This is a genomic window from Aeromonas sp. BIGb0405, from assembly GCF_024807335.1.
Lineage (GTDB): Bacteria > Pseudomonadota > Gammaproteobacteria > Enterobacterales > Aeromonadaceae > Aeromonas > Aeromonas rivuli.
Genome location: NZ_JANUEP010000013.1, coordinates 1 through 57,046, shown reverse-complemented (window position 1 = coordinate 57,046; position 57,046 = coordinate 1). Strand labels below are relative to the sequence as shown.

Genomic DNA, 57,046 nt, shown 5'->3' with positions numbered 1-57,046 from the left:
GCAGGTAGTTCTCTCCTTTGTTGCGCTTGTTATCGATCTGCGCCTGAGGCGTCGCCAGCAGGCTGTAGTATTCGACGCCATCATCGAAGTAGCGGTAATGCCACTTCCACTGCGACCCCGTTATCTGCACAGTCAGGTCGGCATCGGTTGTATCTTCCATGGCGATCAGGGTACGAGTGGCCGGAATGGCCATGCCAATGAGGATGAGGAAAGGGATCAGGGTCCAGAGGATCTCGACTCTGGTACTCTCGTGGAAATGGGCGGCTTTCGCTCCCTTATCCTGCCGATGGTGCCAGATGGCCCAGAACATGACCCCGAACACCACCAGACCTATCAAGGCGCAGATGATGAGAATGGTCATGTGCAAGTCATAAACGTTACGACTGACGGCGCTGACACCCTCCGTCATGTTGAAGCGCATACCATTGCCGAGCGCAACACCGCTCCAGGCACACAGGAATATTGAGAGAGTAATCAGGACTCTTTTCACTCTGCCCCCATTTTTAGCGCTGCCCTGTCGGGCATTTCTTCCCTGAGATTGGTCTTTGGTGCCAATCGACAGGTTAAGTAAAGCAGCAAATGAGAATGTGTGAAAAAAGTGTTAAAAAAGAATTTGAAAAAACAGGCGGGAATAACAAGGCCCCTCAACGGGGCCTGGGGTTACATCCAGTCAGCGTTGCGGATCACGCCAACCGCCAACCCCTCAATGGTGAGATGCTGACTCGCCAGATCGACGGCGATGGGTTGTAACTCTTCGTTTTCGGGTAGCAGCCACACTTGGCTACCTTTACGCTGGAAGCGTTTGACAGTCACATCCTCATCGAGGCGCGCCACCACGACTTGACCGTTGCGAACCTCTTGGGTCTTGTGTACCGCGAGCAGATCACCATCCATGATACCGATGTTCTTCATACTCATGCCCTGCACGCGCAGCAGGAAGTCGGCTCTCGGGTGAAACAGAGCGGGATCGACTTTATAGTGGCTCTCGATATGTTCCTGGGCCAGGATGGGCTCGCCGGCCGCGACCTTGCCGATGAGCGGTAAACCCTGATCTTCGTTCGCTGCCGCCTCGACATCGTCGAGCAAGAGCCGAATGCCACGGGAAGTGCCTGGTAGTATCTCTATGGCCCCTTTCTTGGCCAGGGCTTTTAGATGTTCTTCAGCAGCATTGGCCGACTTGAAGCCGAGTTTCTGGGCGATCTCGGCGCGCGTCGGCGGCATACCGGTCTCGCTCATGTTGGCCTTGATGAGATCCAGCACCTGAGCCTGGCGGGGAGTAAGGGGTTTCATAAGATTGGCACCTGTTTTTTTATACAGCACACTGGCAGTATATACAGTGTGTTGACCAAGGCAAGGTTCGACTGACAATTGTCGCGCTCTGAGCTCAAATAACCCGGATCCCGTCCCCTAACGCGGACTCATCGTACCTCTCGGCGACAAGCACGGCATGATTTGCTATGCTCACGCCGCCTTTTTTTGGAGAGCAGACGCATATGTCCCTTGGGCAGAGAATTTCCAGAGCCATACTGCAATGGCCGGTCAGTGGCTTGGTCAATCACAAGAGCCTGCCGGAAAATCCCATCGCAGAGCTCGACCTGGACCCGGCCAGACCCATAGTCTATGCCCTGAAAACCAGTTCAATCACCGATCTGCTGACCCTTCAGCAGTGCTGTGAAGATCTCGACCTGCCGGGCCCTTTCACCCCCCTGACACTGGGAGGAGAAACCGTCCCTCGCTACGTCTGCCTCGACCGGCCACCCCCCCTGTTTGGTGCTCGCAGCAAGCCACTCCCCTTCCTGCAAGAGTTTCAGCAGTTACTGGATCTGCATAAGCGTGATGCCGGGCTGGACGTACAGATAGTGCCCATCACTCTGTTCTGGGGCCGCGCCCCGGGCCGTGAAGGAGAAGAAGCCTCCGGCTGGAACATCATCAGTAGCCTGGCCCCCAACCGGCTCAAGAAAGCGCTGATCGTGATCCTCAAGGGCCGGGAAAACCTGGTGCGCTTCTCGCCGCCGCTCTCCCTGCGCCAGATGGCTGACAAACATGGCACAGATCAGGCCATCGCCCACAAGCTGGCGCGAGTCGCTCGCATCCACTTCAGCCGCCAGCAGCTGGCCGCGACCGGCCCCAAGCTGCCTAATCGCACCCTGTTATTCAGGCAGCTTCTAGACTCCGGGGTGATTCAGCAGGCCATAGAGGAAGAGGCTGAGCGCGATAATATCAGCCTCGACAAGGCCCAGAAGCGCGCCCATGACTACATGGATGAGATCGCGTCTGACTTCTCCTATCGGCTGATTCGGCTGGGGGAGAGCTTCCTCGGCTGGCTCTGGAACAAACTCTACCGCGGCCTCTCGGTCAATGGCGCCGAGAAGGTACGGCAACTGGCCCAGGAGGGCCACGAGATCGTCTATGTGCCCTGCCATCGCAGCCACATGGACTATCTGCTGCTCTCCTACGTCATCTACCACCAGGGCATGGTGCCGCCTCATATCGCCGCGGGCATCAACCTCAACTTCTGGCCGGCCGGTCCCCTGTTCCGCCGTGGCGGTGCTTTCTTCATTCGCCGCACCTTCAAGGGCAATCCCCTCTACAGCACTGTGTTCCGTGAATACCTCAACCTGCTGTTTGCCAAGGGTTATTCGGTGGAGTTCTTCACCGAGGGCGGACGTTCGCGCACCGGTCGCCTGCTCCCCCCCAAGACCGGCATGCTGGCCATGACGCTGCAGGCCATGATGCGTGGCCTGGACAGGCCGGTGACTCTGGTCCCCGTCTATCTGGGCTACGAACACGTGATGGAGGTCAACACCTACCACAACGAGCTCAAGGGCAGTCGCAAGGAGAAGGAGAGCTTCCTGCAGGTGCTGGGCATACTGCGCAAGTTGCGCAACTACGGCCGCGGCTTCGTCAACTTCGGTGAGCCACTGACCCTCAATGGTTATCTCAACGAGCATGTGCCCGAATGGAAGGCTGATATGGGTCGGGACGAACGCCCGGAGTGGATGGCGCCCACCGTCACCCGGCTGGCCGAGCTGCTGATGACCCGCATCAATGACGCCGCCGCCGTCAACGGCCTGACCCTGAGCGCCCTGGCACTGCTGGCCGCCGAGCGTCATGCCTTGACCCGCGACGAGTTGCAGGCCCAGCTCAATACCTATCTGGATTTGCTCAAACAGGTACCCTACAGCGAGCACAGCACCTTGCCGGAAGCGGATGCCAAGGATCTGCTGGATCAGGCCATGGAGCTCAACAAGTTTCAGGTCAGCGAAGACAAGCTGGGGCAGATCATCAGCCTGGACCGCTATCAGGCGATCCTGCTGACCTACTACCGCAACAATATCTTGCACCTGTTCGCCCTGCCCTCACTGGTGGCGGCGTTGATCGAGCGTTGCGAGGGGATCTCTCGCAACGAGATTGTGGCTCGCTGCATCGACATCTATCCCCTGCTCAAGACGGAGCTGTTCCTGCGTTATGAAGAGGATGAGCTGCCCAGTCTGATCGATGCCCTGCTGGCCGAGCTGCAACGCCAGCAACTGATCGAGTCCCGAGATGGCGGTCACTGGGTCAACCTCGGTAACCAGATGCGCCTGCTGTTGCTGGCCGAGAGTATCCAGGAGACGCTGCAGCGCTATGCCATAGTGCTGACTCGCATGCTTGCCCAGCCTCGCATAGAAGCTGAACAGCTGGAGGCTGACGGCCTGATGATGGCGGAGCGACTCGGTACTCTGCATGGCATCAATGCCCCCGAGTTCTTCGACCAGAAGCTGTTTAGCACCCTGATCCATACCCTGCGCAGCGAAGGGTATCTGGACTCGGGCAGCAAGCCCGACCTCGGGCGCTTCCAGGCCCTGGCCGACAACATACTGCCCCTGCTCAGCAACAAGATCCGCCGCACCATACGGGCGGGCAACCAGTAAGCCAGACCCGCTGATTGAATGGGAGTGCAAAGCAAGAACCAAGGGGCCCCAGCACGGGGCCCCTTGTCTATGCCGCGCCCCCATGACGCGGCCCACACCAATGCAATGAAGGCCGCACGGGCGGCCTTCATTGCACTCAATCGTCCAGGGTTTACCAGTAGTGCAACACCAGACCTGCAAACACCAGGGCGCCGGCATAGTTGTTGTTCAAAAAAGCCTGAAAGCAGGCCGCGCGATCTCGCTCGCGAATGAGTCGCTGCTGGTAGACAAACAGGATGGCGGCACCGAGCAGGCACCAGTAATAGCTGGCGCCTAGCGCCATCATTTGGCCGATCCCCAGCAGGATCAGCAGGGTCGCCAGTTGCAGTACTCCGATGATCAACTTGTCGAAGCGACCAAACAGTATGGCGCTCGACTTGATGCCGAGTCGCAGGTCATCATCTCTGTCCACCATGGCGTACTGGGTGTCATAGGCGATGGTCCACAGCAAGTTGGCCAGGAAGATGAGCCAGGCTACCGGCGGCAGCGCATCGGCCGCCGCCGCATAGGCCATGGGAATGGACCAGGAGAAGGCCAGGCCGAGCACCAGCTGGGGAATGGAGATAAAACGCTTCATGAAGGGGTAGCAGACAGCCAGCAGCAGACCGGCAAACGACAAACCTATGGTAAGCGCATTCTGGGTCAGCACCAAGGCAAACGAGAGCAGAGCCAGCACAGCAAACAGCAACAGCGCCTCTCTCGGGCTCACCTTGCCCATGGGCAGAGGTCGCCCCGCGGTACGCTTCACATGGCCATCGAAATGGCGGTCCGCATAGTCATTGATGACACAACCCGCCGAACGCATGGAGAAGACCCCGATCACGAACACCAGCAAGGTACCAAGATTGGGCAGGCCGTCGGCCGCCAGCCAGAGCGCCCACAGGGTCGGCCAGAGTAGCAACAGTGTGCCGATCGGCTTGTCGAGCCGGGCCAGCTGGGCATAGGCCAGGCCACGCTCCTTGGTCAATACAGTCACAGCAACTCCTTGTATAAATTCGGGAAAATCAAGGCTGACGGAGAAAGCATCCTGAGGGCTGACGCCCCTGGGGCAACCCGAGCCTCTCCATCACCCCAGTTGTCGAGGGGAGGATTGCATCGCGCATCCCAATCCGGGCAGCAATACCTCATGCACCAAGAGAGGCCAGCCGTTGAGATAGAGCCGTGAGCGTCGCCCCCAGACCACGCCCGCCTCACCCGCCTCATCCATCAGCTCGAAACGGGCCAGCTGCAGGCCGTCACGCTGAGCGGGGGCCACCCCGAAAATGCGATCGCCCAAGGGTTGTTCGCCCAGCTGGTTGAGTGCGGCGCCGCTCAGGGCCGCATCGGCAAACAGAGTCCAACCCAGGACGGCAGGCCCGCCATCCCCATGCAGGATCACCTCCCGCCGCAGTCCGGTCACGACGCCGAGCAGATCCTGTTCATCCGGCGTCAGTGCCTGATGGTGGTGACCGAGCAGCTCCAGAGAGAAGTGAGTATTGTGGCGGCGCAGACGCGCCGTCATGGACCCGGTATCGAGTAGCCAGGGGGCCAGTTCGGCTGGCGGCATGGCACTGGCTGGCGCCAGCCAGTCGCTTATCCGCATGAGGGGAACAGTCAGCTCGGATTTCACCGCATCACCATCCAGAGAGTTCCGTTATTAGGTTAAAATCCGGTTTATTATCCGTAAATCGATCGAAAAATGTAAGGAAATCCGTGCTTGACGCCCCAGCAGGCAACATCAAAAATGGGACATCTCACCAGTCTGAGTCCCCTACCATGCCCTATGTACTGAAACACGCTCGCCAGCTCGCCATGTTGCTGCTTGTTCTGCTGGCCAACCCGGCTTGGGCAGAAGAGTCCACCGATGCCGCCGCCCAACAGGATGGGGTTGCCTACCATCCCCTGGAGCCGGATATCATCACCAACTACCTGAGCGAGGGCAAGACCCTGGGCTATGTGCGGGTCACCGTCGAGCTCATGGCCGAGAACCATGGGGATCTCAAGTTGCTGGAGACCCATGATCCCTTGATCCGCGACGCCATCATACGGCTGATGGGCAGCAAGACCGCCGAACAGATCAAGTCTCTCCCTAGCCGCGAAGAGCTGCGCAAGGAGTGCGAGGCCAGAGTCAATGAACTGCTGGTGCGTGAGACGGGCAAGAAGGCGGTCAAGGAGCTGATCTTCACCAAATTCCTCTACCAGTGAACCCGTTGCGGGCCCACTGTATTAGTAATGCAAATCGATTAGAATACGGCGATACATTAGCCAAGGTGGTCGGATCCTATGGGCAACAAGACCCTCTGTGAGTGGCGCCGCCACGAGATCCCCTTCGATCTCAAGGCCCTGCGCAAGATAGTGCGCAAACCCAAGTTCATCTGCGGAAAATGCGCCCGCAGCGCCAATGACAAGAGCTACCTCTGCCAGCCGCTGCGCCTCAAGGAGTAGTCACCCGGCCTCCTTCCTGTCACCCGGATCGGCAGGAGGCGGCGGCTATCCTCGTCAGCACCGTCATGGGCAGGGTGAACTCACCATTCCCCCTGAACCTCTACTGATCTGTCCAGCTCTGGCGCCCCTGAGCAAACAGCTTGCGCGCTTGCGCATCATTGGGGCAGACCCCGCGATACTCCTCGCCTGAGCGCCCCGCCAGATAGAGGTGCTCGGGGCGACAATACCAGGCCAATCCCCTCTTGCGGCCCTGTTCCCAGAGAGCTTCATCGACCTTGATACCGCACTGGGTCTGATGGAACTCGACCCTCTGTTCGGTAAACCCCAGCTTGCCATCGGCTTCGCCAACCTGATCCCACTGCTTTTCACAGGGGTCATCCGAGTTGGAAACGCAGCCGCCAAGCAGGGCGGCGCAGAGTATGAGTAATGGGCGCATCTTCATCCTTGAGCGTCATTCGGGCTTTCATTCTAACGAGCCGATGCCCCACCACCAAGCCCGCTTTGCGGGTGCCAAACAAATCAGGCGGGCCCTTGGCCCGCCTGAACTTGTACTACCCGGTATCATTGGTCGTCTAGGTCGTCGTCAAACTGCCAACTGTCGTCGTCCAACTCCTCCAACTGCTCTTCCCAGGATTCCGGCTCCCAGTCATCGTCGAGCTCGTAATCCGGCTTGTGTCCACCCATGCTCATTCTCCTTGGATAGTGCACCCGCCCTCAAAGTCTATCCAGAAAAATGGAGGCTGCCAGTCAGGCAGGTTCTAGCCTTGCAGCTTAATCACCGTCCAGGCTGGCTAAACAGCGGGAGAGCGTGCGCGCCAGTGCCCCTTGATTGCGCAGCACCACGGCGCGGGCCTGCTCACCCATGGTGCGACGGGCGCCTCCGTCGGCGAGCAGCGCGCTCACCCGGTTTCCCAGCTCGTACTCATCGGCCACCACCTGGCCCCCGCCCTGAGCCACTAGCTGACGGGTGATATCACTGAAGTTGAAGTAAGCGGGTCCGGTCAGGCAGGGCTTGCCCAGGGCCGCCGGTTCCAGCAGGTTGTGACCGCCGACCTTCACCAGACTGCCGCCGACGAAGGCCAGATCGGCCGCCGCCAGCATCAGTGGCAACTCCCCCATGGTATCGCCGAGATAGACCTTGTCGCCCTCTTCGACCCGTTCAGCCTGACGCTGATGCTGAGAGCGACGCACGCAGCCATAGGAGGCGCACAGCGCCGCCACGCTGTCGAACCGCTCCGGATGACGCGGCACCAGGATCAGCAGGGCGGTCGGGTGTGCCACCAACACCCGATCGAAAGCGGCCAGCACCTGCTCGTCTTCCCCCTGATGAGTGCTGGCGGCGATCCAGACCGGTCGCTCGGCGCCCAGGGCCAGGCGCAGGGCGTGGCCCTTGCTCTGCACCTCATCACCAAACTGGATATCGAACTTGATGGAACCCGTCACCGCCAACCTCTCTTTGCCTATGCCGAGCCGATGAAAGCGGTCCGCATCATCCTGATGCTGGCAGAGCAGCAGACTGAGCGGGCGACTCAATGCATCAAAGGCCCCCTGAAAGCGACCATAACGCTGGCAGGATCGCTCGGAGAGACGCCCATTGATGATGGTCACAGGCAGGTGACGTGCCTCGCAGGCGTGCAGCCAGTTCGGCCACAGCTCGGTCTCCATTATCCAGAGGGCACGAGGCTGGAAGCGCTTGAGGAAGGCGGCGATCGCCCAAGGGTAATCGAGAGGCGCATAGCGGTGCACCACCAGATCCCCGAGCTTGGCCGCCTGTTCGGCGCCGGTACGGGTGGTGGTGGTGAGCAGAATGGGCAAGTCCGGCCGCTCGGCCTTGAGGGCGCGAATGAAAGGGCTGATGGCGAGGGTCTCACCCACGCTGACCGCGTGGATCCAGAGTGGCGCCTCCTGCCCGGTCGGCGGTACGCGGCCCAGATGCTCGGCCCAGCGCGCACCAAACCCCGGCTTGCCTCGCTTCGGCTTGTAGAGCGCCAGCAACGCCAACGGCAAGCCCAGATGGATCAGCAGGTTGTAGAGCAGCCGATAGAGCATGCTATTCCGGCTCCGACCGCTTGCCCGCATTGGCAACAAAATGCGGTGGGTCAACCCGCTGTAGCGCTATCGGCTGAGCCGCCGACTCGCCGCACTCCAACCGCTTGCCCGCCTCTATCACCTGTTCCGGCATCAGCTCGATCAGGCACTTGAGGTGACCAAACTTGCAGGTGCGCTTGAAGCAGGGACGGCATTCGATGTCGGTGTGCACTATCTCGACCCTGTCTGCCAGCGGTGGCGTATAGAGCGGCGAGGTGGAGCCATAGACCCCGATCAACGGCCGGTTGAGGGCGGCGGCGATGTGCATCAGGCCGGAGTCATTGGAGATGACCCGCCCGGCCAGCGCCATCAGATCGATCGCCTCATACAGGCTGGTCTTGCCCGCCAGTACATGGCAGTTGGGCCGTGACAGCGGATTGATCCGCTCGCGGATGGTATTGGCCACAGGCACATCCTTGCCCGAGCCGAAGATCCATACCTGCCAACCCTCATCCAGATGCTTCTGCGCCACCACGGCATAGTGCCCTTCCGGCCAGCGCTTGGCCGGACCGAACTCGGCGCCTGGGCAGAGCACCAGCACGGGACGGGCACTGCTGAGCCCCAATCGCTCCAGCGCCTTGCCCTGATTGACCAGATCGACATTGAGCGACGGATGGGGAATGGCGGGAATATCGGCCCGGCTCTTCATCTGCGCCTTGGGATAGGCCAGCGCCAGATAGGCCTCTACCATCAGCGGGAAGGCAGACTTGTTGCTGCGCATGTCGTTGAGCAGGCCGAAGCGGTGCTCCCCCTTCCAGCCGGTGCGCACCGGTATCCTGGCGAACCAGGGGATAAGTGCCGATTTGAGCGAGTTGGGCTGGATGATGGCTTGATCGTACTTCTCAGCGGCAAGCTGCTTGCCGAGCCGACGCCGCTCCCCCAACTTGAAATCACCGTGACCCAGGGGCATGGCGACCGCCTTGTCCACCTCGGGCATGCGTTCGAGCAGAGCCCTGCACCAGGCGGGCGCCATCACATGCAGCTCACAGTCCGGGTGGTTGGCCTTGATCGCCTTGTAGAGGCTCTGGGACATCACCATGTCGCCGACCCAGGAGGGGCCGATCACCAATATCTTCATGCTTGTTCTGTTCCTGCGTCTTGCAACATGCCGCTCACGAAGTCGTCGCCAGATACCCAGCTGAACACCTCATGGGCCTTTATGTGAGTCTGAAAATAGCTATGCAGACCATAGTGATGATAACCATCTCGTCTGACAGTACGGCCCCACCAGCGTTTGAACCGCTTCTCCAGCCGGTCCTTGGCATGCAGATCGTGCATCGTCTCCATGGCGACCACTTTCTCTTTTTGGCGCGCCAGCGTCAGGGGGTGGCTGTAACAGTGCCAAGGCCCCAGCCTGGAGTGTTCACTCTGCCAGGGGGGCAAGGTGGTGCCCGCATGCTCGGGGCCATAAGGGAAATCATGGACCTTGCGCAGGTGATTCGCATAGAGCAGCACCCGGGACGGGCAGTGCCCGCTCTGCTGGATAGCCAGCGCCAAGGCTTGGGCAGTGGCAACGTGGTCGCCATGGGGATCCACCTCGGGGTGGGTCACCAGGACGCTGCTCGGCCGCACCCGCATCAGCAGCGCCGCGAGATCGGCCACCAGCAACCGGCCGCGGTTGGCAGCCTGCTCGTCACCCGGCAAGGGTTGGGGATTCCAGCGCCGAAACGGCGCCGGTGTCAGTTCGGGTAACTGAGCATGGGCGACCAGGCTGTCCGGGTCAGCCACCAGCTTTGCCAGGCTGTCATTGAAGTAACCCAGGCAAAACAGGCGAGCCGCGCTCACCCCAGCCAGCAGAGGCGTGGTCACACTGTTCCAGGCCCGGATCATCCCCTTGCGCGCCGAGGCGCTCGCCAAGTCGCCATCCAGGCCGGGAATATATTGGCGATCCAGCCGGCCAAGCTTCTCCCCCGCACTCAGGGTCACTATCCAACTGCGTTCGGCATGGTCGCTGTAGAGGCCAAAGGCGGCCAGCTCGGCATCGTCCGGATGAGGGGAGAGAATAAGCACGGCCCCATCTTCCAGTGCCGGATTGGCAAAGGCCAACAGGCGGGCTTCTGCTTGCCAGCGACAATCCCGTCCCTGCAGCGCTATCTCGTCCAGCCGGGTCAAGCCGGTCAGATTGAGGAAACGCCGGCCACGCTGGTTCGCCTCGAAGAACTGCTGCTGGCCAGACGCTGCCCCGGCGATGCCGATGCGCCCCTGGCGCCGTTTGTGGGTCGCTTCATAACCAAACTCCAGCAACAGGGTGTGATTGACCAGCTCACCCACGGCGCTCGCATCCAGTTTGCCATCCGGCGACAGCGTGACGGGGGAAACCCAGCTTGGGGCCAGGGGGTAACTGTGATCCAGCATCGTCATGATTTAATCCTCAATGAGGGCGAGGAAACGGCGGGCAATCTCGCCATCGTCGAACCGGTCAACCCAGTGGGGCTGGATCTGGACAGGGTCAGCCAGGGCTTCACGCATCTTGGCGGCCAGGGCGGCCTCATCATGGGCGGCCAACAAGCGGGTCTGTTCTTCGATCAGCACCTCGCGAATGCCACCCGGTACATCGGTGGCAACGGCCTGGGTGCCGCAGGCCAGGGCTTCAATAAGCACCAGCCCAAGTCCCTCGGTCCTGGAGCTGAGTATGAAGGCCTCGGCCCCTGCAACCCAGGGATAGGGATTGGCTTGATGGCCGAGCAGTATCACTCGCCCATCCAGCGCCAGAGTCTGTATCAGCCGCTCCAGCGAGGCTCGCTCGCTACCCTCTCCGATAATCACCAGCTTGCAATCGAGTTCGGCCCGCTTGAAGGCCCGCAGCAGCAGGGCCTGATCCTTCACAGGTACCAGGCGTGCCACGTGCACCAGGAAAGGTCCCGTAATGGGGGGATCTTGAGCGAGCTGCGCCAGCCGACGCACCCGCGCCAGCGGGACACCATTGTGGATCACCGCCTGTCGTGCCGGCCGGACCGAGAAGTGTGACAGCATCTGTTGCAGCACCTCGGCGATACCCTGGGAAACGCAGATCACCTGCTTGTCCTGGAACAGCTTGGCGGCGAGCCAGCCGCCGAATCGATAGTGGCGCAGCTTGGAAGAAGGTCCCTCCACCAGTTGCCAGCAGCGTGGGTCATGCAAGTCCCACAACAATTCGAATGCCCCCTGGCCCCGGATCAGGATCTGATCGAAGGCACCATATTGCGCCTCCCACTCGGCGATCCTGCGTCTGGCCAGCGCGCTGGTGCGCCAGCCCGTCCAGACGAAGCCCGAGCCAGGCAGCAGATGCTTGAGCAGACCCCGCCCGAGCAGATCGCAACTCAGCCCCAACAAGCCGCGCCGGGCTTCCCGCTCGATATCACCGCCCGCATGGAGATGCACCGCGGGATCCGGCATCAGTCTGGCCTCGCCACGCAGCACCCAGACATGCACCTCATGACCCTGGGCTACCATGGCGTTGGCCAGCGTGATAGTGGCCTGCTCTATGCCTCCTGCCTGCAAGCGACGCAATATGATCAGAATGCGCTTCATCTGACTTGATCCGTACAACCCTGCGGATAGCGGCGGCGCCAGCAGAGAGTGATCAGACCCCCGAGGATGATGTTGAACACGAAGGTACCGGTACCAAACGACATATAGGACTCAAAGTTGTTCACAATGACCCAGAAGACGAAGAAGCAGAAACCGAACACCAGTACATCGGTCGGCATCAGCCGTGCTCGCCAGGTAAGCCAGCAGTCACGGCCGATGACAATGGCCAGGGCGAGCAACATGAGCGAACCAGCCAAGCCATAGCTGAGCTGAACTTCGAGGAAGTAGTTGTGCAGATGACCAAACTGCTGTTTGACCCAGTCGGGCAACACATCGGAATGACTGATGACCCGACTGCGGGCCTGGGAGCCCCACCCAAACCAGGGACGCTCAGCTATCTTGTCGGCAGCCACTTTCCAGGTGTTGGCCCGTATTCCAACGCTGGTATAGGGGATATCGTCCCAGTCACCATGCAATAGCTGCTGAATGACAGGGGCCTCCTGCTCATACCGCTTCTCGACATGGGAGAGACCCCGTTGTCCCAAGCTGACAAATAACAGGGCTGTGCCCATCAGCAGCAACGCCAGCACCCAGCAGCGCGGTCGCTTGAGCCAGATCCAGAACACCAGAGCCAGCAGCAGAGCCGCGAAAATCGCGATGAAAATGGCCCGGGTCTGGGTCACGATGATCCCCAGTACCGCCACCCCCAGCACCCCAGCCCAGAGCGGCAGCCGCCACCAGCGCTGTGCGCCGACCGATAACCAACGCTGGCTAAAACAGAGGCAACCCAGCATCAGGGTACCGAAATACATGGCGATATGCTGGGCGTTGCGGATGCCAAAATCGACTCTCTGCCCTGACAAGCCTTGCTGCCAGGTGCTCCAGTCGGCTGGCGAACCCAGCACACTAAACAGCAATCCCAAGGCGGCGATGCCCCACAGCCAGAAGACATTGCGCAGCCTGCCCGCCAGCAACACGGCGGTGGCAAAGAAGAAGAAGATCTTGGTCAGCCGATCGAGATGGGGGTTTGAGCTGGTAATGACGGTCGGTTCCAGCAGGCCCAGTAGCCAGGGGATGAGCTGGACCAGCAACGCCAGCCACACAAACTTGAAGTAGACGTCCAGACCCATGCGCCTGTGGGAGCTCAGCATCAGCAGCAGCGTCATGGCAAGGAACCCGACTTCCATCGCCTTGCCTATGCCACCGAACCAGATGCGACAGAGCGCATAGATAAGCAGGCAGGCCACCCCCAGCATTCTCAAATAGGGGGTCATCCCTTCCCCAGGGACGCTGCTCCATTGCCCATCCAGACTTTTTATTATGTTTTTATCCAATTTATGGTGCTCGGTCAGGCAGGGACAGGGCCTCAAACTGAGGCAGTACGCTCTCGGCCAGGAAGGCTTGATAATAGTCGGCAGTGATAGTCACAGGAGAGGCATCCATCCGGCCGATGGCATCGGCCAGCGCCACCTCATCCTGCAATGGCACCAGGAAGGCGGCCAACTCGCCGGTCAGTATCTCTTTCGGGCCAGAGGGGCAATCGACACTGACGATGGGAGTCCCCAGAAACAGCGACTCGATCAATACCCTGGGTAACCCCTCCCCATCCGAGGTGAGGATCAGCGCCTTGGCATGCTTGATATAAGGATAGGGATTGGTCTGATAGCCGGGCAGGATCACCTGCGCCTCCAGATCCAGCTCACGAATGAGCGATCGCAATCGCGCCTCCTCTTCCGGCTTGCCCTTGCCAAGCAGCAGTAAGGGAGTGCTCACCCCGCTGGCTTTATAGGCTCGCAACAGCCGATCATGACGCTTGCGATGCTCAAAGGTGCCCACGTTGATCAGATAGTCCCCGGTCGGCACAGCGGCGGGTTCGGCAGCCATGCGCACGAAGCCATCTCGCTCATAGGGGTTATAGATGGCCAGGATACGCTCAGGTTTGAGTTCGGCATCCTGCAGCAAACCGTCGACTACCCCCTGAGAGCAGCCGATCACCTTGCGGCCATTGTAGAAGCGCTGCAGCTTGGCCTTGGCTTTCGCCTTGCTCTTGGCGGTGTAGCGGGAGGCGAGCATGTTGCTCTTCACCCAGAACCAGAGGTTGGGGTGTTTGATATGGCGAGTGATCTTGTCACAGGAGCAGGAGAGCACCACATGGGGATCGAGACGGCGAATGGCCCGGGCGATGAACCAGGCTTGCCACTTTTCAACCAGCATATTGGAGATGGCCTTGGTGATGCCATTGACCAACGCCAGGTTGATCACCTCGAGGCCGGGGGGAAGACGATGCTCGATCAGGTCACGCAGTATGAAGACAGTCACCTGATGACCGCGTTGACGCAGCCCTTCCGCCGTGTTGATGAGAGACTTCTGCGCGCCGCCACCATACAAATCTTCAATCACGAATACGAAACGCTTGGAGTTCATGCATCATCTCATCAAGGAATAACATCGATAACCGAGTCGGCTGCTGGCCGACCCGTCAGCCGTGCTCCTATAGCCAGTCACACCCGCGGATGGGCTGCCTGCGACAGGGGTGAATAACACCCTGGTCCGGGTGAATATTCATCCTGGCTGCCAAAAAATTAATTGCCACAGCCATAAATCTGCACAACTCATGCTTGGCGAGCAAATCATATCCGGCGATTTTCCGTGACCCCCTGCGGCAAGTCAAACTTTGCCCACCAAACTTGAATCAGGATAGAATGGGGCTCACCTCCCTTTGCCGGTTATTTCCATGGAACAACAAGAAGCTGTCACCCTGGCGGTGGCCCTGACCACCTTTAACAGCATGCGCTGCCTGCCAATGGTACTGGACAGTGTGCAAGGGCTGGCGCAGCGTATCGTGGTCGTCGATTCAGGCTCCACCGATGGCACCCGCGAGTATGCAACCGAACGCGGCTGCATCGTCATCGAACGTCCCTGGCCCGGCCCGCTCAAGCAGAAAGTCTTCGCCATGGAACAGTGTGCTCCGGCCAAGTGGATCCTGCTGCTCGATTCCGACGAATCCCTCGAGCCCGAGCTCAGGAGCGATATGGAACGGGTGCTGCAAGAAGACGTTCTGACCATCAGTGCCTGGGAATTCCAGCGCAAGATCTGGTTCCTCGGCGGCTGGCTGCATCACATGTATCAGCCGGAATGGCGTCTGCGCCTGGTGCGCAGCGATCAGTGGCGCATGGAGGGCAAGATGGACCTCTATCACGACAAGCTGGTCACGGACGGCAAGGTCGGCAAACTCAAGGGCATCTGCCGCCATGACTCCTATGCCGACATCAAAGATGCGGTGATGCGGGCCCAACGCTACGCCGAACGCGCCGTTGGCCGAGAAATGAAAGGGGGCCGCTGGTATGACTTCGCCTGGTGCATCGTCGATGTGCTATGGCGTCACGGTATTCGTCAGCGCGCCTTCCTCGATGGCAAACGCGGCCTCATCATGCTCGGCATTACCATGGCCTCCAAGCTGATCCGTCAGGCCTACTTCTGCCAGCAGCGTCTGCAACCGCCCAAGAAAGATTGGGAAAACCCGGTCGTCTAACCGACCCACTTGACCAACAGGTTATCATCAGGGCCCATAATGGGCCCTGAATCATTTCTGTCACCGATCAGCTCGCCTGCCAGAGCGGCTTGCCCCATTGGGCGATGGCACTGGCCATGGTCTTGGGATCGAGCTGACTCATGTCCTCCGGATGATCGCTGTCCTCCGGCGGGCTGAAGGCCAGGTGGCGTCCCTCTTGATTGAGGGGGCGCCAGCGCAGCGGCGTGGCAGAGCGATGGGCCGGGAAGAAGCCCACCGTCGGCACATCCAGGGCGGCGGCAATGTGCAGAGGGCCTGTGCTACCGGCCATAAACAGAGCGGCATTGGCCAGCACCTGGCAAAACTTGGGCAAGCCTTCATCCGAGCGATAGATCCAGCCATTGCCGCCATGGGCCAGCAATTCGGCCGCCAACTGCTCCGCCTTGCTCTCCTCTCCTGGGCCCGCGGTCAGCACACACTGCAGCTCGGGACAAGCCTGGTTGAGTTTGATAATGAGCCGGGCGTACTGCTCGATGGAGAGGTTATTGGCCGAGCCGCCACTGCCGGCATGGACCATCAACCAGGGACGCGTCACATCGAGGCCCAGCTTTTGCGCCGTCTGACTGCGTACCTCCACAAGAGACTGGCCATCGAAGCGCAAGTAGGGCGCTTGTGGCTCAATCACCTTCGCCTGTTGATCGGTCAGGAAGTGACGGATCAAGTCGAGATTGTATTCATACTCCGGCTTCTGGGAGCGAGAGCGGCGCTGCACCAGCCGCTGATTGTAGAGCACTTGCGCCAGCTTGGTCGCCGGCGCCAGCCGGTAAGGGATATGGGCTTTCCACACCAATTTTGCATTGCGGGTATTGGAGAAGAGGCAGATAGAGGCATCGAAGGCGGCGGCCTTGATGCGTGCCAGCAGAGCACGCTGCTGCTCCTTGTCGGCCTGGGCGCCCGGATCCAGGATCACCTCGTCAATCCAGGGACAGAGCCGGGCCAGCGGTGCCGTGTAGCCGGGAACCAGGGCCGTCACATGGCAGTTCATGGAGTGCTTGAGCATGGCAAAACTTGGCCAGGCCAGCATAAAGTCACCAATCTTGTCATTGCGAACGACCAGAATGCGTTTCATAAGAGATCCCTTTGCTCCCCACACCCAAAGCGGGGAGGCTGAATGCGCGATGGGGGTATTCTTGCCTGATGCACTGCTATTCTCAAGCGACGACCTTATAATGCGACCAATTTTCCGGTTGCAGGACGCCAACACATGAGCACCAGGGTTATCTATCCGGGGACTTTTGATCCCATCACCAATGGCCACACCGATCTGGTGGGCCGGGCCGCCCAGTTGTTTGACGAGGTCGTGGTCGGCGTCGCCAACAGCCCCAGCAAGCGGCCGCTATTCGATCTGGCCGAGCGGGTCGCCCTCGCCCGTGAAGTCACGTCTCATCTGGGCAACGTCACCGTGGTCGGTTTCTCCGGCTTGCTGGTCAATTTTGCCCGGGAGCAACATGCCAATGTGCTGATCCGTGGCTTGCGCGCCGTTTCCGACTTCGAATACGAATTCCAGCTTGCCAACATGAATCGCCGGTTGATGCCGGAGTTGGAAAGCGTCTTCCTGACCCCGGCCGAGGAGAACTCCTTCATCTCCTCCAGCCTGGTCAAAGAAGTCGCCCTGCACGGCGGCGACATTCACCAATTTGTCGATCCCAGAGTCTGCCTGGCAATCGCCGCCAAGCTCGCCAAGTCGTGATCCAAGACCCCTACACCACAAGATTCATCGCAAAAGAGCAGGCCAAGCCTGCTCTTTTTCATTCACCCCGGTAAAACAGCGCCCGGCCGGATAGCGCCAGGGTATCCAGCCACTCATAACGGCGCCGATACATGGCCCGCTTCTTCGAGGCTATCTCCTGCAGCGGCTTGCGCCCAGCGGGCATCAGGGTCACGAAGTTGCTATCCAGCTCCTGCGCACCAAACTCCTGCCACAACTCGTCATAATCCGCCTGCAGGTTTGCCTTCTGTTTGCTGCTGTAGCGCCTGGCCTGAAACACATGAGCCCGCTTGCACACCGCATCGACTCGCACTGCTCCCATCGCCTCGGCCAACCCCAGCACCAGCATCACCACCAGGGACTTGGGTCTCAGACCATGACCCTCCTTGGTCAGCTCCCGCACCCTGTCCTGTGCCTGCGCAACCCCGGGTTCGGGGCCCTGCACCGAGCCAATCACCAGACGCAGGGAATCAGGCTGTCCGGCAAAGGAGAAGGCGCAGCTATAGAGCCGCCGCCCCTGTTTATCAATGATGGAGACGGCCAGCTCGGCCTCGCGCCTGAAAGTGCCATCGTGACGCAACAGGATGCGGCAGCCACTCTGGGGATAGAGGCCCAATTCAATACCCTCCGCCAGATAGAGAGGGGCTATCAACGCCGGGTAGCAGAGTTGCAATAGGCGATAGTGCTCGACCAGCATGGCTGCCCGCTGGCGAGCATTGGAGCAGGCAAAACGATAGGGGCGCAGCGGCTTGTCGAGCAGCTCTGGATACTGACCTGGCAGGGCCTTGAGTGGCTCGCTGCGAAACAGTTCAAACACCTGGCTCATGGATTTGCGGTAAAACAGACTGCGCAGCACGAATTTGCCGCGCTTGAAGTGCAAGCGACTGCCACCATCCGGGTAGAGGTAACGCGCCATGGCGAGCGCGCCGTAATGGGGCTGACGGGATAGTTGCTCCCAACCGAACGAGTTGCTGGTCATACCTTGCTCTCCAACTGCCTGAATGGAGGGCGATCCTAGGGATGACGCTCTGGCACTTCAATCGACTGGCAACACTTGCTTACAACTTCCCCAAATAAGTCCTAGTGCTGGCAGTGGCTGCAGAACACGGTGGTGCGCTGACCGATCCGGATCTCGGTCAGTGGCAGCTGACACTGATAACAGGGTTGCCCGCCCCGGCCATACACTTGCAACTGCTGCACGAAATAACCGGGTTTGCCATCGGCACTGGTGAAGTCCTTGAGGGTGGTGCCCCCCTGCACGATGGCGGCGGCCAACACCCGCTTGATCTCGGCGACCAAGGTTGCCAAGCGCTCGCCGCTCACCTCGCCTGCCGCCCGCCTGGGGCTAATGCCAGCGGCAAACAACGCCTCGTTGGCGTAGATGTTGCCAACACCAACCACCACATGGTTATCCATCAAGAAAGTTTTGATCGCTACGCTGCGTCCCTTGGCCCGACTCTGCAGATAATCGGCATTGAAGCCATCGGTGAGGGGCTCAGGGCCAAGTTTGGCGAGCAGGGCATGGGCCTCGGCGGGCTCGCGGGTCCAGAGCAGGGCACCGAAGCGGCGCGGGTCGTTGAGGCGCAGCAGCTTGCCGTTGGCCAGCTCGATATCCACATGATCGTGCTTCTCGGCCGGGGTGCCGATGTTGAGCACTCGCAGGCTGCCGGACATGCCCAGATGCAGGATGGCGGTGCCAAAATCGGTCTCCAGCAACAGGTATTTAGCGCGGCGACTGACCCTGCGGATGGTGAGACTGACCAACTCCTGGATCTCCCCCGGTATTGGCCAGCGCAGCCGACCATCGCGCACCACCACGCGGGTCACTTCGATGCCGGTAAGCCAGGGAGAGATGCCCTGGCGGCTCACTTCAACTTCGGGTAATTCGGGCATCTTATCCTCGCAGACTCAGGGAGTGGGTTTGAGCAGGGCGCGATACTGCTCCGCGCTAAGCGCCAGCCAGCGCTCCTCACCCAGGCGAACGGCATAACGGCCATTGTCCTGATAAAGGGCCAGCCTCAGAGGTTCTCCCTGTCCGGCCAACCAGAGCCTGAACTCGACCGGGCTGCCACGCAGCGGCTCACTCGGCGGCAACTGCCAGCCTTGCCAATGTTCAATCTGGCGGGTCAGGGCCAGGTTATCCAGCCCCAGATCCGGCACAGTGCGCCAGCCTTGACCCAATCGCTCCAGGGTCCAGCTCGGCCCTTGCCAGGTCAACACCACGGCACCCTCGGGCAACAGGCTGTGCAAGCGCTGGGCACTGTTCTCCTGCTGGGCCTGCTCAAGGCGATGCAGCAGCACTATCACCACCAATACCGCGATGATGATGACGTTGTTCCAGCCTTTACGACTCAATTTCAACATGGCAAGCCTCCGTTCTAGTCGGCAGTGTACTGAATTTGAGCCATAAAAAAACCCGGCACCAGGCCGGGTTTTTGAGACAAATTCAAGTAGTTACTTGATTTTGCCTTCTTTGTAGATCACATGCTGACGAATCACGGGATCAAATTTCTTGATCTCCATTTTTTCGGGCATGGTGCGCTTGTTCTTGGTAGTGGTATAGAAGTGACCAGTACCGGCGCTGGAGTTCAGACGAATTTTATCGCGAATACCTTTAGCCATGATCTAATTCCTTATACCTTAACGCCGCTGGCACGCAGTTCAGCCAGAACCACTTCAACGCCGCGCTTGTCGATGATACGCATGCCTTTTGCGGATACGCGCAGGCTCACGAAGCGTTTTTCACCCTCAACCCAAAAACGGTGAGTGTGCAGGTTCGGCAGGAAACGACGCTTGGTAGCGTTGTTAGCGTGCGAACGGTTGTTACCAACTGCCGGGCGCTTGCCGGTTACTTGGCATACTCTAGACATGTCAGTCTCTCCAAATCTTACTTCATTGCTCGAGCAAATATCTGCCCCGCTGGCCTTCGATTGCGGGGCAAACAGAAGGCGGCATTTTATACAGCATCCGTGATCAAAGATCAACTAATACAGAGCCAGAGCCCGGTTATAACCAACCACGCTCTGCAAAAGAAACCGTGATGCCGTCACCGATCACCAAGTGATCCAGCACTCTGATATCGATCAGGGCCAAGGCGGCCATGATGCGATCTGTGATCTGACGGTCGGCCCGACTGGGCTCGGCCACGCCAGACGGGTGATTATGCGCCAGAATCACGGCCGCTGCATTATGTTTGAGTGCTATCTGCACGATTTCTCTGGGCCAGACGCTCGCCGAATCCAGCGTACCGTAGAAAAGTTCGACAAACTTGATCACCCTGTGCTGATTGTCGAGCAACAACAACGCAAACACCTCCCGCGCCCTGTCCCTGAGCTGAGCCTGCAAATAGTCCCGGGTCAGCTGGGGCGAGGTGAGCGCATCACCCCGTTGCAACTGTTCGGCCAGATGGCGCTTGCTCATCTCCAGCACCGCCTGCAGCTGGGCATATTTTGCCGGCCCCAGGCCATGGGCGGCACAGAAAGCCTGTTGATCTGCACCGAGCAGCGCTCGCAATGAACCAAACGCCCGCAATAGTTGCCGGGCCAGATCCACGGCGCTCTGACCATTGACCCCAGTTCGCAGGAAGATGGCGAGCAATTCGGCATCGGACAGACCCGCCGCCCCCTGCAGCAACAGTTTCTCGCGGGGACGCTCCTCCGCTGGCCACTCTTTGATACTCATATGTTTCCCCATCGGCACTGTTGACAGAAAACATAGCAAAGATTGACGAGAGCCTGACCACAAGTCACCCATGTCAGCCTCTGTCGTCACCCTCAGGCTGTGCTATCTTAGCCGACCAGTCAGAACGAGCCGGAAGCAAAGCAGATGAGATTGGCCGACAAACGCATCCTGTTGGGTGTCAGCGGTGGCATCGCCGCCTACAAGAGCGCCGAATTGATACGTCGCCTGAAGGATCAGGGGGCCGAGGTACGGGTGGTGATGACCCGTTCCGCCAAGGAGTTTATTACCCCGCTGACCCTGCAAGCGGTCTCCGGCAATCCTGTCGCCGATAGTCTGCTCGACCCCGCCGCCGAGGCGGGCATGGGCCATATCGAACTGGCCAAGTGGGCGGATCTGGTGCTGATCGCACCGGCCAGCGCCAATCTGATGGCGCGCATGGCCGCCGGCATGGCCGACGAGCTGCTGACTACCCTCTGCCTGGCAACCCCCGCCCAGGTGGTAGTCGCCCCCGCCATGAATCAGCAGATGTATCGCAACCCGGCCACCCAGGCCAATCTCCAGACCCTCGCCAGTCGAGGCATTCTGCTATGGGGGCCGGACTCCGGTAGCCAGGCCTGTGGCGATGTAGGTCCGGGCCGCATGCTGGACCCTCTCGATCTGGTAGAGCGCTGCTGCCAACAGTTGACCGTCGATCCCCTGCTCGCAGGCGTCAGACTGCTGCTCACCGCCGGACCGACCCGCGAGGCACTGGATCCGGTGCGCTACATCAGCAACCACAGCTCCGGCAAGATGGGTTACGCCATCGCCCGCGCCGCCCGTGAGGCGGGTGCAGAAGTGACCCTGGTGAGCGGCCCGGTCGCCCTGGCCACCCCAAGCGGGGTAGCGCGGGTCGATGTGGAGAGCGCCGAGCAGATGCATCAGGTGGTGATGAGCCGGGTTCATGAGTGCGATCTCTTCATTGGCTGCGCCGCCGTGGCCGACTACCGCCCCGAACAGGTGGCTAGCCAGAAGATCAAGAAGACCGGCGACAACAACCAGATGGTGCTGACCCTGGTCAAGAATCCCGACATCATCGCCGCCGTGGGGGCGCTGCCGAACAAGCCCTTCACCGTCGGATTTGCCGCCGAAACCGTGGATGTGGAACAATATGCCCTTGGCAAATTGCAGCGAAAGCGGTTGGACATGATAGCCGCCAACGATGTGTCCCAGTCCGGGCAAGGCTTCAATGCCGATGACAACGCCCTCACCGTCTTCTGGCAAGGGGGTCAAGCCACCCTGCCGCTGGCCGATAAGCTGACGCTGGCTCGTCATCTTGTCGCCCTTATTGCGCGTCACTATCGACCCTGAGTCCCCAGCCTTGGGGCCATTCCAACTGACGAACGATCCATGACGACCCGGATTGCCTTGAAGATCCTGGATGTCCATACAAGAACCCATTGAAAGCTAACGATTCATGACAACACAAATAGAACTGAAGATCCTGGATGCCCGCATCGGCACCGAATTCCCCCTGCCTGCCTATGCCACACCAGGTTCTGCCGGTATGGATCTGCGCGCCCTGCTCGACCAGGCCATCACGCTGGCACCGGGTGATACCACACTCGTCCCTACCGGTCTGGCGATCCATATCCAGGATCCGGGCTTATGTGCCACTATCTTGCCCCGCTCCGGCCTCGGTCATAAGCACGGCATCGTATTGGGCAATTTGGTCGGCCTTATCGACTCCGACTATCAGGGCCAGTTGATGATCTCGGTCTGGAACCGTGGCAATGACAGTTTCACCGTTCAGCCAGGGGAGCGCATCGCCCAGCTAGTGATCATGCCCGTGGTGCAGGCCAGCTTCCAGCTCGTCGAAGAGTTTGATCAGAGCGAACGAGGTGAAGGTGGGTTTGGTTCTTCCGGTCGCCAATAACAGGACCCAACGCAGCCTTGGTTGCGTGGCTAATAATAGAACCAAGCCATTGTTTTTTTAGGGGAATCCATGGCAAGCAGTAATCAGAAACAGAGTCGGCGCGACCAGATCCTGCAGGCGCTCGCCCACATGCTGGAAACCAGCCCGGGTCAGCGTATTACCACGGCCCGGCTAGCGGCCGAGGTCGGCGTTTCGGAAGCGGCCCTCTATCGTCACTTCCCCAGCAAGGCTCGGATGTTCGAGGGGCTGATCGACTTTATCGAGGATTCCCTGCTGTCACGGGTCAACATGATCCTGGCCGACGAGAAGGACACCATGACCCGCTGCCACCACATCCTGCAGCTGCTGCTGGTGTTTGCGGAGCGCAATCCCGGCATCACCCGCATCCTCAACGGCGATGCGCTGCTGGGTGAGCATGACCGGCTGCGGGATCGGATCAGCATCCTGTTCGACAAGCTGGAAACCCAGCTCAAACAGGTACTGCGAGAGAAGCGGCTGCGAGAAGGTCAGGGTTTCCAGCTCGACGAGACCATGTTGGCCAACCTGCTGCTGGCCTATGCCGAGGGACGGATCAGCCAATTCGTTCGCTCCGAGTTCAAGCTCAAACCGACCGCGGACTTCGAAGATCAATGGCAGTTCATCCGCAGCCAGTTGCTGCAGAGTTGACCCAAACGATGAGGAGGCACTTGGCCTCCTCAGCTTTTTATGGCAAAAATTAACATCTTGCGAACCACAACGACCCAAACTGTCGCAATGCGCTGTTATAGTCCGTGGTTTTGATTAATTAGCCCAACAGGAAGTGTTATGGAACCCGAAATGCTCACCAGTGCTCAGACCTGGCTCGTCAACAATCAGGGCCTGCTGCTCGAGTATGGCGTCAACATCACCGCAGCACTGATCACCCTGCTGCTCGGTTATATTGCCACCAACCTTATCAGTGGCGGTGTCGAGAAGGTCATGAAGGCCCGCAACCTCGATGCCACCATTACCCACTTCGTCGGCAGCGTGCTCAAATATGGTCTGCTGGTGTTCGTGGTGCTCGCCGCCCTGGGCCGCGTTGGGGTCCAGACGACCTCCTTCATTGCCATCATTGGTGCCGCCGGTCTGGCCATCGGTCTGGCGCTGCAAGGCTCACTCTCCAACTTTGCGGCCGGTTTCCTGCTGATTATCTTCCGCCCCATCAAGTCCGGTGAGTTCATCGAAGTGGCGGGTACTGCGGGTGTGGTGCAGTCGGTACAGCTGTTCACCACCACCCTCACCTCCGCTGACAACAAGATGGTGGTGGTGCCCAACTCCGCCATCCTCAACGGCAACATCATCAACTACTCGCGCATGGACACCCGTCGGGTCGACATGACCTTCGGCATCGGCTACGGCTCAGATCTTCGCAAAGCCAAGTTGGTACTGGAGCGTCTGGTCAACGAAGAGCCACGCATCCTGAAAGAGCCGGCGGTCACCATTGCCGTTGCCGCCCTGCTCGACTCCTCGGTCAGCATAGTCGTGCGTCCCTGGGTCAAGACCGGCGACTACTGGGGTGTCTGGTTTGACTTCCACGAGCGGGTCAAGCTCGCCTTCGACGCCGAGGGCATCGAGATCCCCTTCCCGCAGATGGCATTGCACATGCACAAACCGCAAGCCTGACAGGCTGGCAACAAAAAAGCCGCTCACTGAGCGGCTTTTTTTATGGGAATGTCCCGTCCTGAATATGGTTGACACCTTTCCCCCGAATAAATGGAGAGCCCGATGGGACAAGGTGTGAAACGAACCCAGTGCGATTACTCGCTGACTTTTAAACTGGCCCTGGTCGAGCAGATTGAAAAAGGCGAGCTCACCTACAAACAGGCTCAGGCCCGTTAGACAGAAAAAGTGACCGACCGGGAGGCGGTAGCGCCGCCATGGCACGGCCAGAAATTGTGCCATTAAACCCCGAACTGGGCGCGGTAGGCCTGCATGGCGGCCAGTTGCTCGGCCAGCGCGGGCTGCTCATCCTGCTTCTCTTCCAGATAGGCGATGAGGTCGCTCATCTGGATGATGGCGATGATGTGGGCGCCGTAGTCACGCTCCACTTCCTGGATGGCGGAGAGCTCGCCCTTGCCCTTCTCCTGACGGTCCAGGGCGATCAGCACCCCGGCCAGGGAGGCGCCGTTGGCCTGGATCAGATCCATGGATTCGCGGATGGCGGTCCCGGCGGTGATGACGTCGTCCACCAGCATGATGCGCCCCTTGAGCGGGCTGCCCACCAGATTGCCGCCCTCGCCGTGATCCTTGGCCTCCTTGCGGTTGAAGCACCAGGGCACGTCCACGTCGTGCTGCTCCACCAGCTGCACCGCGGTGGCGGAGGCGATAGGGATCCCCTTGTAGGCCGGGCCAAACAGCACGTCGAATTCGATGCCGGCATCCATCAGGGCGGCGGCATAGAAGCGGCCGAGGCGGGCCAGATCGCGGCCGCTGTTGAACAGGCCGGCGTTGAAGAAGTAGGGGCTCTTGCGGCCGGATTTCAGGGTGAACTCACCGAATTTGAGAACCTGTTTCTCCAGGGCGAACTCGATAAATTGACGCTGGTAGGCTTTCATTCTGGCTCCTTGCTTGGCTTGTCGTTGACTGGTGGGGGGGTATAAAAAAACGCGGTCAATGCCGCGTTTTTCAAATCAGAAATTCAGGAGAGCGCCTGCTTCTGCAGCGCTATGATGTCGTCGATGCCGCCCTTGGCCAGCGCCAGCATCGCCAGCAGCTCCTCGTGGGTGAAGGGCTCGGCCTCGGCGGTGCCTTGCACCTCTATGATGCGACCATCTTCGGTCATCACCACGTTCATGTCGGTCTCGGCGGCGGAATCTTCGATGTACTCCAGGTCGCAGATGGCTTCGCCCTGATACATGCCGACGGAAACGGCGGCGATCATCTGCTTGAGCGGGCTCTGCTTGAGCATGCCTTTCTCGACCATCCAGTTCAGCGCATCCACCAGGGCCACGCAGGCACCTGTGATGGCGGCGGTGCGGGTGCCGCCGTCGGCCTGCAGCACGTCACAATCCACAGTGATGGAGTGCTCGCCCAGCGCGGTCAAATCCACGGCAGCGCGCAGGGAGCGGGCGATCAGTCGGGAGATCTCCAGGGTGCGACCACTCTGCTTGCCGGCGGCGGCCTCGCGGTTCATGCGCGAATGGGTGGAGCGCGGCAACATGCCGTACTCGGCGGTGACCCAGCCCTGACCCTTGCCTTTCAGGAAGCGCGGCACGCTGGTGTCGACGCTGGCGGTGCACAGCACGCGGGTGTGGCCGAACTCCACCAGCACAGATCCTTCCGCATGCTTGGTGAAGTTGCGGGTGATGGTAACCGGGCGTACTTGCGCGGCACTGCGATCGCTGGGACGTGACATGGAACTGACCTCTGGGCTGGCTCAAATTGGCGAAGGAGTATAAGCGATTGCGCCCCAAATATCAGCCGCTAAGAAACCGTCATGCTTGGTCGCGAGCCATCATCTCAACGGTGAGGAGCCGCATCGAAACCGGCGTCCATCACCCACAAGAGCCGGGGCCGTGGCGGACCTTGGCCCCGCCACAGCCGGAACAGGTTCTAAAGCCACCGCTATGGCTGACGGGGCAAGCCTGGCTGAGTATACTGGCCGCACACTTCATCAAGCCCGGAACAATCAATGATTCACAGCATGACCGCCTACGCCCGCAAGGAATTCAAGGGCGACTGGGGCACAGCCGTTTGGGAAATTCGTTCGGTCAACCAGCGCTATCTGGAAACCTACATCCGCCTGCCGGAGCAGCTGCGCAGCCTGGAGCCGGTCCTGCGTGAGCGTTTCCGTGCCAAGCTGCAGCGCGGCAAGGTGGAGTGCAACCTGAGGTTCGAGGCAGCCCAAGCCGCCGCCAGCCAGCTGCACATCAATGAAGAGCTGGCCAAGCTCATCATCGACAGTGCCAACTGGGTAATGAAAGAAGCGGGCCAGGGCCAGCTCAACCCGGTCGACGTGCTGCGCTGGCCGGGTGTCATGGCCGCTGCCGAGCAGGATATGGATGCGGTAGGAACCGAGCTGATGGGTGGTTTCGATCTGACCATGGAAGATTTCCTCGCCTCCCGTGCCAGCGAAGGGGCCAACCTCAAGGCCTTGATCCAGCAGCGTCTGGACGGCATCCAGGTGGAAGTGAAGAAGGTGCGAGTGCACCTGCCCTTGATCCTCGAGTGGCAGCGCCAGAAGCTCACCGACCGCCTGACCGAGGCCAAGGTGGAGCTGGATCCGGCCCGCATCGAGCAGGAAATCGTGCTGCTGGCCCAGAAGATCGACGTGGCCGAGGAGCTGGATCGCCTGGAGATGCACATCAGCGAAACCATCAAGATCATGAAGAAGGGCGGCGCCTGTGGCCGTCGCCTCGACTTCATGATGCAGGAGTTCAACCGCGAGTCGAACACGCTGGGTTCGAAATCCATCAACGCCGAGGTGACCCAGTCCGCGGTCGAGCTGAAGGTCCTCATCGAGCAGATGCGCGAGCAGATCCAGAACATCGAGTGATGTACCATTTTCTATCTGTATGCCCCAACCCCCTCATGATGAGGGGGTTTTCGTATCCACAGCACTACCGCTTGCATGGCCCCCAGATCCAGTCCCGCTCACCGAGATCTACCTCACGCGAGGTTGTCCGCTCACAATGGCGTAATCTCTCTTTGAATGGGTGCCCATGCAGAGAAATCAACTTTTCAGCGCAATGAGTTGCGCAAAAACAAGCATGAATAACCATTCTGCAAGTTATGCCAGTTATTATCACTACAATGCGCAACAAGTTGCGCACCCTGCACAGCACCGCATCACCATTCTTATATAACTGATTGTTAATTATCAATTTAATCTGAAAATAACCATTGGCACGCTTCTTGGTTTAGTGCTTGGCAGGTTGCGCATCAGGCGCCGCCACCATCCAATCAACCAGGAGCATTACCATGCCAACTCCGTGTTATATCAGCATTGAAGGTAAAACCCAGGGCAACATCACTGCCGGTGCCTTCACCTCAGATTCCGTCGGCAACATCTTCGTACAAGGTCACGAAGACGAGATGCTGGTGCAAGAGTTCCAGCACGTCGTCACCGTGCCGACCGACCCGCAATCCGGTCAGCCTGCTGGCCAGCGTGTCCACAAGCCGTTCAAGTTCACCGTCGCCCTGAACAAGGCCGTGCCGCTGATGTACAACTCCCTGGCCTCCGGCGAGATGCTGCCGACCGTGACTCTGAAGTGGTATCGCACCTCAGTGGAAGGCAAGCAGGAGCACTTCTTCTCTACCGTGCTGACCGACGCCACCATCGTCGACATCGACTGCCAGATGCCCCATTGCCAGGACCCGGCCAACTCCGACTTCACCCAGCTGATCCAGGTCTCTCTGGCCTACCGCAAGATCGACTGGGAGCACACCGTCGCTGGCACCTCGGGTGCTGACGACTGGCGCGCGCCGATCGAAGCCTAACACTCTACTTGGGAGCCTGAATAGGCTCCCTCTTATCTCCCTTTAGCGAGGATGCATGATGCCAAGAGAATCTTTCTACCCGGATGTCGGTGAACCCCACATCCATCTCCACAGAGGTGGCGCCACCTTCACCGATATCGGCCATAACCACAGAACCCTGGTCAATGGCTCCCTGGTCTACCGAGGCGTTGTCCGGGAAGTGATCGCAGAGCTGGAAACCCGCGGCGATGCCCGCAGTCGACAGATAGCCAGCTACATCCAGACCAACCTTGCCTGATACCAGGGCCGGCTCTCCGGCCCTTTTCGCTTAACAACTGGCCTCTTTCTTCTGCCCGTTCGCCCCGAGAGCGAGCAACAGAAAGATAACCATTGCCCCCTGCCGCACGCTGTCACAAGCGTGCGGTAGCCATGGCGCCGAAAACCTGGCACCGATGGCGCATCTCTTACCCCTTCCCGACTCACCCCGGGAATTTGACCTCAGAGGCTCACCGTCATGGCAGACAGCACAGGACTTCAGTTCACCATCAAGGTAGGGGCCTTGCCCGAATCCACCTTCGCCCTGGTCGAGTTCAACCTCGATGAGCAGCTGAGTCGCCCCTTCAGCCTGCGGCTCGATCTCGCCAGCCATCAGGCCGATCTCCCCTTCGCCGACCTGCTCGACCAGCCCTGCGAGTTGCTGGTCTGGTACAACGGCGAATTGCAGCGCCGGGTCAGCGGCGTGGTCAGCGACGCGGCCCAGGGAGACAGCGGCTTTCGCCGCACCCGCTACCAGCTGGCGGTCAAACCGGCCCTGTGGCGCCTTGGTCTTCGCCGCAACGCCCGCATCTTCCAGGCGCAAAAACCCGATGAAATCATCAGCATCTTGCTGCAGGAGGCGGGCATCACCGACTACGCCTTCGCCCTGAAAAACGACCATGGCCAGCGGGAATATTGCGTTCAGTACCGGGAATCCGACCTCGACTTCGTCAACCGCCTCGCCGCCGAGGAGGGCATCTTCTACTTCCACGAGTTCGAGCAGGGCAAGCACCGCATCGTCTTCGCCGACGATGCCGCCGCCCTTGTGGCGGGCCCCGAGCTGTTCTTCAATCTCGGCAACCGCTCCCTGGAGCAGGGCCCCTATGTACGTCAGTTCCACTACCGCGAATCGGTGCGCACCAGCGATGTCGAGCTCAAGGACTACAGCTTCCAGACCCCGGCCTATGGCCTCTCCCATCAGGCGGTGGGCAGCGCCCTCGACCATCAACGGGATGCCTATCAGCACTTCGATTACCCGGGCCGCTTCAAGGCCGACCCCAGCGGCAAGGCGTTCAGCCAGTACCGGCTCGATGCCCTGCGCAATGACGCCGCCATCAGCACGGGCCAATCCAACTGCGCCGCCTTGCAGCCGGGCCAGCGGTTTACCTTGAGCGAGCACCCCAACGATGCCCTCAACGACGACTGGCAACTGGTCAGCATCCAGCACACCGGCAAGCAGCCCCAGGCCCTGGAAGAGGAGGGCGGCAGCGAGCCGACCGTCTATTACAACCAGTTTGCCGTGGTGCGTGCCAAACAGAGCTGGCGCCCCCAGATCCCCCACAAGCCCATGGTCGACGGCCCGCAAATTGCCTTCGTGGTGGGGCCGGAGGGCGAGGAGATTTACTGCGACCAGCATGGCCGGGTGAAATTGCAGTTCCCCTGGGACCGCTATGGCAGCTCCAATGACATGAGCTCCTGCTGGGTACGGGTCAGCCAGGGCTGGGCCGGTGGCCAGTACGGCATGATGGCCATCCCCCGCATCGGCCACGAAGTCATCGTCAGCTTTTTGGAAGGGGACCCGGATCAGCCCATCGTCACCGGCCGCACCTTCCACGCCACCAATAGGCCCCCCTACGAGCTGCCTGCCCACAAGACCCGCACCGTGCTGCGCACCGAGACCCATCAAGGCGAGGGTTTCAACGAGCTGCGCTTCGAAGATCAGGCCGGCCAGGAGGAGATCTACATTCACGGTCAGAAAGACCTCAATGTGCTGATAGAGAACGATGCGGCCTGGCACATCAAGCACGACCAGCACAGCGACATCGACAATGATCGGGTGACCCGCATCAAGGCCAATGACCATCTCACTGTGAATGGTGAGAAGCGCGATCATATCAAGGGCGAGCTGTCGCTCAGCGTGGATGGCTCCCTGCACCAGAAGCTGGGGCAGAGCTGGTTGAATCAGGCGGGTCAACAAATACATATCAAGGCGGGCGCCAAGGTGGTGCTGGAGGCGGGCAGCGAGATCACCGTCAAGGTCGGTGGCAGCTTTATCAAGGTGGACCCCAGCGGGGTAACAGTGGTCGGCCCCACCATCAAGATGAATTCGGGCGGCAGCCCGGGCGCTGGCGCTGGTTGGGCGGGTAGGACACCTATCCTACCCGGTGGTGTAGAGGTGCCGGCTTATACACCCCCTCCTCCGTTCAAAGGTGGGGAGTATTGTCCCATGCTGGCTGAACAAAATGCCGCCATGTCTATCAATGAATGTGAATAACCATGATCCAGACACTGTTTGACACGACAGTCATACAAGATGGCGCCCTTCAGGAGCCCATCATAGCCTATGCCATCCTTAATCCTTTGTCTGAGCCCAATCCACTTCTTACCTGGATTGAGCAGGAGTGGGTAGGCGAATATCTGCCTCTCTATATTCAAACGCCCCTGGACACCGTACTCAAATCCAGCCCCTGGTTAGTGCGACTCAATCTAAAAAAAGTCAACGAGATTCAGGAATGGTTGATGGCGCAAGTACCGGATAGCTCCTGGGGCTGGCTTTATACCAGTACACAAGATTGGCAGGCCCAACGCCAACATTGGCAACAGTATCTACGTATCGTCATTGACGATGACCTTAAAGCGGTTCGCTTTCAAGATCCTAGGGTCGTTGGGCTCTGGCTGCCTCATCACAATGTGGATCTCTGGCAAGGGTTGCTTGCCCCACTAATAGATATTCGCCTGCCGAATCATGCTCTTTACCATAGACCCTGCGACCAGCAACTCATCAATGAACAGTTTCCCTGGGTTCTTCCTGAAGTGCTGAGTGAGGCATGGCACCACAGCGACATCGGCATTCAGGCCAAGGTGTTCAACTTGCATACCGATCTCTGGGAGCAATCCCCAGAGCAGGCTGAGGCTTGGGAAGCCCAAGGCATAGCGCTGGCTGAGCAGTTGCACGGCTGGTTAGTCCAAAGAATTGAACAGGGCCTCGGGGTAAAAGAGGTGAATGTGGCAGCGGCGCTGGCTTGGCTGGCAGGCGCCCACAATGCAGCAGAAAGGAATTCCGTATCATGAGCGCCGAAGGTTGCGTCGATTGTAAGAAACTTAAGCACAGCGTTGATCTACTGCTAGTGGATGAATTGGATCAACCTATCGCCAATGTCCCCTACACCCTGCATCATTCGCTAAGCATGGCCAGCGACAGCATAGGCGGCAAGGTTGCCCCCCGTACTGGAGTCACTGGCAGCGATGGCAGTATCAAGGAGAAGGAGCTGCCAGCCGGGCCGGTCAAGCTGGTATTGGCGGCAGATCCGCTGGCAACCACCCTGCAAGAGCCGCATCGCTATCTGCGCCTGTCTCGCAAGGAGGAGGAGTCGGCGGTCAGGGCCAAGGCGCTCGGTCAGGGGCGGCAGTACCGCTATGCCCGCATGGGGGAACTGGTCGACGAGGCGCCAACCAATATCGCTGACTGGGAAGATGATCTTCCACCTGCTTACCACTTTCCCCATGCTGAGCAAGGCTTGCAAGGGATGAGGCTGGGGTTGCTGCCAACGGCGGGCGGCCCCCTCAAGCTGACCGTAGAGGTATGCCCGCTGCGGGCCTGGGTGCTGGCGCTTAACCATAGCCCGGATTATGACCTGGGCAATGCCCACAATCTGGCGCTGATGGCGGCGCTGGCCTATGCCGATGGCGAACAAAATGAAGCAGGGGTCTTTAGCGGTTCAATCCAGCATTTCTTTACCGAGCAGATGCAGGATCTGGCGCGCCAGCCCTATCAAGTCAATGGCCTGAAGGCCAACCCCCTGGTCAGGGATGTGCCCTTCGATGATCGTTATCGCCCCCCCGTATTTATCAATGCAGCGCAGGAGGAGAAGTCCTGGTTCAAGTTCAAATTTGATACCCAGTTCTTCTATGTGGAGCGGCCGGGGGAGCTGCTGGTCAGCTGGCGTGGCACGGCCAGTGGCTATGATGCGCTGACCGATCTGAATTATCAGCCCGTACCCTGTCCTGATATTACAAAAGTCGGGGAAATTCACGAAGGTTTCTACCGCCAATATAAAGCCGTGGAACAACACCCAGTCAAAGAAATCAGGGTAACTTACAATGATATTTCATTGAAACTTGGCGATGGCTTGAAATTATTTATTGCCGGCCATAGCCTCGGTGGTGCCCTGGCACTGATCCACGCAGTTAGTCTCAAAAAGTACTCCCCCTGCCTTTACACCTATGGTATGCCGCGCACCTTTACCAAAGCGGCGCTGGCCGAGATAGGGCCGGACAGTACCATTCACTATCGCCATATCAATGAGGCGGACCCTGTCCCTTCTGTCCCTCCTGGTAGGGAAATGGATAACCCTACCTTCGCCGTACCCGGCTTGGGTTATGTGCTGGCACCGATCACGGCCCCCCTGGCGCTGCTCAACCCCTTCGAGGGAGACCCTTATCAGCATCACGGCAAGGTGGTGCACTTCTATCGCTCCCATATTCGATACAGGGCGCCCAAGTTACCGGGGCAGGGCGGATCTCGTGGCGATCGGGATCAGGTGCAGGACTACCGACCCCTGCCCAAGCAGGTCAAGCTCTATCTGGTGCCAGCATTGGCCCGGCAGGAGAAAGCCGAGTTGCAAGAGCGGGAGCAAGCAGCCGAGCAGCGGGCAGAGGTGAAAGGGTTGTTTCCGGCGGGGGATAATCCGGAGACCAAGGTGGGGCTGGGCCCGGCGGCCCACTCCAGCCTCGAATATGCCGGTTATATTCGCAAACGAATCACTGGCTTGCTGGCCGAGCAGCACCAGCAGCCAGACCCCTTTGTAGAGCAGAAATCGGAGTATCTTGCTGCCCTGACAGCACATCAAAAACAGCTTTATTACAAGGTCGCCAAGCGGGAAAATGCGTTGCTCTGGCTGGATCAGCGACTGAACATTGCCCTGCCGGAGGCAGATGAATTACCGTTGCGCAATGGGTTGGAGCGTTTCTGGCTAAGTAATCAGGGAAAGTATTAAGGAGAAATATATGAATATTGTGAGAATGGTTTTTTTGGGTAGCGCTCTATTAACCAGCGGTTGCAGCAGTGCCTATGACTCTGCACCACTAGACCCACCGCAAGAGAATAATCAATGGATCACCATCAAGGGGGTTATTCCGCCAAATGTCACTGCAACTATTAATCCCAAATATCGCTCATCTGTTTGTAAGAAACCGAGAGCCATGTCGGATGGAACCGTGGGTGCTACGGATAACTTGGCCGGCTTCGAAGTAACGATTCAGCCCCAGGCAGATGGCTCCTATGAAAATAGAGTCGCGATACAGGGTGGAAGTCGCTGTGACTGGCAGCTGTACGACATACTTTTGTTTACTGAGCCTAAAAACGCAGCGCTATTTAAAGGTGGGTTGCCAAATAAATACAAAAGCACCACTTTTGATACATCGGCCAAATACGTAACAGTATCACTCAACACATCTTATCATCGTAATATTTCAAGCTCAAAAATAGATATTAATCCAAAATATTATCCAGTTTTTTTGTTAGAGCTCCCCGTTAAGGATAACACGAATGGAATGTTGTTTATTGAGCCAGCAGGCATAGTGAAAAAAAAATACACATTCAATAACACAAATAAAAATCCAACCTTAATTCACTTCTCCCCCAACATAGATAATAACTACACAGTATATGTTATCGACAGTGGTTCGTTGAGAGATAAAACGGCTAAGAGGGTAAAGTATTATCCAAATGGGGATGAATCCCAGGGTGAGTATGGGTTTAGACCTTATAAATACTATGAGAAAAATTAATATATTGACTCTGTTACATCACTAATTGACGTAAGTACCGATAGCATTATCCACTATCCCCATATCAACGAGGCGGACTCTGTCCCTTCTGTCCCTCCTGGTAGGGAAATGGATAACCCTACCTTCGCCGTACCCGGCTTGGGCTATGTGCTGGCACCGATCACGGCCCCCCTGGCGCTGCTTAATCCCTTCGAGGGAGACCCCTATCAACATCACGGCAAGGTGGTGCACTTCTATCGCTCCCATATTCGATACAGGGCGCCCAAGTTACCGGGGCAGGGCGGCTCTCGTGGCGATCGGGATCAGATGCAGGACTACCGACCCCTGCCCAAGCAGGTCAAGCTCTATCTGGTGCCAGCACTGGCCCGGCAGGAGAAAGCCGAGTTGCAAGAGCGGGAGCAAGCAGCCGAGCAGCGGAAAGAGGTGAAAGGGTTGTTTCCGGCGGGGGATGTTCCTCTAAAGGTTGCAAGCCAAGCCAATGACATGACCAATATTGGTAAAGCACATGTGCTCTATGACATTAGCACCACCGGGGTGTTAAGTGTCCCTGTCTATATAGATGGTATTGGTACTGAAAATGGGGAAGGAGACACTGGTGCTGGACAAGGTGCCGATACTGGGAGCACCTCAAGTCTGGCCAAAGTTGAGCAGGCCTGTAAAACCAAGATTGTCGAGGAACTCAAACTACAGCTAGGACCAACGCTCAATACCATCGACTGTATTCACAAGATCGACTTTGATGTATTTGGTTTTAGCCGAGGGGCTTCAGCGGCCCGTCAGTTTGTTAACATCATCGATCAGCAAGCAGAACACCTCTTGGCTGAGGCCGTCGGAAGTGAGAATGCGATTAGGCTTAAAGCCGGTTTTGACTGGGCTAGTCGTGAAGATTGTCGCATCAAGTTTGTTGGGTTGTTCGATACAGTGACAACCTCCGCAAAGAAGCGTCATGTGACCCTATCGCCAGACTGCGCTGAACGGGTAGTCCATCTCATTGCAGCCGATGAATGGCGCTATTTCTTTGCCCTGACCCGTATCAGCGATGATATTGCTGGCGCTAACATTGCACCCAACTTTACTGAGGTCATCATTCCGGGATCTCACTCTGATGTTGGTGGTGGTTATTACAGCCGCTGGAGTTTGAGCAATCCCAATAGCGATCCTGCTATCACCGAACAAATTGCTATCAAAGTTTGTCGGAGCGAGGAGTCGTCCATGTTCTTCGACCCCAAGAAAAGCCGAGCCTACCAAAGAGCCAAACTGTATGCCGAGGAACAGGTGATTAAGGGGTGGGGTAATGAGGTTGTTGATTTACCTAATGTGGCGAGTGCGCCAGTAAGGAATAAGCTCAGCCTTCGTGTGCGAGTCCGCCGACATCCCAAAACAGATAAAATGAGCGTCGAGGTTGAAGTGCTTCTCAATCGTGTAGTCGAAGGTGAATACTCACGAATTCCACTTCACATGATGGTCGTAGCAGCTCAGGATGTTGGTGTGCCATTCCGCGAGTGGGATCACGCCGATAGAGCGTTAATGCTCGATAGTGGTGCTAGCAAGCCTCCTTTAGTCAATTTGACCAAGATAGATTCGCTCTGGCTCGATGCCGCAAAGGAACGGGGTGTGGTCAAGAATTTAGCTCAAACACTCAAAGACGATTTTTACCGCCAACTGCGTTTTTCATACCTTCATCACAGCGCTGATACGGGGTTGGTGAATACGCCACATCATCACCGAGGCAAAGAAGCTCGTCATATTTACACTAACCAGGAGGGGGGATAATGAGATTCTGTTGGATAGGCTTGTCACTGCTGGCTATTGCTCTAATTGGGTGCAGCAGCAAGGGTATGGCCAATAGCCAAAATACTATGAACTGGCGTTATATGGTCGGAACTAACGCCGATAGAATTTGGAACAGTAAAACCAATTTTTACCGGGAAGGAAAGCCGATACATGGCGCAGAAAGCGGCGTGGTTACTGTGGTTAGCGAAGATTACTTGAAAGCAAAGGAATTTCGCTGGGGAATTGGTAAGGGAAGGGGTGTCACAAACCAACCTGTTCCAGATCAAGTGGAAATTGAGTGGGTCTCCTTTCATGATAAAAAGCGCTATGGCATTACCCTGAAACTACCAGCAGACATTGGCACTCAGATGGATCAGCGCTACCTCATCTCAAATGGCAAAGAACGCGAAGAAACGCAGCGTAATGTCATTGCCGTAGGGATGGCTCCGGGCGGTTATGTCGAGGTGTTCCTGACACAATACAACGTCAAGCCAGACATTTTACTTGTTAGGGGTTTAGCCCATGAAGTAACCGATGATTACTATGACTTAAAAGTTCCGCTTGCTAGGCAGTACCAAGAACGTTGGGCCGCTTTTGACAAAGATTTCAACGTAGCTTACCAGAAGTACCCGATCCCTATGGGCATGGACTGGGCCCCCATCATGGATGACTACCGCGCCAACCAACCCAAGACGGATCTTAAGCCAATCAACTAAACACCCTTGACCACAATGTTGGCCATCTGCATTCAGACGGCCAACATTCTCTCTCTACACCTTCATTACCATCCTGTGCTCCCTGGCTATAGGCACCACAGTGCCAGCAATCAAGGACTCGCCAATCCGGCCAACACCAATAAATTCGAGCCCACGGTAAGCAAGGAAAGACGTGAGCTGATAGGGAACAAGGAGTCATGATGTTAAAGCGATGGATGTTGATACTGGGACTGCTCTGCCCCTTGCTGGCTTGCGCTACGGAAGTGTCTATCAAACCCTTTGCCTGGCGTTACGGTACCGGCAGCAATATTGATATGACCAAGAACACCAAGACCGAGTTTTATCGTGGCGGCGAGTTGGTTTATTCCGATCGCTTGGCCGGGGGTGGGGCTGGTGGCTTGCTAGCCGATCGCATCAAGGGGCAGCGCTATTACTGGGCTGGTGGTGGTGGCTTGCCCACCGACGGCGTGCCCGTACCCGATAAAGCTATTGTCGAGATGGTTTCGTTCCATGATCGCAAACGCTACCGTATCAAGGTGGACCTGCCTGCCAATCTGGAGCAGCAGATGCGTCAGGTTTATTTAGTCGAAGGACGGTATGACAGACGAAATCGCCTCTACTTTGGCCTGGCACCCGGTGGTTATTTTGAGGTTGTGCTAACCGGAGGAGGATTACAGCTCAGCCCCGACCTCCTGCTTACCCACGGCATCGCCGAAGAGGTCGCCGATGACTGGTATGACAAGAAAGTACCGGTAGCGCGCCAATATGGCATGGATGATTTCGATAAAAAATATGGCGAGCTATTCAAGCAATACCCGGTGCCACTCGGTATGGACTGGGCACCCATCATGGATGACTACCGCGCCAAACAACCCAGGACAGATATAGAACCCGTCGACTAATCACCCCCAGCCTGCAACCTGGCCACCTGCACTTAAGGGGCCAGGTCCCCAAGATTCAGCGATAACCGAGCCTCACTCTTCCCCCTATGCCATACGGCGCGGGTGGAACACGCCAGTCGCCAACCTGGCCAGTACCAGCAGGGACGCTCCCACGTCAGCCAAGATAGATATCCACTGACAGGGAGCAAGGCGTCATGATGTTGAAGCTATGGGGGTGGACCTTGGGGTGTGTTGTCCCTTGCCGAGTCACAGCCATGGCTCCCGCAAAAAGTCTCTGCGACTTCTGGCCAGATAGAGATCCCCCTGACCCAATGCCAACATCTGGAAAATCTGGAAAATAAGCACAGGTCCAGAGGCATAGAACAACATGGATCCTCGATGCCAACATTATGCGAATAGTCTTGATACGAAAGCTCAATTTCCCAACCAGCCATTTGCCAACAGCCATTCATTAACAACCCTCGTGAACCCGACACCATGAAAAAACGCTCCCCCGTATTGCTTGTATTACTGCTCGCTGGCTGTGCCAGTCAGCCCAGCCATTTATCCGATGCCGAGTTGCAAACTGCCGCCCAGCAGGGCCAAGGTCAGGCGCAATATGAGCTGGCCGAGCGGCTGGCCGCCAAGCCCGACTACCCAGCCGCCATGCACTGGATGAAGCAAGCCAGCAAACTTGGCACCCTCAATAGCGATGGTGCACTGCGGGGCAAGGCTGCCCTGCAGGTCGGCAACTGGTATCACGCCGGTCTGGGTGAGCCCAGAAACCAGGCTCAGGCCAGAGAGTGGTGGCAAAGCGCCGCCAGGCTTGGCAATGATGACGCTGGTTATCAACTTGGTCTCGATTGCCAGAGCCGACATAAAGGCAAGCTGCCCCAAGAGTGTCTCGACTGGCTGACGCCGGCTGCTGAAGAGGGTCATGTTCAGGCCCAGCTGTTGTTGGGACAGTGGTATGCCGCCCAACCCGAGGGGGGAGAAGATGCCCTGCGCTGGCTGACGGCGTCTGCCAAGCAGGGGGATCGCCAGGCCCAGTACCAGCTGGGCCATCGCTATGAGCAGGGCGTGGGGGTAACCAAGAGCCAGGCAACCGCCGATGAGTGGTATCGCAAGGCCGCCGCCCAGCAGCAGCCCGATGCCCTGCTGATCCTTGCCAAACGGGCCGATGCCAAACAGGCTACCCCGCTCTATCAGCGCGCGGCAGAAGCGGGATCCGCCGAGGCCCAGCGCTGGCTCGGTCTGGCTTATATGAAGGGGGATCCCCTGCCGCCCAACCCGACTCAAGGCCAGTACTGGCTCACGCTGGCCGCGGGACAAGGCGATCACCAGGCCGAATATCAACTCAGTTTGCAACAGAGCGAGGCTGCCCAGCGGCAACATTGGCTGACCCTGGCCGCCGATGGCGGAGTCGCCCGTGCCCAATATGAGCTGGGTCAGCTGCGCCAGCAGAGCGGGGATCTCGAGGCTGCACGGCGCGAGTATACCAGGGCCGCAGCCCAGAACGAGGCGGATGCCCGCTATGCCTATGGCGAGATGCAGCGTCTTGGCCAGGGTGGCAAGGCGGACTACAGCGCCGCACTCAAGGAGTATCGACTCGCAGCCAATCAGGGCCACCAGCAGTCCCAATACCGCATGGGCATGATGCGTGAGCAGGGGTTGGGAGCACCGCGCAACCAGGTCCAGGCCTATGCCTGGTACCTGCTCGCCGCCACCAATGGTGAGCCAGAAGCCTCCCAGGCCCGGGATGAGCTGGAACAGACCCTGCAACCCAAGGAGAAACAGGCGGGCCAGAAGCTGGCGCAATACTGGTACACCAAGCTGAGCGGTCAGGATCAACCTTTCCAGGGTTGAATCCGGCCCGTCACAGCGCTAAGGCAAGAAACCATTCACGGCACGCCGCGAGTTTCCTTATCATAGGAGGCTGACGCCGCCCGCCTCCATGAGCAGGCGGGCTGTTACTCCAACCCGGGCACCCGGGCGTCGGCGTCAAGGCATTCTATCGGCCCCCTGGGGCCGGTTTTATTGATAGTGAATGGACATGCTTATGTATCAAACTCGACTGCGCACCCTGCTGGGTACCCTGGGCTATCAGCTGATCTGGCTGGTGCTGATCCTGATGACAGCCCGTTATCTGATGTTGAGCCACTTCGTCGAACCCGGGCAATTGCAGAGCCGGGCCGACGATGTGCAGCGAATGTGGCTAACCGGGCTTCGCTTTGACTTGCGTATCGCCGGCATGGCGCTCTCCCCCTTCGCCCTGGCAGGGCTGGTGCTGGCCGCTGGCGAGCGTAGTTGGCACGCTGTACAGGCCTGGGCCCCTCGCCTGCTGGGCATGATTGCCTTCCTGATCGGTGCCGTCGCCATCGGCAACTATTACTACTACCAGACCTACCATACCCACATAGACGTGTTCGCCTTCGGCCTGATGGAGGATGACACTCAGGCCGTGCTCGGCAATATGTGGCAAGATTACCCCATCATTCAAAGCCTGTTGCTGAGCCTGCTGCTGGGCTGGCTGCCGGCTCGCTGGGCCAGACGCACCCTGGTGCAGCGGGAGCGCAAACCCTGGCCGTTGACTGTTTTCATCGTCTACCTGCTGGTCGCCCTGACCCTGCTGTTTGTCATCAGCCGTGGCAGCATAGGAACCTTCCCGCTGCGCCGTGGCAATGCCCAGGTCTCGGATCTGCTCTCTCTCAACAAGCTGACCCCGAACGGTTTTATGGCCATTGACTGGGCCATCAAGGACAGGGAGGAGGACATCGCCTTCAACCCGGTCAGCCATGCCGAAGGAGAAACCCTGCTCGCCGAGGTCGGCCTGGACTCCCTGATGGCGCGCACCCCGCACAACCCCTGGCTCGCCGAACACAAACCCAACGTGGTGATGGCCTTGATGGAGAGCTTTGGCAGCAACATGCTGGCCTTCGATGAGCCGGGTAAGAATGACCTGCTCGGCAGCCTGCGGCCGCACTTCAAAGAGGATTTCGTATTCAAGCGCTTCCTGTCGGAGGACAACGGCACGGCCCCCTCCCTGGCGGCCCTCTTCTTCCACAGTCCGGCGCAAAACATCAGCCATAGCTCGGCCCAGCACCAGACCCTGAGCGGCACCCCCTTCGCCCTCTACAAGCAGGCGGGCTACAAGCTGATCTTCATCTCCCCCGGCAACATGATGTGGCGCAATCTGGTCAACTACCTGCCGGTGCAGGGGGTCGATGAGGTCTATGACCAGAACGCCCTGATGAAGCGCTATCCCCAGGCGGCCAAAGAGATCACCGCCTGGGGCGTGCCCGATGACTACGCCTACCGTCTGGCGCAGACCCTCTTGGAGGAGGCGACCCAGCCGCTGTTCATCAGCATTCTCACCATCACCAATCACCCGCCTTATGAGACGCCGGCCCGCTATCAGCCGCAACCCATCGCCACCACGGCAGCGGTCATGACCCATGCCGAGGATGGCAACATAGAGCAGACCAATATCCTCAAGACCTATCAGTTCGCCACCGATGCCCTTGGCCGCTTCGTCAGCGCCATCAAGGGTTCATCCCTGGGTGACAAGACGCTGATCGCCGCCAGTGGCGATCACCAGATGCGCCGTCTCAGGGCCTTCTATCCCCGCGAACAGGTACTGGATCGGGCCGTGCCCTTCTACCTCTATGTGCCCAAGCCGATACTGGCCCACAGCCAGTGGCGCTTCGATCCGTTGCGTGTCGGCTCCCACAAGGACATTTTCCCGACGCTCTACAGCTTCAGCCTGTCGGATACCCCCTACCAGACCCTGGCCGGGCGCAACATGCTGGCACCGGTCGACGATCCCAGCCGGGCCTTTGGCTATAACGTCACCCTCTGGATCGATGACAAGGGCGCCTATCCCATGAGCGGCAAGCCGATGTTCTACCCCTGGCGAGATGACCGGCAGCTGACGGTCTCCGAGCAGGGAGAACCGGTCGACAAGGCTCAGCAGCAGCGTCAGCAAGCCCTGCCAGACCTGCTGCGCTGGCAGCTCAACAGCCGGGTCAAAGGCTTCCTGGACCCCGAGCCCGATGGGCAAAGCGCCCAGTGATAGTCCCACAGCAAAAAGGCTTCCCGAGGGAAGCCTTTTTCATGGGCGGCAATGGTCGCCAGCGCAGACGATGAACAGCACTCGGGAGGAGGCCCCCCATCATGCCAGGTAGCGGCGCGCCAGCTCATCCAGATGATGGCTCATGCTGAACTCCCGCTCGGCGCGCGCTCTGGCCGCCTGACCGAGTTGCTGGCGCAGTGCCTCATCCATCAGCAGTCGCTCAATCTGGGCGGCCAGCGCGGCCGGATCCGTGGGCACCGCCAACAGACCAACCTCCCCCAGTACCTCGGGCACGGCCCCCGTGCTGGCACCGACGATGGCCTTGCCCGCCGCCATCGCCTCTATCACCGTCAGGCCGAACGCCTCGTTATGGGAGGGAATGGCGACCAGATCCATGACCCGCAGCATGCGCGGGGTATCGCGGCGAAACCCGGTGAACAGCACCCGATCGCTCATGCCGGCCTCGGCGGCCCGCTGACGCAGTGCAGTGACCACCGCCTCGTCCGACCCCTCGCTCGCCGAGGTGCCCCCCACGATCAACAGATGCAGGTGCGGATGACGGGTTGCGAGCAGCAAGAAGGCTTCCAGCAGATCGCGCTGGCCCTTGCCACGGCCGATCCGGCCCAGTACCCCAAGCAGCAGCGCATCTTGCGCCACCCCCAGCTCGGCGCGGATCCCGGCAGGGAGCTCTTCGCAGGTGGCCAGATCGGTACCAAGCCAGAGCCGCTCGATACGCGAGGCGGGGAGCGGCAGCGCCTTGAGGTTGCGACGGCGAGTCTCGTCACTGATGGAGAGCACCAGATCCACCTTGCCGTAGATCCAGCGATGAAGCAGATCCCGCTTGGGACGCGTTACCCCCATGTGCTCGGTGAACAGCAGCCGCAACGGTAACAGGCTCTTGAGCGGGGCCCCCAGCAACAAGTCTCCGGACTTGTGGCAATGCACCAGCCGGATCGCTCGCGCCTTGAGCCAGCGCCGCAGGCTGAGCAGCTGACACAAGGCCTGACCACGGGAGTCTACCTCGAACACCTCGAAGCCCCGCTCCTTCATGCCCTCGGCCACCTTGCTGCCACGCAGCGCCAGGCCATAGAGCCGCCAGCCACGTTCCATCATGCCGCTGCCGACCCGTAGCGGATACATCTCCAGGCCACCCCACCCGCTAGAGAGGCAAATATGCAGTAACTGTGTCATTTCCCTTCCTCAACTCACGGCTCAAATAGACAGGGCGCCCCATCAGGCGCCCTGCAATTTCAATTATCCAACGCCGCTCGACTTAGCGGTTCAACCAGGCCATGTAGTCGGCAACGCCTTCGGCAACCGTCTTGAACTCGCCGTCATAACCGGCGCCGCGCAGGCGGGTCAGATCGGCCTGGGTGAAGCTCTGGTAACGGCCTCTGAGGTGATCCGGGAAGGGGATGTACTCTATGCTGCCCTGCTGATGGTGCTTGATCACCGCCTCGGCCACGCTCTGGAACGGCTCGGCACGGCCAGTACCACAGTTGAAGATGCCGGACTGTTGCGGGTTCTGCCAGAACCAGAGGTTCACCTTGCAGACATCATCCACATAGATGAAGTCGCGCATCTGGCCGCCATCGGGGAAACCGTCGCAGCCTTCGAACAGCTTGGGATTCTCGCCCTTCTTCACCTGGGTGTTGAGGTGGAAGGCAACCGATGCCATGGCGTCCTTGTGCTGCTCACGGGGGCCATAGACGTTGAAGTACTTCAGACCGACGACCTGGGAGTTGATCTCCGGCAGCCAGCGGCGCACGTACTGGTCGAACAGCTGCTTGGAGTAGCCGTAGACGTTGAGGGGCTGCTCGAACCTGGGATCTTCGATGAAGTTGTCATTGCGGCCACCATAGGTCGCGGCGGACGAGGCATAGATGAAGGGCGTCTCGCGCTCGATGCAGTAGTGGAACAGATCCTTGGAGTACTCGTAGTTGACCTCCATGATGAACTTGCCGTTCCACTCGGTGGTCGCGGAGCAGGCGCCTTCATGGAAGATCACCTCGATGCCGCCGTCCCACTCCTCGAACTCATCCCCGGAGACGATACGCGCCTGGAACTCGTCCTTGTCCATGTAATCGGCAATGGTCAGGTCGACCAGGTTGACGAACTTGGTGCCATCGGTCAGATCGTCGATGACCACCACATCGGTCCGCCCCATGGCATTGAGTTGCTTGACCAGATTGCTACCGATAAAGCCTGCACCGCCAGTTACTACGATCATGGAGTTTGCCTCGCCTGCGTTGATGCCCACGTGTGACGGCCGATTAAAGCTGTGTATAGTGAGCCAATTTGAAATTGCCGAAAAGTTTATCACGGGCCGCCAGGGGATACGACCTCGACGCAAGGCGGGCCCGGCAGAGGGACCAGCGATGAAAACCAGAGACAGGATCATTCACAGCGCCACCGAACTGTTCAACGACCAGGGCGAGCGCAACATCACCACCAACCATATCGCCGCCCACCTCGGTATCAGCCCGGGCAACCTCTACTACCACTTTCGCAATAAAGAGGACATCATCCACTCCATCTTCGACCAGTATGCCCGCCACCTGAGCGAGAGCTTTACCCCGGCACGCAGCAAGGAGATCAAGCTCGATGAGCTGATGGGCTACCTGGATGCCATCTTCTATCTGATGTGGCAGTTCCGTTTCTTCTACGCCAACCTGCCGGATATCCTCAGTCGCGACGAACTGTTGCAGCAGAAATATCTCAAGGCCCAGGAGCAGCTGAGATCCGCCGTGGAGGCCCTGCTCAAGAGTCTGCGCGAGGGGGGCATCATAGCGGTCAGCGACCAGGATCTGCCGGATCTGGGCCAGACCATCAAGATGGTGGTCACCTGCTGGATCCCGTTCCAGATAGCCCAGGCCCCCCATACCCGCATCACCAAGCCGCTGCTCTATCAGGGGGTGCTGAGGGTGCTCTTCCTGCTGCGACCCTATGTCCAGCCCCAGATCAGCGAACAGATCCAGCAGCTCGAACAACACTACCGTCAGCTGGCGCAGATTGATGGCTGACGCGGTGTGACAGGCTCTGGATTAGCCCGCAGCGGCGCAACATCTCCCGCTGACGCCGACAGGCGGCTGCGTCAGGGATCCATCCCCCACCCGATCCCGTCAGTTGTGTCTCCATCGCCGACCAGGGTCGGCGATAGCCCTTCGCCAACCACAAGCCAATTGACCCCTTTTTCCTCCGCAACCCTGACGCTGAGCCTCCCCGACTCAACTCGGCGGGTGATCTGTTTCACAGATGTTGAATATCAGCATAAAAATTTGAATTGATGCGGCGAAGTTGCAGTAAAATGTTGCCCAATATTGATACAAGGCTGTAATAGCCAATGAGGATCGAGGATGTCTAACGGATTCTATCGTCACCTGACCGAGCAGCTTGAGCAAGTGCAAGCTGAGGGCCTCTACAAGCAGGAACGCATCATCAGCTCGGCGCAACAGGCGAGCATCGCCGTGGGTCAGCAGCAGGTGTTGAACTTCTGCGCCAACAACTACCTCGGTCTGGCCAATCACCCCGAGCTGATTGCCGCCGCCAAGGCCGGCCTCGACAGCCACGGCTTCGGCATGGCCTCGGTACGCTTCATCTGCGGCACCCAGGACAGTCACAAGGTGCTGGAGCAGCAGCTCTCCGCCTTCCTCGGCACCGAGGACACCATCCTCTACTCCTCCTGTTTCGATGCCAACGGAGGTCTGTTCGAGACCCTGTTCGGGGCCGAAGACGCCATCATCTCCGATGCCCTCAACCACGCCTCCATCATCGATGGGGTCAGGCTGTGCAAGGCGAAACGCTACCGCTACGCCAACAATGACATGGCGGATCTGGAAGCCCAGCTCAAGCAGGCACAAGCCGATGGCGCCCGCTTCAAGCTGATCGCCACCGACGGTGTCTTCTCCATGGATGGGGTCATCGCCGACCTCAAGTCCGTGTGCGATCTGGCGGACAAATATGATGCCATGGTCATGGTGGATGACTCCCACGCCGTCGGTTTCATCGGCGAAAACGGTCGTGGCACCCACGAATACTGCGACGTACTGGACAGAGTCGACATCATCACCGGCACCCTGGGCAAGGCCCTCGGTGGCGCCTCCGGTGGCTACACCTCAGGCAAGAAAGAGGTGATCGACTGGTTGCGTCAGCGCTCGCGCCCCTATCTGTTCTCCAACTCCCTGGCGCCCTCCATCGTCTCGGCCACCCTCAAGGTGCTCGAGCTGCTGGAAAGCGGCCATGCCCTGCGCGCCCAGCTCAAAGAGAACAGCGACTACTTCCGCGCGCGCATGAGTGCCGCTGGTTTCACCCTGGCGGGCGCCGATCACGCCATCATCCCGGTGATGCTGGGGGATGCCAAGCTGGCCTCCGAGATGGCGACCCGCATGCTGGCCGAAGGCATCTATGTGGTGGGCTTCTCCTTCCCCGTGGTGCCCAAAGGCCAGGCGCGCATCCGCACCCAGATGTCTGCCGCCCACACCCGTGAGCAGCTGGACAAGGCCATCGATGCTTTCATCCGCATCGGCCGCGACCTGAACATCATCCAATAATATGAGGGGCCAGCAGGCCCCTTTTTAAAAGACCCATAGCTCCACCTCTGCACCGGGCTCGGCCCGTGAGGAACCGTCATGAAAGCACTCTCCAAACTCAAATCCGAACCCGGCATCTGGATGACGGATGTGCCCGCCCCCGAGCTCGGCCATAACGATCTGCTGATCAAGATCCGCAAGACCGCCATCTGCGGTACCGACATGCATATCTACAACTGGGACGAGTGGGCCCAGAAGACCATTCCCGTGCCCATGGTGGTCGGTCATGAATACGTGGGGGAAGTGGTCGCCATCGGCCAGGAAGTGCGTGGCTTCGCCATCGGCGACCGCGTCTCCGGCGAAGGCCACATCACCTGCGGACACTGCCGCAACTGCCGCGCCGGCCGCACCCACCTGTGCCGCAATACCGTCGGGGTCGGTGTCAACCGCCCGGGCAGCTTCGCCGAATATCTGGTGATCCCGGCCTTCAACGCCTTCAAGCTGCCGGACAATATCCCCGATGAACTGGCCGCCATCTTCGATCCCTTCGGCAATGCCGTGCACACCGCGCTCTCCTTCGATCTGGTCGGCGAAGACGTGCTCATCACCGGTGCCGGCCCCATCGGCATCATGGCCGCCGCCGTCTGCCGCCATGTGGGTGCCCGTCATGTAGTGATCACCGACGTCAACGAATACCGGCTCGAACTGGCCCGCAAGATGGGTGCCACCCGCGCCGTCAACGTCAGCAAGGAGTCCCTGGCCGATGTGATGGCAGATCTTGGCATGACCGAAGGCTTCGATGTCGGACTGGAGATGTCCGGTGTGCCCTCCGCCTTCCAGGACATGCTGGCCAAGATGAACCATGGCGGCAAGATAGCCATGCTCGGCATCCCCCCCTCCACCATGGCGATCGACTGGAATCAGGTCATCTTCAAGGGACTGTTTATCAAGGGTATCTACGGCCGGGAAATGTTTGAGACCTGGTACAAGATGGCGAGCCTCATCCAGTCAGGCCTGGATCTCAGCCCCATCATCACCCACCACTTCCATATCGATGACTTCCAGCAGGGCTTCGAAGCCATGGGGTCCGGCAAGTCTGGCAAAGTGATACTCAACTGGGATTAATGTTCTCCCAGGCCCCCTCTTATCCAGAAACCCGGCCCCGGCCGGGTTTCTGCTATAACCACCACAGGGAGCAGGGAGGCAGATCTGGCGCACAGACTGCTTAACACTTCACACACAAGCGTTTAAATGCTTGTAACTATTCGGTTATAATCCCGCCGTTTCTAGGGATAATAAGAGCCTGCTGGGAGTACATGAGCGTGTTGAGAAAACTGAGCTGTTTACTGGTCGCCGGCATTGCGGTTGCCAGCCTGTCCGGTGCCGCCCTTGCGGCAAAGAGTGCCGCCGACGAAATGTCGCCCGACGCTATCGCCGAACGGATCAAGCCCGTAGGTGATGTCTATACCGCCAAGGATCTGGAAGGGATAGCCCCGGCGGCCACCGCTAGTACCGCCTCGTCTGGTCCCCGTGATGGCGAGACTGTCTACAAGGGCGCCTGCTTCGCCTGTCACGATACCGGTGCCGCCGGTGCGCCCAAGCGCGGTGACAAGGCAGCCTGGGAACCCCGTGTGGCTCAGGGTTTCGACACCTTGCGCAAGCATGCCATCGAAGGCTTCACTGGCACCCATGGGGTCATGCCGCCACGCGGAACCTGTGCCAGCTGTAGTGATGAAGAGATTGAGAATGCCATTCACTTCATGACAGATAAAATCTAAGTCATTGAAAGGGCCGCAATTGCGGCCCTTTTATTATCATGGCTTGCGACTACCCTTGTAGGGTAGCGTCACCCGGGAGTCCATGATGTCCGCTAACCCTCTCGATCAGGATGCCCATCCCTTGCTGGCGCTGGTCAGCACCATCCTCGCCTTCCCGCCACCCGAACAAGCCAGCAGGGCGGATTACCATCAGCTGTTTGATGACCTTGAGCAACTCTGCCCTCTGCATCAGATAGGCCTGCTCGGTCTCGGTACCCAGGGCCCCGTCTGGCTGTTCGAGCGCAACCTTGATCCCATGTTCAAGGGGCAACTCGGCCGGGAAGAGCCTGCACTGAGCGAGCACCTGATGGCCCTGGATGCCAAGTTGGGCTGGTGTGTGCTGCCCATCAGCGAGGGGCAGGCACGCTGGTTGCTGGTGCAGGGCGACCCTCAGGACCAGGCCAGTCTCAGACTGCTGCTCGAGTGCCTGGCCAAGCGACTGGCGGAAGCCAATACTCACGCCAGACTGGCCGAACCCGCCTCACCGTTGATCGGCCGGGATCCCGCCTGGCAACACAAGATAGAGCAGATCAACCGCATCCTGCGTCTGGCCAACAGCCTGCCAACCCAGGCATTGTTGACCCAGTTGGATGCCGCGTTGCAACGCATTCTGGGCACCCATCAGCTGCGGCTGGTGCGCCTCGGGCGCAGCGAGATCAGTCACCTCTATCCAAGCCAGGACCCGGGAGATGATGATGTCATCCGCCAACTCTGCCACGAAACCAATCCGACCGAGCGGGAACTGGGCGGCCAACACTGGTGCAGTACGCCCCTGCGTTTGCAGCAGCACTACTTCGCCCATCTGCTGCTGGCGACCTCGGCGCCCCTGGGTACCGACGATCGCCTCTTCCTCGATTTCCTGCGTAACCAGCTCACTCTCTTGCTGGAGCTGGGCCAGATCCGTCAGCAACTGAACGAATTCAACTCCCCAGACCGGCTCAATCACCGCCTGCAGTTGCTACGTCAGGCCAATCTTCGCCTGCAAAAACAGCTGCGTCAGCACCAGGAGCTGGAACGCAAACTGCAATTCGATGCCCTGCATGATCCCCTCACCGGCCTGCCCAATCGCAGCCTGCTGATGAATCACCTCCATCACGCCATGAGCCACTATCAGCGTCATGGTGGCGTCGGTTTCACGGTGATCTTCCTCGATATCGATCACTTCAAGCAGATCAATGACGAACTCGGTCACAACAACGGCGATCTGCTGCTCAGGGAGCTGGGCCGTCGCCTGCAAAGCTGCCTGCGCCAGAATGATCTGCTGGCGCGGCTCGGGGGTGACGAGTTCGTCATCTATCTGGATAACAGCATGGGAGAGGAGGGAACCAGCCCGGTGCTGAACCGCATCATCAGCCGGCTCGATTACCCTTTCAGGCTGGCGGGCAAAGAGGTCACGGTGACGGTGAGCATGGGAGTGGCCAGCGTGTCCGAACAGAGTCAGGATGTGAGCGAGCTGCTCCATCAGGCGGATCTCGCCATGTACCAGGCCAAGCGCAATGGCCGCGCTCGGGTTGTCCACTACACGGTTGAGTGCATGGAACAAGCCTGGTCTTCACCAGAAGCCCTGTTGAGTAACGCCCTGGCCGAGGGGCGCATCATCCCCTACTTCCAGCCGGTGATCCGGCTCGAGGACAACTGTCTGGTGGGATTGGAGGTAATGGCACGCTGGATCACCCGGGAAGGTGAGCTCAAGGATGCCTTCGACTTCATCCCGCTGGCGGAGCAATGCGGTCTGATTGAGGCCCTTGATCATAAAATACTGCGTCAGAGCTGCCAGCAACTGCGCCACTGGCTACCCCAGGCGGGCCTGCGCAAGTTCAAGCTGGCCGTCAACCTGTGTGGTCAGCATCTGGCCAGTCCCGCCGCCATACAGGCGCTGCTCGCCATCATAGAAGAAGAAGGTGTCTGTCCCAGCTACCTCATCTTCGAATTCAACGAGCGGGAGTTGTCGCGCCAGCATGCAGATATCATTACCAGCCTGCATGAGCTCAGGGCAAAGGGCATACAGATCAGCCTGGATGACTTCGGATCCGGTTTTTCCTCCCTCAGTGCCCTGTTCCACTACCCGGTGGACTACGTCAAGGTAGACGATGGCCTCACTCACCGCATGCTGCACTCCCCCAAGGACCTGGCGCTGATCCGTGCCATGCGCGACATCTGCCGCGACCTGGATCTCAGCCTGGTGGTGGAGGGCATAGAGAGTCAGGCCCAGTTGCGTCAGCTGATCGAGCTGGCTTGCCCCTTCGGCCAGGGTCGCTACATATCGCCCCCCCTGCCGGGCAACGACATCACGCCGCTGCTGGGGGTAGCAACCAACCTGGAAGCGGATTGACTCCACTCGCGAGCAGGCTGTCAGGCGGTGGGGAGGATTAATCCTTCTTGAACATGGCGCGCAGATTGGCGACCCCGATCTGCCCCTTCTGCTGGCGCTCCTCCGCCGTCACCTGCTTCTGATTCTCCCACTCCAGATCGTCCTGGGGCAGCTCCAGCAGGAAGCGGCTCGGTTCGGGGCGCACCGACTCCCCATATTGGCGCCGCTCCTTGCAGAGGGTGAAGGTGAGTTCGGTCTGGGCGCGGGTGATGCCCACGTAGGCGAGGCGGCGCTCCTCCTCCACGTTGTCTTCATCTATGCTGGTCTGGTGCGGCAGCAGGCCCTCCTCCATGCCCACCATGAAGACATAGGGAAACTCCAGCCCCTTGGAGGCGTGCAGCGTCATCAACTGCACCTGATCGGCCTCATCTTCCCCCTCGTTACGCTCCATCATGTCCCGCAGGGTGAGTCGGGTGACCACTTGGGCGAGTGTCATCGACTCTTCCAACTCATCCCCCTCCAGCATCTCGGTGATCCAGCGATAGAGGGTGGAGACGTTCTGCATCCGCATCTCGGCAGCCTTGGGGCTGGGCGACGTCTCGTAGAGCCACTCTTCATAGTGGATCTCCTTGATCATGTCCCGCACAGCCTCCACCGGGTTGCCGCGCAGCGCCTGATCGCCAAGGCGCACCAGCCAGTTGGTGAAGGCCTGCAGGGCGACCAGCCCGCGACCGGAGAGATGCTGCTCCAGCCCCAGCTCGAAACTGGCGGCAAACAGGCTCTTGCCACGCTGGTTGGCATATTGGCCAAGCTTCTCCAGGGTGGTGGGGCCTATCTCCCGGCGCGGCAGGTTGACCACTCGCAAAAATGCTGTGTCCTCGTCCGGATTCACCAGCAGCTTGAGGTAGGCCATGATGTCCTTGATCTCGGTGCGCGAGAAAAACGAGGTGCCACCGGAGATGCGATAGGGGATGCGGTTGGTCATCAGCGCTTTTTCGAAGATGCGCGACTGATGGTTGCCCCGGTAGAGGATGGCGTAATCCTTGAAGCTGGTGCGATTCATGAACTTGTGGCCCATCAGCTCGGCGGCGATGCGCTCCGCTTCGTGTTCCTCATTCTTGGCAAACAACACCTTGATTGGCACCCCGTTATCGAGCTCGGAGAACAGCGCCTTGTCGAACACGTGGGGGTTGTTGGCGATCAGGATGTTGGCGCATTTCAGGATGCGCCGCTTGGAGCGGTAGTTCTGCTCCAGCTTGATGAGCTTGAGGCTGGGAAAATCCTCGTTGAGCAGCACCAGGTTCTGGGGCTTGGCACCACGCCAGGAGTAGATCGACTGGTCATCGTCCCCCACCACGGTGAAACGGGCCCGCTCGCCGACAATCTGCTTCACCAGCTCGTACTGGCTGGTGTTGGTGTCCTGATACTCATCGACCAACAGGTAGCGGATCTTGTTCTGCCAGCGGGTGCGCACCTCGTCGTTGCTCTTGAGCAGCAGGGTCGGCATCACGATGAGATCATCAAAATCCAGTGCATTGTAGGCCACCATCTGGCGGTGATAACGCTCATAGAGCTGGGCCATCAGCACCTCTTCGGGCCCCTGGGCGATGCGCATGGCGCGCGGGGGCAAGATGAGGTCATTCTTCCAGTTGGAGATCTGGCTGATGAGGGCAGACAACTTGTCCTTGTCGTTATCGAGCTCAGCCTCGGTCAACTCTTTCAGCAGCGCCAGCTGATCGGTGTCATCGAACAGAGAGAAGTTCGCCTTGAGATTCAGCGTCTTGTGCTCACGGCGAATGATATCCAGACCCAGGGTATGGAAGGTAGAGACCATCAGCCCCCGCGCCTCCTTGCGACCCAGGGTCTGGCCGACCCGTGCCTTCATCTCCCGCGCCGCCTTGTTGGTGAAGGTGACGGCGGCGATATTGCGCGCGTCATAGCCGCACTGCTGCACCAGATAGGCAATCTTGTTGGTGATGACGCGGGTCTTGCCCGATCCGGCACCCGCCAGCACCAGGCAAGGGCCGGAAACAAACTTGACCGCTTCATTCTGATTGGGGTTGAGCTTCATGGGCCGGATCTCTTGGCTTATGATGAGGGGCAGCATTGTAGCAGAGATAGCCGCATCCACCGAAATGGGCACGACACTTCACCTTGTGTTTGCCCGCCTTTTTCCGGATCATGGCCGACTTTTCCAAGAGATGACGAGGGGAGCATGAACCTGCAAGAACACGCCCGGCTGCGCGACCAGTTTCCGGCCCTGGCCCAACAGGTCAATGGCCACCCTCTCGTCTATCTCGACAATGCCGCCACCACCCACAAGCCTCATGCCGTACTGGCCGCGATGGACGGCTTCTATCGTACCGACAATGCCAACGTGCATCGCGCCGCCCATGCCCTGAGCGGTCGCGCCACCCTAGCCTTCGAGGGGGCCCGCGAGACCCTGGCCCGCTTTATCAATGCCCCTCATCAGCGCGAGATCATCTGGACCCGCGGCGCCACTGAGGCGATCAACCTGGTCGCCCAAAGCTGGGGGGAAAGCGAACTTGAGGTGGGGGATGAGATAGTGCTCAGCACCCTGGAGCACCACGCCAACATCGTCCCCTGGCAGCTGGTTGCCGAGCGCACCGGCGCCATCATCAAGGTGATCCCCCTGGACGAGCGTGGCGATCTGGATATGGTGGCCTACCTGACCATGCTGGGGCCGCGCACCCGGCTGGTGAGCGTCGCCCATGTCTCCAATGCCCTGGGCACCGTCAACCCGGTGAAACAGATAGTCGCCGCCGCCAAGACAGTCGGTGCCCTGACCCTGATCGATGGCGCTCAGGCGGTGGCTCACCTTGAGGTGGATGTGCAAGCCATTGGCTGCGACTTCTACGTTTTCTCCGGCCACAAGCTCTATGGCCCGACCGGCATAGGTGTGCTCTGGGGTAAAGCGGCCCTGCTGGAACGGATGCCACCCTGGCAGGCGGGGGGCGAGATGATCGACAGGGTCAGTTTCAGCGGCACCAGTTTCAACAGCCTGCCCTTCAAGTTCGAGGCGGGCACCCCCCATATCGCCGGCGCCATCGGCCTGGCCGCCGCCGTCGACTTTCTGCTCGCCCAGGACAGGGAGGCCATAGCGCGCTACGAAGCCGCGCTCATGGTGCAGCTGGTCGCGGGCCTGAAACAGATCCCTGGGCTGCGTCTCATCGGTGAGCCGCTGCAGCGATCCGGCGCCGTCTCTTTCCTGCTGGACGAGATCCACCCGCAAGATGCCGCCACCCTGCTCGACATGCAGGGGATCGCGCTGCGGGTCGGCCATCACTGCGCCATGCCGTTGATGGAGAGCCTTGGTATCAGTGGCACAATGCGGGCCTCCCTGGCCTGCTACAACAATCAAGATGATGTAGATGCCCTGCTGGCGGCGCTGCACAAGTTAAGTGACTTCTTTTAAGGCGGATGACCAGCATGCACACTCTCGAACGCTATACCGCCATCGGTATTGAGCCAAACGCCGACACCCTGCGTCAGCAGTTTGCAGCAGCCCATGGCTGGGAGAACCAATATCGACTCATCATCCAGCTCGGCAAGCAGCTGCCTGTATTGCCGCCCGAGTGGCAACAGGAAGATCATCGCCTCAAGGGTTGCGAGAGCCAGGCCTGGTTGAGAGGGGAGCGGAGTGAGGATGGTTGCTGGCACTTCGCCTGTGACTCCGATGCTCGCATCGTGCGCGGCCTCATTGTGCTGGTACTGGCAGCCTTCAATCACCAACGCGCAGAGGCAATCCAGGCTTTTGATATCGAAGCCTATTTCAGCGAGCTGGGGCTGGAGAAACACCTGAGCCCGTCGCGGGGCAACGGGCTCAGGGCCATAGTGCAGGGGATACGACTCCTGGCCGCCAGCTGAGTCACAGCGCCAAGCGCACTGCTGATACAAAGAGAGCGCCCTGAGGCGCTCTCTTCATTGCTGCGAGTCTGCCACTATCCTGTCAGCCTTGGCACCTCGCTCGGCTATCTTCTTCAGCACCCGGGATGCGGCCACCAGACCGAAGGTGGCGGTCACTGGTGTCACGGCGCCAAAACCCGAGGCACAATCCATCTTCATGTTGCCGTCACTGGTCGCCTTGGCGTGACAGGTGCCGCCATGGCCATCGGGGTAACTCAGCTGCTCGGTGGAGAAGACGCACTCCACCCCGAACCTGCGCGCCGGGTTCTTGCTGAAATTGTGCAACCGGCGCAAGTCGGATCGCACCTTGGCGGCCAGGGGATCCTGCACCGTCTTGGCCAGGTCTGCCACTGTGATTTGGGTCGGGTCCATCTGGCCGCCAGCGCCGCCTGCCACTATGACGGGGATCTTGTTGCGCTTGCAGAAAGCTATCAGCGCTACCTTGGCTTTGACCGAATCAATGGCATCGACCACATAGTCAAATTCCCGCTTGATATGCTCGGCCAGGTTGTCCGCCGTCACGAAGTCATCCACTTCCGTCACGGTGCAATCGGGGTTGATAGCCCGAATGCGCTCGGCCATCACTTCCGTCTTGAGACGGCCAACCGTGCCCTGCATGGCATGGATCTGGCGGTTGGTGTTGGTGATGCAGATGTCATCCATGTCGATCAGGGTGATCTGGTTGATGCCGGCCCGAGCCAGCGCCTCTGCCGCCCAGGAGCCAACCCCGCCGATCCCCACCACGCACACCCTGGCCTGGCTGAAGGCACCCAGTGCCTGCTGGCCATAGAGGCGGGCAATGCCCCCGAATCGCTGTAAATACTCTGCAGTCATACCATCACCTTGTTTGAAGGCCGTCATTATACCTGCCTGATCCCCAGGGTGCAGCCTGAACAGGGGGGAAGACGACATTGCACCAGCGTCAGTGTCTGATCCCTCTCATAATACTTCGACGAGATAGTCATTCAGACCTCGCAATGTGAGCCTGTGAGTGATGCAGTCCGGTGCATCCTCCGGGTGATGGGAGACAAACAGCAGTTGGCTGGGACTCTGACTCACCAGAAGGCTGATCCAGTGGCGCACCAGCTGACGATTGACCGCATCCAGCCCCTGCAGCGGCTCGTCGAGGATCAGCAAGGCAGGATGCTTGACCATGGCACGCACGATCAACAACAGACGCTGCTGACCCCAAGACAACTGCTGAAAGGAGCGATCCGCGTACTCCGCCATGCCAAGCAGCGTCAGCCAAGCCAGCGCCAGTTTGCGCTGCCTGTCCGTTGGCCGCTCATACAACCCTATGCTGTCATAGAAGCCGGACAACACCAGGGTCAGCGCCGAACAGTTGACCCTGTAATCCTGATGTAGACTCGAACTCACCAGGCCGATATGGCGCTTTATCTCCCAGATGGTCTCGCCACTGCCACGTCTGCGGCCAAACAGGGTCAGATCATTGGCATAACCCTGAGGATGATCCCCGCATACCAAACTCAACAGCGTAGACTTGCCCGCCCCGTTGGCGCCACAGAGGTGCCAGTGCTCCCCGGGTGCCACTCGCCAGTCCAGTCCCTCGATAACCGCCTCACCACCGTAGCTGACTCGCCCCTGACGCAGTATCACCAGAGGTTGCGACTCAGCCAGCGGCTCGGGGGAACTGTCGGCCTCCGGCAGAGGCAAGCTGGCCAGGGCCTGTTGCCGTGCAGCCGCCAGCAGTCGAGCCGATGCCAGCACCTCCTGACGTGACCCCCGAGTGAGCAAGGTTCCGTTCTCAAGCAAGCCCATGGATCCGATCCACTCCGGCGTCTCTTCGATGCGGTTCAAGATAAGGATCAGGGTGATACCACTCTGCTTGAGTACCAGCAAGGCGTCCGCCAACTGCCGGCGGGAGGTTTGATCCAGTCCCTCGAAGGGCTCGTCGAGCACCAACAAGCGAGGTTGCGCCATCAAGGCCTGGCAGAGCATGACCTTGCGCGTCTCCCCCGTCGACAAGTAGTGGAAGGGTCTCTCAAGCAGATGAGCAATACCAAATTGCGCCGCCAGGGCCTCGCAACGTGCCGCATCCCTGTGCTCGGCCTGGATCAACTGCCGGGTGAGCCAGCCATCCTCCTCTTCCGCCAGCAACCAGTCACTATTGCGCTGCTGCCAGTCGGCCGCCAACAAGGCTTGTAACCGCTCAAGGGAGATGAGCGCCAAGGGGGCTAAATCATGCTCGAACACCCCCGCCTTGGGGATCAACTCGTCGGCCAGGATCCTGGCGAGGGTCGATTTTCCGCTACCATTGCTGCCAATGAAAGCCCAGCACTCCCCTGCTGCAATCTCTAACGTATTTAAGGTAAAAATCCGTCCCTTGCTCAGCACAAACTGGGCATCAAGGCTGCTTATCCTTGCCATTACTCGCCATCCCACCCCTTTGATCCTAGAAACAGACTGCAGGCCAGCCATAAAAAATCCAAGTAAAAGCTGATGCAACCATCATCGGAAGCCCCTGGACATAGCTGGGGGAAAGGAGATGGCGTGCCATGCAGGGAAGTGATTGTGCGGAACAAGGGACAGGGCTCGCAGCGGTGCGAAAACGGAAAAGCAAAAAGGCCTTCCCGTGAGGGAAGGCCTTTTCTATTTATTGGCGGAGCGGACGGGACTCGAACCCGCGACCCCCGGCGTGACAGGCCGGTATTCTAACCAACTGAACTACCGC

At 59.2% G+C, this 57,046-nt stretch carries 54 protein-coding genes (1 of these 54 cut by a window edge); 28 read left to right on the top strand and 26 right to left on the bottom strand.

The genetic code is table 11. From position 1 onward, the window contains the following. Both coxB and lexA read right to left on the bottom strand, forming a co-directional pair. Positions 1-490 carry the start of a cytochrome c oxidase subunit II gene (gene coxB, locus M2366_RS18270; protein ID WP_259237664.1) on the bottom strand. Its footprint begins 650 nt before the window's first position, so 490 of the gene's 1,140 nt are visible here — the first part of the coding sequence; its start codon is at positions 488-490; its stop codon lies off the left edge, out of view. Between the two features lie 170 nt (positions 491-660). Then, on the bottom strand, positions 661-1,290 hold the full coding sequence (gene lexA / locus M2366_RS18265) for a transcriptional repressor LexA (RefSeq protein ID WP_042042748.1): 630 nt from the start codon (positions 1,288-1,290) through the stop codon (positions 661-663). Positions 1,291-1,493: 203 nt separating this feature from the next. Between lexA and plsB the strand changes: the two genes are divergently transcribed. Next, positions 1,494-3,914: a glycerol-3-phosphate 1-O-acyltransferase PlsB gene (gene plsB, locus M2366_RS18260; RefSeq protein ID WP_259270346.1), complete on the top strand. Its 2,421-nt coding sequence runs from the start codon at positions 1,494-1,496 to the stop codon at positions 3,912-3,914. Between the two features lie 151 nt (positions 3,915-4,065). Here the strand turns inward: plsB and ubiA are convergent, their stop codons facing one another. Both ubiA and M2366_RS18250 read right to left on the bottom strand, forming a co-directional pair. Continuing rightward, a complete protein-coding gene (gene ubiA, locus M2366_RS18255; protein ID WP_042042751.1) occupies positions 4,066-4,929 on the bottom strand; it encodes a 4-hydroxybenzoate octaprenyltransferase in 864 nt (287 codons plus the stop codon). Positions 4,930-5,019: 90 nt separating this feature from the next. Then, positions 5,020-5,562, bottom strand: coding sequence for a chorismate lyase (locus M2366_RS18250; RefSeq protein WP_259270345.1), 543 nt, complete (start codon positions 5,560-5,562; stop codon positions 5,020-5,022). A 158-nt stretch (positions 5,563-5,720) separates the two neighbouring features. On the opposite strand from M2366_RS18250, the gene M2366_RS18245 reads away from it, so the two are divergent. Beyond that, a complete protein-coding gene (locus M2366_RS18245; RefSeq protein ID WP_404972810.1) occupies positions 5,721-6,137 on the top strand; it encodes a flagellar basal body-associated FliL family protein in 417 nt (138 codons plus the stop codon). Between the two features lie 78 nt (positions 6,138-6,215). Next, positions 6,216-6,377: a hypothetical protein gene (locus tag M2366_RS18240; protein ID WP_157014033.1), complete on the top strand. Its 162-nt coding sequence runs from the start codon at positions 6,216-6,218 to the stop codon at positions 6,375-6,377. Between the two features lie 100 nt (positions 6,378-6,477). Here M2366_RS18240 and M2366_RS18235 read toward each other — a convergent pair whose 3' ends face one another. From M2366_RS18235 to M2366_RS18200, 8 genes are all read right to left on the bottom strand, one after another. Then, positions 6,478-6,813, bottom strand: coding sequence for a DUF2799 domain-containing protein (locus M2366_RS18235; protein ID WP_042042753.1), 336 nt, complete (start codon positions 6,811-6,813; stop codon positions 6,478-6,480). 125 nt (positions 6,814-6,938) lie between these two features. Further along, a complete protein-coding gene (locus tag M2366_RS18230; RefSeq protein WP_152435948.1) occupies positions 6,939-7,061 on the bottom strand; it encodes a hypothetical protein in 123 nt (40 codons plus the stop codon). Between the two features lie 87 nt (positions 7,062-7,148). Beyond that, entirely contained in the window at positions 7,149-8,426 is a 1,278-nt protein-coding gene (gene waaA / locus M2366_RS18225; RefSeq protein WP_259270344.1) for a lipid IV(A) 3-deoxy-D-manno-octulosonic acid transferase, read from the bottom strand. A gap of 1 nt (position 8,427) precedes the next feature. Beyond that, the gene (gene waaF, locus M2366_RS18220) at positions 8,428-9,543 is read right to left on the bottom strand and encodes a lipopolysaccharide heptosyltransferase II (protein WP_259270343.1); all 1,116 of its coding nucleotides are present in this window, start codon (positions 9,541-9,543) and stop codon (positions 8,428-8,430) included. Further along, the gene (locus M2366_RS18215) at positions 9,540-10,826 is read right to left on the bottom strand and encodes a PIG-L deacetylase family protein (protein ID WP_259270342.1); all 1,287 of its coding nucleotides are present in this window, start codon (positions 10,824-10,826) and stop codon (positions 9,540-9,542) included. Before M2366_RS18215 ends, waaF begins: the two co-directional genes overlap by 4 nt. 3 nt (positions 10,827-10,829) lie before the next feature. Next, positions 10,830-11,975 (bottom strand): glycosyltransferase, encoded by a 1,146-nt coding sequence (locus tag M2366_RS18210; RefSeq protein WP_259237681.1) that lies wholly within the window; start codon positions 11,973-11,975, stop codon positions 10,830-10,832. Next, positions 11,972-13,249, bottom strand: a complete 1,278-nt coding sequence (locus M2366_RS18205; RefSeq protein WP_259237682.1) for an O-antigen ligase — start codon at positions 13,247-13,249, stop codon at positions 11,972-11,974. Before M2366_RS18205 ends, M2366_RS18210 begins: the two co-directional genes overlap by 4 nt. 61 nt (positions 13,250-13,310) lie before the next feature. After that, positions 13,311-14,399, bottom strand: coding sequence for a glycosyltransferase (locus tag M2366_RS18200; protein ID WP_259270341.1), 1,089 nt, complete (start codon positions 14,397-14,399; stop codon positions 13,311-13,313). 310 nt (positions 14,400-14,709) lie between these two features. Here M2366_RS18200 and M2366_RS18195 point away from each other — a divergent pair, with 310 nt between their 5' ends. Continuing rightward, positions 14,710-15,507: a glycosyltransferase family 2 protein gene (locus M2366_RS18195; RefSeq protein ID WP_259270340.1), complete on the top strand. Its 798-nt coding sequence runs from the start codon at positions 14,710-14,712 to the stop codon at positions 15,505-15,507. Positions 15,508-15,574: 67 nt separating this feature from the next. Here the strand turns inward: M2366_RS18195 and M2366_RS18190 are convergent, their stop codons facing one another. Then, complete coding sequence (locus M2366_RS18190) at positions 15,575-16,615, bottom strand: glycosyltransferase family 9 protein (RefSeq protein WP_042042762.1); 1,041 nt, start codon at positions 16,613-16,615, stop codon at positions 15,575-15,577. A 135-nt stretch (positions 16,616-16,750) separates the two neighbouring features. On the opposite strand from M2366_RS18190, the gene coaD reads away from it, so the two are divergent. Further along, complete coding sequence (coaD, locus tag M2366_RS18185) at positions 16,751-17,236, top strand: pantetheine-phosphate adenylyltransferase (protein ID WP_259270339.1); 486 nt, start codon at positions 16,751-16,753, stop codon at positions 17,234-17,236. A gap of 58 nt (positions 17,237-17,294) precedes the next feature. Here coaD and M2366_RS18180 read toward each other — a convergent pair whose 3' ends face one another. From M2366_RS18180 to radC, 6 genes are all read right to left on the bottom strand, one after another. After that, complete coding sequence (locus M2366_RS18180) at positions 17,295-18,170, bottom strand: VirK/YbjX family protein (protein WP_259270358.1); 876 nt, start codon at positions 18,168-18,170, stop codon at positions 17,295-17,297. A gap of 164 nt (positions 18,171-18,334) precedes the next feature. After that, complete coding sequence (mutM, locus tag M2366_RS18175) at positions 18,335-19,147, bottom strand: bifunctional DNA-formamidopyrimidine glycosylase/DNA-(apurinic or apyrimidinic site) lyase (protein ID WP_259270338.1); 813 nt, start codon at positions 19,145-19,147, stop codon at positions 18,335-18,337. A 15-nt stretch (positions 19,148-19,162) separates the two neighbouring features. Next, a complete protein-coding gene (locus tag M2366_RS18170; RefSeq protein WP_259270337.1) occupies positions 19,163-19,618 on the bottom strand; it encodes a hypothetical protein in 456 nt (151 codons plus the stop codon). Positions 19,619-19,708: 90 nt separating this feature from the next. Next, positions 19,709-19,876: a 50S ribosomal protein L33 gene (gene rpmG / locus M2366_RS18165; RefSeq protein ID WP_005323752.1), complete on the bottom strand. Its 168-nt coding sequence runs from the start codon at positions 19,874-19,876 to the stop codon at positions 19,709-19,711. 11 nt (positions 19,877-19,887) lie between these two features. Continuing rightward, positions 19,888-20,124 (bottom strand): 50S ribosomal protein L28, encoded by a 237-nt coding sequence (rpmB, locus tag M2366_RS18160; protein ID WP_005321271.1) that lies wholly within the window; start codon positions 20,122-20,124, stop codon positions 19,888-19,890. A gap of 136 nt (positions 20,125-20,260) precedes the next feature. Then, a complete protein-coding gene (gene radC / locus M2366_RS18155) occupies positions 20,261-20,935 on the bottom strand; it encodes a DNA repair protein RadC (protein ID WP_042042767.1) in 675 nt (224 codons plus the stop codon). A 144-nt stretch (positions 20,936-21,079) separates the two neighbouring features. Here radC and coaBC point away from each other — a divergent pair, with 144 nt between their 5' ends. From coaBC to M2366_RS18135, 4 genes are all read left to right on the top strand, one after another. After that, the gene (gene coaBC / locus M2366_RS18150; RefSeq protein ID WP_259270336.1) at positions 21,080-22,282 is read left to right on the top strand and encodes a bifunctional phosphopantothenoylcysteine decarboxylase/phosphopantothenate--cysteine ligase CoaBC; all 1,203 of its coding nucleotides are present in this window, start codon (positions 21,080-21,082) and stop codon (positions 22,280-22,282) included. A gap of 106 nt (positions 22,283-22,388) precedes the next feature. Beyond that, positions 22,389-22,847, top strand: coding sequence for a dUTP diphosphatase (gene dut / locus M2366_RS18145; RefSeq protein ID WP_042042769.1), 459 nt, complete (start codon positions 22,389-22,391; stop codon positions 22,845-22,847). Positions 22,848-22,916: 69 nt separating this feature from the next. After that, positions 22,917-23,513, top strand: a complete 597-nt coding sequence (gene slmA, locus M2366_RS18140) for a nucleoid occlusion factor SlmA (protein WP_042042770.1) — start codon at positions 22,917-22,919, stop codon at positions 23,511-23,513. Positions 23,514-23,651: 138 nt separating this feature from the next. Next, complete coding sequence (locus M2366_RS18135) at positions 23,652-24,488, top strand: mechanosensitive ion channel domain-containing protein (protein ID WP_042042771.1); 837 nt, start codon at positions 23,652-23,654, stop codon at positions 24,486-24,488. Positions 24,489-24,766: 278 nt separating this feature from the next. Here M2366_RS18135 and pyrE read toward each other — a convergent pair whose 3' ends face one another. Together pyrE and rph are read right to left on the bottom strand one after the other, a co-directional pair. Continuing rightward, positions 24,767-25,420: an orotate phosphoribosyltransferase gene (gene pyrE / locus M2366_RS18130; protein WP_259270335.1), complete on the bottom strand. Its 654-nt coding sequence runs from the start codon at positions 25,418-25,420 to the stop codon at positions 24,767-24,769. Positions 25,421-25,503: 83 nt separating this feature from the next. Continuing rightward, positions 25,504-26,220 (bottom strand): ribonuclease PH, encoded by a 717-nt coding sequence (gene rph, locus M2366_RS18125; RefSeq protein ID WP_162627251.1) that lies wholly within the window; start codon positions 26,218-26,220, stop codon positions 25,504-25,506. Positions 26,221-26,496: 276 nt separating this feature from the next. Here rph and M2366_RS18120 point away from each other — a divergent pair, with 276 nt between their 5' ends. From M2366_RS18120 to M2366_RS18065, 12 genes are all read left to right on the top strand, one after another. Beyond that, positions 26,497-27,360 (top strand): YicC/YloC family endoribonuclease, encoded by an 864-nt coding sequence (locus M2366_RS18120; protein ID WP_259237708.1) that lies wholly within the window; start codon positions 26,497-26,499, stop codon positions 27,358-27,360. 425 nt (positions 27,361-27,785) lie between these two features. Continuing rightward, complete coding sequence (gene hcp1, locus M2366_RS18115) at positions 27,786-28,304, top strand: type VI secretion system effector Hcp1 (protein WP_042042782.1); 519 nt, start codon at positions 27,786-27,788, stop codon at positions 28,302-28,304. A gap of 58 nt (positions 28,305-28,362) precedes the next feature. Beyond that, entirely contained in the window at positions 28,363-28,581 is a 219-nt protein-coding gene (locus M2366_RS18110; RefSeq protein WP_224431581.1) for a hypothetical protein, read from the top strand. Positions 28,582-28,797: 216 nt separating this feature from the next. Further along, a complete protein-coding gene (locus M2366_RS18105) occupies positions 28,798-30,813 on the top strand; it encodes a type VI secretion system tip protein VgrG (RefSeq protein WP_310508883.1) in 2,016 nt (671 codons plus the stop codon). Between the two features lie 2 nt (positions 30,814-30,815). Further along, on the top strand, positions 30,816-31,610 hold the full coding sequence (locus tag M2366_RS18100; RefSeq protein WP_259270334.1) for a DUF4123 domain-containing protein: 795 nt from the start codon (positions 30,816-30,818) through the stop codon (positions 31,608-31,610). 56 nt (positions 31,611-31,666) lie between these two features. Beyond that, positions 31,667-33,535, top strand: a complete 1,869-nt coding sequence (locus tag M2366_RS18095) for a lipase family protein (protein WP_259270333.1) — start codon at positions 31,667-31,669, stop codon at positions 33,533-33,535. 10 nt (positions 33,536-33,545) lie between these two features. Continuing rightward, positions 33,546-34,328 (top strand): hypothetical protein, encoded by a 783-nt coding sequence (locus M2366_RS18090; RefSeq protein ID WP_259237715.1) that lies wholly within the window; start codon positions 33,546-33,548, stop codon positions 34,326-34,328. A 108-nt stretch (positions 34,329-34,436) separates the two neighbouring features. Then, positions 34,437-36,101, top strand: coding sequence for a DUF2235 domain-containing protein (locus M2366_RS18085; RefSeq protein WP_259237718.1), 1,665 nt, complete (start codon positions 34,437-34,439; stop codon positions 36,099-36,101). Between the two features lie 65 nt (positions 36,102-36,166). Then, positions 36,167-36,817, top strand: coding sequence for a DUF2931 family protein (locus tag M2366_RS18080; RefSeq protein WP_259237720.1), 651 nt, complete (start codon positions 36,167-36,169; stop codon positions 36,815-36,817). A gap of 215 nt (positions 36,818-37,032) precedes the next feature. After that, the gene (locus M2366_RS18075; RefSeq protein WP_404972809.1) at positions 37,033-37,719 is read left to right on the top strand and encodes a DUF2931 family protein; all 687 of its coding nucleotides are present in this window, start codon (positions 37,033-37,035) and stop codon (positions 37,717-37,719) included. A gap of 477 nt (positions 37,720-38,196) precedes the next feature. Continuing rightward, positions 38,197-39,564: a tetratricopeptide repeat protein gene (locus M2366_RS18070; protein WP_259270332.1), complete on the top strand. Its 1,368-nt coding sequence runs from the start codon at positions 38,197-38,199 to the stop codon at positions 39,562-39,564. A 193-nt stretch (positions 39,565-39,757) separates the two neighbouring features. Next, entirely contained in the window at positions 39,758-41,770 is a 2,013-nt protein-coding gene (locus M2366_RS18065; RefSeq protein WP_259270331.1) for an LTA synthase family protein, read from the top strand. A gap of 99 nt (positions 41,771-41,869) precedes the next feature. On the opposite strand, the gene M2366_RS18060 is transcribed toward M2366_RS18065, so the two are convergent. After that, a complete protein-coding gene (locus M2366_RS18060; RefSeq protein ID WP_259270330.1) occupies positions 41,870-42,961 on the bottom strand; it encodes a glycosyltransferase family 4 protein in 1,092 nt (363 codons plus the stop codon). Between the two features lie 82 nt (positions 42,962-43,043). Beyond that, entirely contained in the window at positions 43,044-44,000 is a 957-nt protein-coding gene (rfaD, locus tag M2366_RS18055; RefSeq protein WP_224431592.1) for an ADP-glyceromanno-heptose 6-epimerase, read from the bottom strand. A 148-nt stretch (positions 44,001-44,148) separates the two neighbouring features. Between rfaD and M2366_RS18050 the strand changes: the two genes are divergently transcribed. The 5 genes from M2366_RS18050 to M2366_RS18030 all read left to right on the top strand — a co-directional run bounded on the left by M2366_RS18050 (position 44,149) and on the right by M2366_RS18030 (position 50,448). After that, on the top strand, positions 44,149-44,793 hold the full coding sequence (locus M2366_RS18050; RefSeq protein WP_224431593.1) for a TetR/AcrR family transcriptional regulator: 645 nt from the start codon (positions 44,149-44,151) through the stop codon (positions 44,791-44,793). Positions 44,794-45,126: 333 nt separating this feature from the next. Beyond that, entirely contained in the window at positions 45,127-46,320 is a 1,194-nt protein-coding gene (locus tag M2366_RS18045) for a glycine C-acetyltransferase (protein ID WP_259237733.1), read from the top strand. Between the two features lie 78 nt (positions 46,321-46,398). Further along, a complete protein-coding gene (gene tdh, locus M2366_RS18040; RefSeq protein WP_042044112.1) occupies positions 46,399-47,424 on the top strand; it encodes an L-threonine 3-dehydrogenase in 1,026 nt (341 codons plus the stop codon). Positions 47,425-47,615: 191 nt separating this feature from the next. Further along, complete coding sequence (locus tag M2366_RS18035) at positions 47,616-48,077, top strand: cytochrome c5 family protein (protein WP_042044111.1); 462 nt, start codon at positions 47,616-47,618, stop codon at positions 48,075-48,077. Between the two features lie 85 nt (positions 48,078-48,162). Next, on the top strand, positions 48,163-50,448 hold the full coding sequence (locus tag M2366_RS18030) for a bifunctional diguanylate cyclase/phosphodiesterase (RefSeq protein ID WP_259270329.1): 2,286 nt from the start codon (positions 48,163-48,165) through the stop codon (positions 50,446-50,448). Between the two features lie 37 nt (positions 50,449-50,485). Here M2366_RS18030 and rep read toward each other — a convergent pair whose 3' ends face one another. After that, positions 50,486-52,498: a DNA helicase Rep gene (rep, locus tag M2366_RS18025; RefSeq protein WP_259237741.1), complete on the bottom strand. Its 2,013-nt coding sequence runs from the start codon at positions 52,496-52,498 to the stop codon at positions 50,486-50,488. A gap of 144 nt (positions 52,499-52,642) precedes the next feature. Here rep and M2366_RS18020 point away from each other — a divergent pair, with 144 nt between their 5' ends. Beyond that, positions 52,643-53,863: an aminotransferase class V-fold PLP-dependent enzyme gene (locus M2366_RS18020; RefSeq protein WP_259270328.1), complete on the top strand. Its 1,221-nt coding sequence runs from the start codon at positions 52,643-52,645 to the stop codon at positions 53,861-53,863. 14 nt (positions 53,864-53,877) lie between these two features. Continuing rightward, on the top strand, positions 53,878-54,315 hold the full coding sequence (locus M2366_RS18015; RefSeq protein ID WP_224431599.1) for a SufE family protein: 438 nt from the start codon (positions 53,878-53,880) through the stop codon (positions 54,313-54,315). A gap of 54 nt (positions 54,316-54,369) precedes the next feature. On the opposite strand, the gene tcdA is transcribed toward M2366_RS18015, so the two are convergent. Continuing rightward, positions 54,370-55,188 (bottom strand): tRNA cyclic N6-threonylcarbamoyladenosine(37) synthase TcdA, encoded by an 819-nt coding sequence (tcdA, locus tag M2366_RS18010; protein WP_042044127.1) that lies wholly within the window; start codon positions 55,186-55,188, stop codon positions 54,370-54,372. Positions 55,189-55,293: 105 nt separating this feature from the next. Further along, positions 55,294-56,742: a molybdate ABC transporter ATP-binding protein ModF gene (gene modF, locus M2366_RS18005; RefSeq protein ID WP_259270327.1), complete on the bottom strand. Its 1,449-nt coding sequence runs from the start codon at positions 56,740-56,742 to the stop codon at positions 55,294-55,296. Positions 56,743-57,046: the final 304 nt, after the last annotated feature.

Excerpts from the sequence above, each read along its gene's own strand:
- M2366_RS18190 (WP_042042762.1), bottom strand. The coding sequence starts at position 16,615 with ATGAAACGCATTCTGGTCGTTCGCAATGACAAGATTGGTGACTTTATG.
- M2366_RS18060 (WP_259270330.1), bottom strand. The coding sequence starts at position 42,961 with ATGACACAGTTACTGCATATTTGCCTCTCTAGCGGGTGGGGTGGCCTG.
- M2366_RS18050 (WP_224431593.1), top strand. The coding sequence starts at position 44,149 with ATGAAAACCAGAGACAGGATCATTCACAGCGCCACCGAACTGTTCAAC.
- plsB (WP_259270346.1), top strand. The coding sequence starts at position 1,494 with ATGTCCCTTGGGCAGAGAATTTCCAGAGCCATACTGCAATGGCCGGTC.
- M2366_RS18170 (WP_259270337.1), bottom strand. The coding sequence starts at position 19,618 with ATGTTGAAATTGAGTCGTAAAGGCTGGAACAACGTCATCATCATCGCG.
- M2366_RS18205 (WP_259237682.1), bottom strand. The coding sequence starts at position 13,249 with ATGACCCCCTATTTGAGAATGCTGGGGGTGGCCTGCCTGCTTATCTAT.
- rfaD (WP_224431592.1), bottom strand. The coding sequence starts at position 44,000 with ATGATCGTAGTAACTGGCGGTGCAGGCTTTATCGGTAGCAATCTGGTC.
- M2366_RS18195 (WP_259270340.1), top strand. The coding sequence starts at position 14,710 with ATGGAACAACAAGAAGCTGTCACCCTGGCGGTGGCCCTGACCACCTTT.
- M2366_RS18215 (WP_259270342.1), bottom strand. The coding sequence starts at position 10,826 with ATGACGATGCTGGATCACAGTTACCCCCTGGCCCCAAGCTGGGTTTCC.
- rpmG (WP_005323752.1), bottom strand. The coding sequence starts at position 19,876 with ATGGCTAAAGGTATTCGCGATAAAATTCGTCTGAACTCCAGCGCCGGT.
- pyrE (WP_259270335.1), bottom strand. The coding sequence starts at position 25,420 with ATGAAAGCCTACCAGCGTCAATTTATCGAGTTCGCCCTGGAGAAACAG.
- M2366_RS18110 (WP_224431581.1), top strand. The coding sequence starts at position 28,363 with ATGCCAAGAGAATCTTTCTACCCGGATGTCGGTGAACCCCACATCCAT.
- M2366_RS18135 (WP_042042771.1), top strand. The coding sequence starts at position 23,652 with ATGGAACCCGAAATGCTCACCAGTGCTCAGACCTGGCTCGTCAACAAT.
- M2366_RS18200 (WP_259270341.1), bottom strand. The coding sequence starts at position 14,399 with ATGAACTCCAAGCGTTTCGTATTCGTGATTGAAGATTTGTATGGTGGC.
- M2366_RS18240 (WP_157014033.1), top strand. The coding sequence starts at position 6,216 with ATGGGCAACAAGACCCTCTGTGAGTGGCGCCGCCACGAGATCCCCTTC.
- waaA (WP_259270344.1), bottom strand. The coding sequence starts at position 8,426 with ATGCTCTATCGGCTGCTCTACAACCTGCTGATCCATCTGGGCTTGCCG.
- M2366_RS18235 (WP_042042753.1), bottom strand. The coding sequence starts at position 6,813 with ATGCGCCCATTACTCATACTCTGCGCCGCCCTGCTTGGCGGCTGCGTT.
- M2366_RS18120 (WP_259237708.1), top strand. The coding sequence starts at position 26,497 with ATGATTCACAGCATGACCGCCTACGCCCGCAAGGAATTCAAGGGCGAC.
- M2366_RS18065 (WP_259270331.1), top strand. The coding sequence starts at position 39,758 with ATGTATCAAACTCGACTGCGCACCCTGCTGGGTACCCTGGGCTATCAG.
- M2366_RS18090 (WP_259237715.1), top strand. The coding sequence starts at position 33,546 with ATGAATATTGTGAGAATGGTTTTTTTGGGTAGCGCTCTATTAACCAGC.
- M2366_RS18085 (WP_259237718.1), top strand. The coding sequence starts at position 34,437 with ATGGATAACCCTACCTTCGCCGTACCCGGCTTGGGCTATGTGCTGGCA.
- M2366_RS18100 (WP_259270334.1), top strand. The coding sequence starts at position 30,816 with ATGATCCAGACACTGTTTGACACGACAGTCATACAAGATGGCGCCCTT.
- M2366_RS18075 (WP_404972809.1), top strand. The coding sequence starts at position 37,033 with ATGTTGATACTGGGACTGCTCTGCCCCTTGCTGGCTTGCGCTACGGAA.
- M2366_RS18080 (WP_259237720.1), top strand. The coding sequence starts at position 36,167 with ATGGCCAATAGCCAAAATACTATGAACTGGCGTTATATGGTCGGAACT.
- M2366_RS18180 (WP_259270358.1), bottom strand. The coding sequence starts at position 18,170 with ATGGCGCGTTACCTCTACCCGGATGGTGGCAGTCGCTTGCACTTCAAG.
- mutM (WP_259270338.1), bottom strand. The coding sequence starts at position 19,147 with ATGCCCGAATTACCCGAAGTTGAAGTGAGCCGCCAGGGCATCTCTCCC.
- M2366_RS18045 (WP_259237733.1), top strand. The coding sequence starts at position 45,127 with ATGTCTAACGGATTCTATCGTCACCTGACCGAGCAGCTTGAGCAAGTG.
- tcdA (WP_042044127.1), bottom strand. The coding sequence starts at position 55,188 with ATGACTGCAGAGTATTTACAGCGATTCGGGGGCATTGCCCGCCTCTAT.
- M2366_RS18020 (WP_259270328.1), top strand. The coding sequence starts at position 52,643 with ATGAACCTGCAAGAACACGCCCGGCTGCGCGACCAGTTTCCGGCCCTG.
- coaBC (WP_259270336.1), top strand. The coding sequence starts at position 21,080 with ATGAGATTGGCCGACAAACGCATCCTGTTGGGTGTCAGCGGTGGCATC.
- rpmB (WP_005321271.1), bottom strand. The coding sequence starts at position 20,124 with ATGTCTAGAGTATGCCAAGTAACCGGCAAGCGCCCGGCAGTTGGTAAC.
- dut (WP_042042769.1), top strand. The coding sequence starts at position 22,389 with ATGACAACACAAATAGAACTGAAGATCCTGGATGCCCGCATCGGCACC.
- M2366_RS18210 (WP_259237681.1), bottom strand. The coding sequence starts at position 11,975 with ATGAAGCGCATTCTGATCATATTGCGTCGCTTGCAGGCAGGAGGCATA.
- modF (WP_259270327.1), bottom strand. The coding sequence starts at position 56,742 with ATGGCAAGGATAAGCAGCCTTGATGCCCAGTTTGTGCTGAGCAAGGGA.
- coaD (WP_259270339.1), top strand. The coding sequence starts at position 16,751 with ATGAGCACCAGGGTTATCTATCCGGGGACTTTTGATCCCATCACCAAT.
- M2366_RS18230 (WP_152435948.1), bottom strand. The coding sequence starts at position 7,061 with ATGGGTGGACACAAGCCGGATTACGAGCTCGACGATGACTGGGAGCCG.
- M2366_RS18015 (WP_224431599.1), top strand. The coding sequence starts at position 53,878 with ATGCACACTCTCGAACGCTATACCGCCATCGGTATTGAGCCAAACGCC.
- rep (WP_259237741.1), bottom strand. The coding sequence starts at position 52,498 with ATGAAGCTCAACCCCAATCAGAATGAAGCGGTCAAGTTTGTTTCCGGC.
- hcp1 (WP_042042782.1), top strand. The coding sequence starts at position 27,786 with ATGCCAACTCCGTGTTATATCAGCATTGAAGGTAAAACCCAGGGCAAC.
- M2366_RS18030 (WP_259270329.1), top strand. The coding sequence starts at position 48,163 with ATGTCCGCTAACCCTCTCGATCAGGATGCCCATCCCTTGCTGGCGCTG.
- lexA (WP_042042748.1), bottom strand. The coding sequence starts at position 1,290 with ATGAAACCCCTTACTCCCCGCCAGGCTCAGGTGCTGGATCTCATCAAG.
- tdh (WP_042044112.1), top strand. The coding sequence starts at position 46,399 with ATGAAAGCACTCTCCAAACTCAAATCCGAACCCGGCATCTGGATGACG.
- slmA (WP_042042770.1), top strand. The coding sequence starts at position 22,917 with ATGGCAAGCAGTAATCAGAAACAGAGTCGGCGCGACCAGATCCTGCAG.
- waaF (WP_259270343.1), bottom strand. The coding sequence starts at position 9,543 with ATGAAGATATTGGTGATCGGCCCCTCCTGGGTCGGCGACATGGTGATG.
- M2366_RS18070 (WP_259270332.1), top strand. The coding sequence starts at position 38,197 with ATGAAAAAACGCTCCCCCGTATTGCTTGTATTACTGCTCGCTGGCTGT.
- M2366_RS18105 (WP_310508883.1), top strand. The coding sequence starts at position 28,798 with ATGGCAGACAGCACAGGACTTCAGTTCACCATCAAGGTAGGGGCCTTG.
- rph (WP_162627251.1), bottom strand. The coding sequence starts at position 26,220 with ATGTCACGTCCCAGCGATCGCAGTGCCGCGCAAGTACGCCCGGTTACC.
- M2366_RS18035 (WP_042044111.1), top strand. The coding sequence starts at position 47,616 with ATGAGCGTGTTGAGAAAACTGAGCTGTTTACTGGTCGCCGGCATTGCG.
- radC (WP_042042767.1), bottom strand. The coding sequence starts at position 20,935 with ATGAGTATCAAAGAGTGGCCAGCGGAGGAGCGTCCCCGCGAGAAACTG.